Annotated in this window: 64 protein-coding genes, 1 tRNA gene and 1 other RNA gene (2 of these 66 running past the window's edge); 6 read left to right on the forward strand and 60 right to left on the reverse strand. The window is 46.0% G+C overall.

What is annotated here, in order from left to right:
* The 3 genes in view from dnaG to QSV55_RS06590 are tightly spaced (at most 12 nt apart) and all read right to left on the reverse strand, a layout consistent with a single transcriptional unit that may run on beyond the window.
* On the reverse strand, positions 1-1,624 hold the 5' portion of the coding sequence (gene dnaG / locus QSV55_RS06580) for a DNA primase (protein WP_289649569.1). Its footprint begins 134 nt before the window's first position; 1,624 of the gene's 1,758 nt are visible here — the first part of the coding sequence; its start codon is at positions 1,622-1,624; its stop codon lies beyond the left edge, outside the window.
* A 12-nt stretch (positions 1,625-1,636) separates the two neighbouring features.
* The gene (locus QSV55_RS06585; protein WP_289649570.1) at positions 1,637-2,458 is read right to left on the reverse strand and encodes a pyruvate, water dikinase regulatory protein; all 822 of its coding nucleotides are present in this window, start codon (positions 2,456-2,458) and stop codon (positions 1,637-1,639) included.
* A gap of 10 nt (positions 2,459-2,468) precedes the next feature.
* On the reverse strand, positions 2,469-3,101 hold the full coding sequence (locus QSV55_RS06590) for a helix-turn-helix transcriptional regulator (RefSeq protein ID WP_133450768.1): 633 nt from the start codon (positions 3,099-3,101) through the stop codon (positions 2,469-2,471).
* Positions 3,102-3,374: 273 nt separating this feature from the next.
* Between QSV55_RS06590 and QSV55_RS06595 the strand changes: the two genes are divergently transcribed.
* Positions 3,375-4,760 carry a glycine--tRNA ligase gene (locus QSV55_RS06595; RefSeq protein WP_133450769.1) on the forward strand — a complete coding sequence of 462 codons (1,386 nt, stop codon included), beginning with the start codon at positions 3,375-3,377 and terminating at the stop codon, positions 4,758-4,760.
* Between the two features lie 39 nt (positions 4,761-4,799).
* On the opposite strand, the gene recO is transcribed toward QSV55_RS06595, so the two are convergent.
* The 20 genes from recO to lepA all read right to left on the reverse strand — a co-directional run bounded on the left by recO (position 4,800) and on the right by lepA (position 22,343).
* Entirely contained in the window at positions 4,800-5,534 is a 735-nt protein-coding gene (gene recO / locus QSV55_RS06600) for a DNA repair protein RecO (protein WP_289649571.1), read from the reverse strand.
* Positions 5,534-6,433: a GTPase Era gene (gene era, locus QSV55_RS06605; RefSeq protein WP_133450771.1), complete on the reverse strand. Its 900-nt coding sequence runs from the start codon at positions 6,431-6,433 to the stop codon at positions 5,534-5,536. The genes recO and era overlap by 1 nt, the downstream gene beginning before the upstream one ends.
* A complete protein-coding gene (gene cdd / locus QSV55_RS06610) occupies positions 6,433-6,837 on the reverse strand; it encodes a cytidine deaminase (protein WP_133450772.1) in 405 nt (134 codons plus the stop codon). The genes era and cdd overlap by 1 nt, the downstream gene beginning before the upstream one ends.
* Positions 6,838-6,849: 12 nt before the next feature.
* Positions 6,850-7,200, reverse strand: coding sequence for a diacylglycerol kinase family protein (locus QSV55_RS06615; RefSeq protein WP_289649572.1), 351 nt, complete (start codon positions 7,198-7,200; stop codon positions 6,850-6,852).
* A complete protein-coding gene (gene ybeY / locus QSV55_RS06620; protein WP_133450774.1) occupies positions 7,200-7,664 on the reverse strand; it encodes an rRNA maturation RNase YbeY in 465 nt (154 codons plus the stop codon). Before ybeY ends, QSV55_RS06615 begins: the two co-directional genes overlap by 1 nt.
* Entirely contained in the window at positions 7,664-8,608 is a 945-nt protein-coding gene (locus tag QSV55_RS06625) for a PhoH family protein (protein WP_133450775.1), read from the reverse strand. The genes ybeY and QSV55_RS06625 overlap by 1 nt, the downstream gene beginning before the upstream one ends.
* Positions 8,609-8,654: 46 nt before the next feature.
* Positions 8,655-9,062: a PH domain-containing protein gene (locus tag QSV55_RS06630; protein ID WP_289649573.1), complete on the reverse strand. Its 408-nt coding sequence runs from the start codon at positions 9,060-9,062 to the stop codon at positions 8,655-8,657.
* A 52-nt stretch (positions 9,063-9,114) separates the two neighbouring features.
* Positions 9,115-9,564 carry a hypothetical protein gene (locus tag QSV55_RS06635; protein WP_289649574.1) on the reverse strand — a complete coding sequence of 150 codons (450 nt, stop codon included), beginning with the start codon at positions 9,562-9,564 and terminating at the stop codon, positions 9,115-9,117.
* Between the two features lie 9 nt (positions 9,565-9,573).
* A complete protein-coding gene (gene floA / locus QSV55_RS06640; protein WP_133450778.1) occupies positions 9,574-10,563 on the reverse strand; it encodes a flotillin-like protein FloA in 990 nt (329 codons plus the stop codon).
* Between the two features lie 17 nt (positions 10,564-10,580).
* Positions 10,581-11,210, reverse strand: coding sequence for an NfeD family protein (locus tag QSV55_RS06645; RefSeq protein WP_289649575.1), 630 nt, complete (start codon positions 11,208-11,210; stop codon positions 10,581-10,583).
* 145 nt (positions 11,211-11,355) lie between these two features.
* The gene (gene rpsU / locus QSV55_RS06650; protein WP_133417242.1) at positions 11,356-11,532 is read right to left on the reverse strand and encodes a 30S ribosomal protein S21; all 177 of its coding nucleotides are present in this window, start codon (positions 11,530-11,532) and stop codon (positions 11,356-11,358) included.
* Between the two features lie 100 nt (positions 11,533-11,632).
* Positions 11,633-12,973 (reverse strand): tRNA (N(6)-L-threonylcarbamoyladenosine(37)-C(2))-methylthiotransferase MtaB, encoded by a 1,341-nt coding sequence (gene mtaB / locus QSV55_RS06655; protein WP_133450779.1) that lies wholly within the window; start codon positions 12,971-12,973, stop codon positions 11,633-11,635.
* A 133-nt stretch (positions 12,974-13,106) separates the two neighbouring features.
* Positions 13,107-13,838 carry a 16S rRNA (uracil(1498)-N(3))-methyltransferase gene (locus QSV55_RS06660; protein WP_289649576.1) on the reverse strand — a complete coding sequence of 244 codons (732 nt, stop codon included), beginning with the start codon at positions 13,836-13,838 and terminating at the stop codon, positions 13,107-13,109.
* Positions 13,839-13,840: 2 nt separating this feature from the next.
* Positions 13,841-14,770 (reverse strand): 50S ribosomal protein L11 methyltransferase, encoded by a 930-nt coding sequence (gene prmA, locus QSV55_RS06665; RefSeq protein ID WP_289649577.1) that lies wholly within the window; start codon positions 14,768-14,770, stop codon positions 13,841-13,843.
* Positions 14,771-14,772: 2 nt separating this feature from the next.
* Positions 14,773-15,894: a molecular chaperone DnaJ gene (dnaJ, locus tag QSV55_RS06670; RefSeq protein WP_289649578.1), complete on the reverse strand. Its 1,122-nt coding sequence runs from the start codon at positions 15,892-15,894 to the stop codon at positions 14,773-14,775.
* Between the two features lie 75 nt (positions 15,895-15,969).
* Complete coding sequence (gene dnaK, locus QSV55_RS06675; RefSeq protein ID WP_289649579.1) at positions 15,970-17,790, reverse strand: molecular chaperone DnaK; 1,821 nt, start codon at positions 17,788-17,790, stop codon at positions 15,970-15,972.
* Positions 17,791-17,811: 21 nt separating this feature from the next.
* Positions 17,812-18,357, reverse strand: a complete 546-nt coding sequence (grpE, locus tag QSV55_RS06680) for a nucleotide exchange factor GrpE (protein WP_133450784.1) — start codon at positions 18,355-18,357, stop codon at positions 17,812-17,814.
* Between the two features lie 12 nt (positions 18,358-18,369).
* Positions 18,370-19,257: a hypothetical protein gene (locus QSV55_RS06685; RefSeq protein WP_289649580.1), complete on the reverse strand. Its 888-nt coding sequence runs from the start codon at positions 19,255-19,257 to the stop codon at positions 18,370-18,372.
* 110 nt (positions 19,258-19,367) lie between these two features.
* A complete protein-coding gene (gene hemW, locus QSV55_RS06690; RefSeq protein ID WP_289649581.1) occupies positions 19,368-20,483 on the reverse strand; it encodes a radical SAM family heme chaperone HemW in 1,116 nt (371 codons plus the stop codon).
* A 36-nt stretch (positions 20,484-20,519) separates the two neighbouring features.
* Complete coding sequence (gene lepA, locus QSV55_RS06695) at positions 20,520-22,343, reverse strand: translation elongation factor 4 (RefSeq protein WP_289649582.1); 1,824 nt, start codon at positions 22,341-22,343, stop codon at positions 20,520-20,522.
* A gap of 166 nt (positions 22,344-22,509) precedes the next feature.
* Here lepA and rpsT point away from each other — a divergent pair, with 166 nt between their 5' ends.
* Complete coding sequence (rpsT, locus tag QSV55_RS06700; RefSeq protein ID WP_133450788.1) at positions 22,510-22,758, forward strand: 30S ribosomal protein S20; 249 nt, start codon at positions 22,510-22,512, stop codon at positions 22,756-22,758.
* 29 nt (positions 22,759-22,787) lie between these two features.
* On the opposite strand, the gene holA is transcribed toward rpsT, so the two are convergent.
* A complete protein-coding gene (gene holA / locus QSV55_RS06705) occupies positions 22,788-23,756 on the reverse strand; it encodes a DNA polymerase III subunit delta (RefSeq protein WP_289649583.1) in 969 nt (322 codons plus the stop codon).
* A gap of 87 nt (positions 23,757-23,843) precedes the next feature.
* Between holA and QSV55_RS06710 the strand changes: the two genes are divergently transcribed.
* A complete protein-coding gene (locus QSV55_RS06710; protein WP_133450790.1) occupies positions 23,844-23,978 on the forward strand; it encodes a YqzM family protein in 135 nt (44 codons plus the stop codon).
* Positions 23,979-24,000: 22 nt separating this feature from the next.
* On the opposite strand, the gene QSV55_RS06715 is transcribed toward QSV55_RS06710, so the two are convergent.
* The 31 genes from QSV55_RS06715 to QSV55_RS06865 all read right to left on the reverse strand — a co-directional run bounded on the left by QSV55_RS06715 (position 24,001) and on the right by QSV55_RS06865 (position 50,342).
* Positions 24,001-26,253: a DNA internalization-related competence protein ComEC/Rec2 gene (locus QSV55_RS06715; RefSeq protein ID WP_289649584.1), complete on the reverse strand. Its 2,253-nt coding sequence runs from the start codon at positions 26,251-26,253 to the stop codon at positions 24,001-24,003.
* A gap of 12 nt (positions 26,254-26,265) precedes the next feature.
* Complete coding sequence (locus QSV55_RS06720) at positions 26,266-26,730, reverse strand: ComE operon protein 2 (protein ID WP_289649585.1); 465 nt, start codon at positions 26,728-26,730, stop codon at positions 26,266-26,268.
* Positions 26,731-26,781: 51 nt separating this feature from the next.
* Entirely contained in the window at positions 26,782-27,402 is a 621-nt protein-coding gene (locus QSV55_RS06725; RefSeq protein WP_289649586.1) for a helix-hairpin-helix domain-containing protein, read from the reverse strand.
* 66 nt (positions 27,403-27,468) lie between these two features.
* Entirely contained in the window at positions 27,469-28,197 is a 729-nt protein-coding gene (locus tag QSV55_RS06730; protein ID WP_289649587.1) for a class I SAM-dependent DNA methyltransferase, read from the reverse strand.
* Positions 28,194-28,538, reverse strand: coding sequence for a ribosome silencing factor (rsfS, locus tag QSV55_RS06735; RefSeq protein ID WP_133450795.1), 345 nt, complete (start codon positions 28,536-28,538; stop codon positions 28,194-28,196). Before rsfS ends, QSV55_RS06730 begins: the two co-directional genes overlap by 4 nt.
* An 18-nt stretch (positions 28,539-28,556) precedes the next feature.
* Positions 28,557-29,123: a bis(5'-nucleosyl)-tetraphosphatase (symmetrical) YqeK gene (gene yqeK, locus QSV55_RS06740; protein WP_133450796.1), complete on the reverse strand. Its 567-nt coding sequence runs from the start codon at positions 29,121-29,123 to the stop codon at positions 28,557-28,559.
* On the reverse strand, positions 29,101-29,667 hold the full coding sequence (gene nadD, locus QSV55_RS06745; protein ID WP_289649588.1) for a nicotinate-nucleotide adenylyltransferase: 567 nt from the start codon (positions 29,665-29,667) through the stop codon (positions 29,101-29,103). The genes yqeK and nadD overlap by 23 nt, the downstream gene beginning before the upstream one ends.
* On the reverse strand, positions 29,664-29,957 hold the full coding sequence (yhbY, locus tag QSV55_RS06750) for a ribosome assembly RNA-binding protein YhbY (protein WP_133450798.1): 294 nt from the start codon (positions 29,955-29,957) through the stop codon (positions 29,664-29,666). The genes nadD and yhbY overlap by 4 nt, the downstream gene beginning before the upstream one ends.
* A 10-nt stretch (positions 29,958-29,967) precedes the next feature.
* A complete protein-coding gene (gene aroE / locus QSV55_RS06755) occupies positions 29,968-30,753 on the reverse strand; it encodes a shikimate dehydrogenase (protein ID WP_289649589.1) in 786 nt (261 codons plus the stop codon).
* 8 nt (positions 30,754-30,761) lie between these two features.
* Positions 30,762-31,859, reverse strand: coding sequence for a ribosome biogenesis GTPase YqeH (gene yqeH, locus QSV55_RS06760; RefSeq protein WP_133450799.1), 1,098 nt, complete (start codon positions 31,857-31,859; stop codon positions 30,762-30,764).
* A gap of 103 nt (positions 31,860-31,962) precedes the next feature.
* Positions 31,963-32,033: transfer RNA gene (locus QSV55_RS06765), tRNA-Gly, on the reverse strand.
* 138 nt (positions 32,034-32,171) lie between these two features.
* Entirely contained in the window at positions 32,172-32,594 is a 423-nt protein-coding gene (locus QSV55_RS06770; RefSeq protein WP_289649590.1) for a cupin domain-containing protein, read from the reverse strand.
* Positions 32,595-32,687: 93 nt separating this feature from the next.
* Complete coding sequence (locus QSV55_RS06775; protein WP_289649591.1) at positions 32,688-33,173, reverse strand: GNAT family N-acetyltransferase; 486 nt, start codon at positions 33,171-33,173, stop codon at positions 32,688-32,690.
* A gap of 57 nt (positions 33,174-33,230) precedes the next feature.
* On the reverse strand, positions 33,231-34,079 hold the full coding sequence (locus tag QSV55_RS06780; RefSeq protein ID WP_289649592.1) for a prohibitin family protein: 849 nt from the start codon (positions 34,077-34,079) through the stop codon (positions 33,231-33,233).
* Positions 34,015-34,350 carry a hypothetical protein gene (locus QSV55_RS06785; protein WP_289649593.1) on the reverse strand — a complete coding sequence of 112 codons (336 nt, stop codon included), beginning with the start codon at positions 34,348-34,350 and terminating at the stop codon, positions 34,015-34,017. Before QSV55_RS06785 ends, QSV55_RS06780 begins: the two co-directional genes overlap by 65 nt.
* A gap of 83 nt (positions 34,351-34,433) precedes the next feature.
* Positions 34,434-34,958, reverse strand: coding sequence for a YqeG family HAD IIIA-type phosphatase (locus QSV55_RS06790; RefSeq protein WP_289649594.1), 525 nt, complete (start codon positions 34,956-34,958; stop codon positions 34,434-34,436).
* A 196-nt stretch (positions 34,959-35,154) separates the two neighbouring features.
* On the reverse strand, positions 35,155-35,853 hold the full coding sequence (gene mtnN, locus QSV55_RS06795) for a 5'-methylthioadenosine/S-adenosylhomocysteine nucleosidase (RefSeq protein WP_289649595.1): 699 nt from the start codon (positions 35,851-35,853) through the stop codon (positions 35,155-35,157).
* 50 nt (positions 35,854-35,903) lie between these two features.
* Positions 35,904-36,380, reverse strand: coding sequence for a transcription elongation factor GreA (gene greA / locus QSV55_RS06800; RefSeq protein ID WP_289649596.1), 477 nt, complete (start codon positions 36,378-36,380; stop codon positions 35,904-35,906).
* Between the two features lie 23 nt (positions 36,381-36,403).
* Positions 36,404-37,018, reverse strand: coding sequence for a uridine kinase (gene udk / locus QSV55_RS06805; protein WP_289649597.1), 615 nt, complete (start codon positions 37,016-37,018; stop codon positions 36,404-36,406).
* Positions 37,018-38,256 carry a peptidase U32 family protein gene (locus QSV55_RS06810; RefSeq protein ID WP_289649598.1) on the reverse strand — a complete coding sequence of 413 codons (1,239 nt, stop codon included), beginning with the start codon at positions 38,254-38,256 and terminating at the stop codon, positions 37,018-37,020. The genes udk and QSV55_RS06810 overlap by 1 nt, the downstream gene beginning before the upstream one ends.
* Before the next feature lie 11 nt (positions 38,257-38,267).
* The gene (locus tag QSV55_RS06815; protein WP_133450830.1) at positions 38,268-39,191 is read right to left on the reverse strand and encodes a peptidase U32 family protein; all 924 of its coding nucleotides are present in this window, start codon (positions 39,189-39,191) and stop codon (positions 38,268-38,270) included.
* A 1-nt stretch (position 39,192) separates the two neighbouring features.
* Positions 39,193-39,819 (reverse strand): O-methyltransferase, encoded by a 627-nt coding sequence (locus QSV55_RS06820; RefSeq protein WP_289649599.1) that lies wholly within the window; start codon positions 39,817-39,819, stop codon positions 39,193-39,195.
* Positions 39,820-39,924: 105 nt separating this feature from the next.
* The gene (mltG, locus tag QSV55_RS06825; protein ID WP_289649600.1) at positions 39,925-41,052 is read right to left on the reverse strand and encodes an endolytic transglycosylase MltG; all 1,128 of its coding nucleotides are present in this window, start codon (positions 41,050-41,052) and stop codon (positions 39,925-39,927) included.
* Positions 41,053-41,067: 15 nt separating this feature from the next.
* Positions 41,068-41,394, reverse strand: coding sequence for a DUF1292 domain-containing protein (locus QSV55_RS06830; protein WP_133450833.1), 327 nt, complete (start codon positions 41,392-41,394; stop codon positions 41,068-41,070).
* Positions 41,395-41,406: 12 nt separating this feature from the next.
* Positions 41,407-41,829: a Holliday junction resolvase RuvX gene (gene ruvX / locus QSV55_RS06835; RefSeq protein ID WP_133450834.1), complete on the reverse strand. Its 423-nt coding sequence runs from the start codon at positions 41,827-41,829 to the stop codon at positions 41,407-41,409.
* On the reverse strand, positions 41,822-42,091 hold the full coding sequence (locus QSV55_RS06840; protein ID WP_133450835.1) for an IreB family regulatory phosphoprotein: 270 nt from the start codon (positions 42,089-42,091) through the stop codon (positions 41,822-41,824). The genes ruvX and QSV55_RS06840 overlap by 8 nt, the downstream gene beginning before the upstream one ends.
* A 62-nt stretch (positions 42,092-42,153) precedes the next feature.
* Positions 42,154-44,772: an alanine--tRNA ligase gene (gene alaS / locus QSV55_RS06845; RefSeq protein WP_289649601.1), complete on the reverse strand. Its 2,619-nt coding sequence runs from the start codon at positions 44,770-44,772 to the stop codon at positions 42,154-42,156.
* A 230-nt stretch (positions 44,773-45,002) separates the two neighbouring features.
* The gene (gene recD2, locus QSV55_RS06850; RefSeq protein ID WP_289649602.1) at positions 45,003-47,366 is read right to left on the reverse strand and encodes an SF1B family DNA helicase RecD2; all 2,364 of its coding nucleotides are present in this window, start codon (positions 47,364-47,366) and stop codon (positions 45,003-45,005) included.
* A 2-nt stretch (positions 47,367-47,368) separates the two neighbouring features.
* Positions 47,369-48,031 (reverse strand): tetratricopeptide repeat protein, encoded by a 663-nt coding sequence (locus QSV55_RS06855; protein WP_289651062.1) that lies wholly within the window; start codon positions 48,029-48,031, stop codon positions 47,369-47,371.
* A gap of 50 nt (positions 48,032-48,081) precedes the next feature.
* Complete coding sequence (gene mnmA, locus QSV55_RS06860; RefSeq protein ID WP_289649603.1) at positions 48,082-49,194, reverse strand: tRNA 2-thiouridine(34) synthase MnmA; 1,113 nt, start codon at positions 49,192-49,194, stop codon at positions 48,082-48,084.
* Between the two features lie 2 nt (positions 49,195-49,196).
* Positions 49,197-50,342 carry a cysteine desulfurase family protein gene (locus QSV55_RS06865; protein ID WP_289649604.1) on the reverse strand — a complete coding sequence of 382 codons (1,146 nt, stop codon included), beginning with the start codon at positions 50,340-50,342 and terminating at the stop codon, positions 49,197-49,199.
* 132 nt (positions 50,343-50,474) lie between these two features.
* On the opposite strand from QSV55_RS06865, the gene QSV55_RS06870 reads away from it, so the two are divergent.
* Positions 50,475-51,362: a nuclease-related domain-containing protein gene (locus QSV55_RS06870; protein ID WP_289649605.1), complete on the forward strand. Its 888-nt coding sequence runs from the start codon at positions 50,475-50,477 to the stop codon at positions 51,360-51,362.
* A 207-nt stretch (positions 51,363-51,569) separates the two neighbouring features.
* Positions 51,570-52,565 carry an LLM class flavin-dependent oxidoreductase gene (locus QSV55_RS06875; protein ID WP_133450842.1) on the forward strand — a complete coding sequence of 332 codons (996 nt, stop codon included), beginning with the start codon at positions 51,570-51,572 and terminating at the stop codon, positions 52,563-52,565.
* 27 nt (positions 52,566-52,592) lie between these two features.
* Here QSV55_RS06875 and cymR read toward each other — a convergent pair whose 3' ends face one another.
* Positions 52,593-53,012: a cysteine metabolism transcriptional regulator CymR gene (gene cymR, locus QSV55_RS06880; protein WP_289649606.1), complete on the reverse strand. Its 420-nt coding sequence runs from the start codon at positions 53,010-53,012 to the stop codon at positions 52,593-52,595.
* 84 nt (positions 53,013-53,096) lie between these two features.
* Here cymR and QSV55_RS06885 point away from each other — a divergent pair, with 84 nt between their 5' ends.
* A complete protein-coding gene (locus QSV55_RS06885) occupies positions 53,097-54,356 on the forward strand; it encodes a replication-associated recombination protein A (RefSeq protein ID WP_289649607.1) in 1,260 nt (419 codons plus the stop codon).
* A 78-nt stretch (positions 54,357-54,434) separates the two neighbouring features.
* Here QSV55_RS06885 and QSV55_RS06890 read toward each other — a convergent pair whose 3' ends face one another.
* The 4 genes from QSV55_RS06890 to hisS all read right to left on the reverse strand — a co-directional run.
* A complete protein-coding gene (locus QSV55_RS06890; RefSeq protein ID WP_289649608.1) occupies positions 54,435-55,208 on the reverse strand; it encodes a tRNA threonylcarbamoyladenosine dehydratase in 774 nt (257 codons plus the stop codon).
* 96 nt (positions 55,209-55,304) lie between these two features.
* Positions 55,305-55,492, reverse strand: a non-coding RNA gene (gene ssrS / locus QSV55_RS06895) — 6S RNA.
* A gap of 42 nt (positions 55,493-55,534) precedes the next feature.
* Positions 55,535-57,310: an aspartate--tRNA ligase gene (gene aspS / locus QSV55_RS06900; RefSeq protein WP_289649609.1), complete on the reverse strand. Its 1,776-nt coding sequence runs from the start codon at positions 57,308-57,310 to the stop codon at positions 55,535-55,537.
* Positions 57,310-57,671, reverse strand: partial view of a histidine--tRNA ligase gene (hisS, locus tag QSV55_RS06905; RefSeq protein ID WP_289649610.1) — the final stretch only. The gene runs 901 nt beyond the window's last position; 362 of the gene's 1,263 nt are visible here — the last part of the coding sequence; its start codon lies beyond the right edge, outside the window — the gene reads right to left on this strand; the stop codon is at positions 57,310-57,312. Before hisS ends, aspS begins: the two co-directional genes overlap by 1 nt.

The raw sequence follows: 57,671 nt of genomic DNA on the forward strand, positions 1-57,671 counted from the left end.
GCGCGTGAATCACATATATATAGTCATTTATCTCCTCGATTGAAGGATGCTCATTGATCATCATGTCGTCTATAGAGATAACGTCACTATGTGCTTCAGCATTTATCCCTGAAAGAAACTGACTGATATGAAATTCATCCTCCGTAGTATAATACCCTGTTAGCGCCTGATATATCGCCTGATGCGCAGGCTTTTTAAAGTGATGGACCGTCAGTGCATCCTGCATCTTCGTAAATAACATCTTGTCCATGAAGAAATGCTTCAGCACCGTCCGTTCAGCGCGCTCCTGCTTGGAATATGACACCTGCTGAACAGGCCCGGTTACCACTTGTTCACGTTTTGGGATATATTTGGAAACCTCAAAATTAAGACTGTCAAAGTCCACTTTAAACAATTCGCTTGCTTCATGCAATATTTTTTTGCGCAAGGTGGGAGATTTGATCAGGCCGATATTGTGCATCACTTCATTGAGCTTCTGCTCATAAATCAGATCATTTGAAGCCACTTCATGGGTCATCTGTCTCATTTTGAAGCTGACAAAAGCGATCTTATTATGCTCCACATAATTGATAAACCGTTCCCGTCCCATCTCCCTGATCATCTCATCGGGGTCCATGTCTTTACGGAGCGGTACGACATATACATTACTGCCGGCGCTCAGAAGGGACTCACCCACGCTTAAGGTCGCTTCGACCCCTGCATGATCGCCGTCAAACATCAGCGTAATATTATCCGCGAGCTTTTTCAGCTGCAGCTGATGCTCCCGGCTGAGTGCCGTACCCATCGTCGCGATAGCGTTGGTCAGACCCGCCTGGTTCACCTTAATGACATCCATGAAGCCTTCCAGTAGCAGCACCTCATCCTGCTTGCGGATAGATTTGCGTGCAACATCCAGATGATAGAGCAGCTGTCTTTTCTGGAATATCGGGGTCTCAGGACTGTTCAGATATTTCGGCTGCTGATCCTTATAAGTCCTGCCGGAAAAACCTACCGTGTGGCCTTGTGCATTGTTGATGGGAAACATGATTCTGTCGCGGAATCTGTCGTAGTAAGTGAAATTCTCCTCGTTTCGGGACAAGAGGCCCGCTTCATAAGCGAGTGCTTTATCATATCCTCTTTTTTCGAGAAAGTCATTAGCAAAGTGACTGATATCGGGACTGTAGCCTATTTTCTCCTGATTGATCAGTTCATCAGTAAAGCCGCGGTCATAAAGATACTGGAGGGCGGGCTCTGCTTCTTTGATCGCTTTAAGCACATAATGATAATAATCACGCAGCAGTTCATGCATCTCAATCATCTTCATGTTGTCATTCGCGACAACGACCTTCTGTTCACCTGCTACTTCTATACCTACATTTTCACCGAGACGTCTGACCGCCTCGACAAATGAGATATTCTCAATCTGCTCTAAAAACTGAAAAACATTGCCTCCTTTTTTACAACCGAAGCAATGACAGATCTGTTTTTCAGGTGAGACTGAAAATGACGGGGTTTTTTCATCATGAAAGGGACATAAACCGACATAGTTTCGTCCCCTTTTTTCAAGTTTCACATATTGGCTGACCAGACTGAGAATATCATTTTTCTCTCTGATTTCATTGATTATTTCCTGATTGATTTGCAATGTGTCACCTACTTACTTAGAACTACTTCTTGCTGTGACGATCTTAATGATTTCATTCGCGGTTTCTTCTATCGCTTTGTTTGAGACGTCAATCACTGGACAGTCGATTCTTGAAACGATTTTCTCGAAGTAAGCGAGCTCTTCATGTATACGCTGATCCTGTGCATAGCTGGCATCATCGTTTAAGCCCAGCTGCATCAGCCTTTCCTTACGAATGGCATTCAGTTTCTCGGGATCGATTTTAAGTGCGATACATTTAGCCGGATCGATTTTAAATAGCAGCTCCGGTGGATCAACTTCCGGTACAAGAGGTACGTTCATCACTTTATATCGTTTATGCGCGAGGTACTGGCTAAGCGGTGTTTTCGAGGTTCTCGATACACCGATCAGCACGATGTCCGCCTTTGTCAGACCTCTCGGATCGCGGCCGTCATCATATTTAACCGCGAATTCTATCGCTTCAATTTTCTTGAAGTAATCCTCATCGAGCTTATGCACCATGCCCGGCTCATTTAACGGCTGTTCATTCAATTCTTCCGTCAGAATAGTCATGAGCGGTCCCATGATATCCACGTGTTTTAATTGATTTGCTTCCAGCTGCTCCTTCATATACTGGCGGATCGCCGGCTTGACGAGCGTATAGATAACAATGGACTGCTGTTCTTTGGCTATAGAGATCACTTCATCAACATTTTCAGGTGTTTCAATGTAAGGTAATCTGACAGTGTCAAGTGCCTTACCAAACTGATTGAACTGCGAAGTGCATGCTTTCGTGACAAGTTCAGCTGTTTCACCGACAGAGTCTGAGGCAATGATCAATCTGATTTCATCCATAATGTGTCTCCTATTCATCTTCTATCAGTGCGACAAAGGCACGTGTGATGGTTGTTTTCGTAATGCGGCCCGTCACTTCAAAAGCCGAGCCTTTCTGCGTGACGACAGGCAGCGAATCGATCTCCCGGTCGATGAGCAGATTGGCTGCATACAATAAGAGGTCATCCGGAAAGACCACCGCGATATTCGGCATGCGCGTCATGATGATATTGACAGGTGTCGCATGGACGTCCTGTCCGCCCATGGTCGCTCTCAGTAAATCTTTCCTTGAACAGATGCCCACCAGTTCATTCGCTTCATTCAGAATAAATAAAGTACCGACATCATCGAGAAACATCTTGGTGATGGCCTCATAAACAGAAACGTCTTCCTTGATTAAGGAAGGCAGTGATTGAAAATCTTTGACATAAAATTTCTTGATGGATTCTGATAACAGCTGTGTACTGGACTTACCCGTATAGAAATAACCGACGCGCGGTCTTGCATCCAGGTAACCTGCCATGGTCAGAATCGCGAGGTCCGGTCTTAAAGTCGCACGAGTTAGACTGAGCTGTTCAGCTATCTTCTCACCGGTGATGGGGCCATTGTTTTTAACGATTTGCAGTATTTTATTCTGCCTTGTGTTCAGTTCGATAGTCAGCACCCCTATTAAGACATAATTAGATAAATATATTATACGACTTAAATGCGTTAAAAACAATCAATCGACATAAATATTGTCCTCTATAAAAAAACATGATATATTCTTTGTAAGCGAGTTAAGGATGGTGCAAGCTTAACACTGAATTGGCCTGATGAGTTGAATAGTAAAGATGAGTGGAAACACTAATTTGGGTGGAACCGCGGGTAAAATATACTCGTCCCAAGGCCTTGGCCTTGGGACTTTTTTTATCCGCTAAAATTACAGGAGGTATTTATTATGACAAACATGGAAACAATCGTAGCATTAGCAAAACATCGCGGCTTTGTATTTCCAGGGAGTGAGATCTACGGCGGTCTTGCAAACACCTGGGACTACGGCCCACTCGGCGTTGAACTGAAGAACAACGTCAAAAAAGCATGGTGGCAGAAGTTTATCCAGCAGTCGCCTTATAACGTCGGACTGGATGCGGCTATTCTGATGAATCCTAAGACATGGGAAGCAAGCGGCCACCTTGCAAACTTCAATGATCCGATGATTGATAATAAGGACTCTAAAATCCGTTATCGTGCTGATAAACTGATTGAAGACTACATGCATGCTCAAGGTGATGAACATTTTATCGCTGACGGTATGAGCTTTGAGGAGATGAAGCAGTTCATCGATGAGAAAGGTATCGTATGTGCAGAATCCGGGACGGCGAACTGGACAGATATCCGTCAGTTCAACCTGATGTTCAAGACATTCCAGGGTGTCACTGAGAATTCAACAAACGAAATCTTCCTACGTCCTGAGACCGCACAAGGTATCTTCGTCAACTATAAGAATGTGCAGCGTTCAATGCGTAAAAAGCTGCCGTTCGGTATCGGTCAGATCGGTAAGTCATTCCGTAATGAGATCACACCCGGTAACTTCACTTTCCGTACACGTGAATTTGAACAGATGGAACTTGAATTCTTCTGCAAACCCGGAACAGAAATCGAATGGCAGAACTACTGGAAAGATTTCGCAGCGAACTGGCTGAAAACACTCGGCATCAAAGAAGAAAACACCAAGCTTCGTGATCACGATGAAGATGAGCTGTCTCACTATTCAAATGCGACAACAGACATCGAATATAAATTCCCGTTCGGCTGGGGTGAATTATGGGGTATTGCGAGCCGTACAGATTTCGACCTGAGAAAACATATGGAACATTCAGGCGACGACTTCACATACCATGACCCAGAGACAAATGAAAAATATTTACCGTATGTCATCGAGCCTTCTCTCGGTGCGGATCGTGTGACGCTCGCTTTCCTATGCGATGCCTATACTGAAGAAAAACTGGAAGGTGATGATACACGTACTGTTATGCGTTTCCACCCAGCTCTTGCACCTTATAAAGCAGCGATTCTGCCGCTCAGCAAAAAACTGTCTCAAGATGCTTTGAAAGTTTTTGAGGAACTGAGTGCAGATTTCAACATCGACTTTGATGAAAGTCAGTCAATCGGGAAACGCTACCGTCGTCAGGATGAAATCGGTACTCCATACTGCATTACATTTGATTTCGATTCTCTGGAAGATCATCAAGTCACTGTCCGCGACCGTGATACAATGGAACAGATTCGCATGCCGATCTCAGAAGTGAAGCACTTCTTAAGTGAAAAAATTAAATTTTAACCGAAAAGAACGTCAGACTATAAAAGTCTGACGTTCTTTTTAGAGCTGTTCAAGTATTTTACGTGATTTCAGATAGACACCTGTATACTCATCATACATCTTGAAGACCAGGCGCTCCATCTCTTTAATCGTGTCCTTGTTGATATTGATCTGACTGAACTGCTCCAGCGGCAGATGGATGAACAGGTTCAATACATAAAGTGCTCGACTTGAGACGGGAATCGCGTGAATATCCTGTGCAAGCTGCCCCGCTGTGAGAACACTGTTATATTTAAACGAATAAGCAGTGAAAGCCTGCGCATCAGTTGACTGGTCGATTTCACTCCTATTGAAATTAGGCTGATAACCATATAATCGCATCATTTTGAGACTGACAATGAGCGCGATGACAGCCGGATCATGTCCCTCAGAAATCTTATCCAGTCCAAACTTGAGCAGCGTATAACAGAACCTGTTCTCATCCTCCTCATCAAGCGACCGGTCAATCAGCTCGGCAATATACTGGGCATAGGTCAATGAGTAGAGGTCATTTCTAAGTGCATAATGACTGTTAAATGTATCGACAGAGGTCAGTGTCCCCATCCCCTTGAACTGTGAGAAAATAAACAGGTTCTCATAAAACAGGTCGAGTGATGAACCCCATTTCTTGGATTTGCGTGCATTTCTTGCCATCACTGCAATTTTACGGCCATGTTCGGCAAGAAAAGTAATAATTAAATGAGAATCACCGTAAGGAACCCGTCTTAAGACGATGCCATTCACTTTATTCAGCATTAATACTCGTCTTCACGATAACCGATCTGTCTGATGAAGTTCGGCTTATTGCGCCAGTCTTTCTGAACCTTTACCCATAGTTCAAGATAGACTTTTGAACCTAGCAGACGTTCGATATCCTGACGGGCCCGGATGCCGATTTCCTTCAGCATCTTGCCCTGCTTGCCGATGACGATGCCTTTTTGAGAGTCGCGTTCAACATAGATGGTCGCCTCGACATGCACCTTGTCATCATCCTGCCGGAGCATCTTCTCAACGTTCACGCCGATTGCATGGGGAATCTCCTGGCTGGTCAGATGGAGGGCCTTCTCCCTGATCAGTTCCGCGACGATGAAATGTTCCGGGTGATCGGAAATCTGGTCCTTAGGGTAGTACATAGGGCCGGGCGGCAGGTAACCGCTGATCACCTCAACTAATGTATCAACATTGTTGCCCTGTAAGGCGGAAATCGGCACGATCTCAGCGAACGGCAGCAAGTCTTTGTATTTCTCTATCTCTGTAATCAGCTCATCCGGATGAATCAGGTCGATTTTATTCAGCACCAGAAAGACCGGTGTCTTACTGTTTTTCAGCATCTCGATGATAAACTCATCACCGCGGCCGATGCTTTCTTCAACATTCACCATAAAGAGAATCGCATCCACTTCACGCAGCGTATTCTTTGCCACTTTCATCATGTAGTCACCGAGGACGTGCTTCGGTTTATGAATGCCGGGTGTATCGATAAAAATAATCTGGGCGTCATCTGTCGTCAGGACACCCTGAACTTTGTTGCGTGTGGTCTGCGCCTTATCGGACATGATCGCGACCTTCTGCCCGAGCACGCGGTTCATAAAAGTGGATTTTCCTACATTGGGGCGTCCGATAATCGCCACAAACCCCGATTTAAAAGCTGTCATTAATTCAGATCCTTTCCTGAGAAACCAAGCGGCAGTAAGTCTGCTACTGTTCTCTCAATGACATCACCGTTATGATTAGTCAGATAGACCGGCATGTCATCGTCACATAATTCATTGATTACCTGACGGCAGGCACCGCAGGGAGAAGAAGGCTTATCTGTATCGGTCGTCACTACGATAGCGGCAAAATCACCTGGCCGGTAGCCCTTCGCAACTGCTGAGACCAGGGCTGTCCGTTCTGCACAGATAGCTTCGCCGTATGCCGCATTTTCTACATTACAGCCGTGAAATGCCGTGCCATCTTTCGCAATCAGATAGGCGCCGACATTAAACTTTGAGTAAGGGGTGTAAGCATTCTTCTGCGCTTTTCTTACTTCTTCGTACCATTCCTGTTTAAATTCCATGTTATTTCCTCCTTAAGCTGCAAGCAGCATTAATATATAAGGGATAAAGATGATCAGACCGATCAATGCACTCATGAAGCTGGCCAGCACGACTGCGAATGCAGCGGTATCTTTGGCGTGTTTCGCCAGCTCATGATAGTCCTCCGTCACAAGGTCCACCACAAATTCGACTGATGTATTCAGCACCTCAGCAACAAGCACGGTGAAGATGGCAATGATGATGAACAGCCATTCTAGCGTCGTCAATCTGAAAAAAAGGCCCGCCAGTATGACAATCAGAGCAGCAAGTAAATGCAGAATAAAATTGCGGTCTTTCTTCAGCAGAGTCAGCAGACCCTGCAGCGGATAAATAAAGCGTTTCATCATCGGTCTCGCGTCAGCCCGTAAGCGGCTAAAATAGCGTCCTGACGCCCGAACATGATTTTCTCTTCCTCTTCTGTCATATGATCGTAACCCAGCAGGTGCAGCAATCCATGCAGCGACAGAAAGCCGAGTTCGCGCTCAAAAGAATGGCCGTAGTCCTGCGCCTGTTCTTTGGCACGTTCAATACAGATAATAATGTCACCTAGCACTCTGATTTCTGAAGGGTCTTCGAAATCCTCCTCACCTTCTTCGAGTGCGAAGCTGATCACATCTGTGACGCTGTCCTTATCGCGGTACTGACGATTGATCTCCTGGATCTCCTCACTGGTCACAAACGACACAGCGACTTCTGCTTCTTCTGTGATGCCTTCTTCTTCTGCCGCAAACTGCAGCAATGCTTCTACTTCCGGCAGAAACGCCGGTTCAATCGTCTGTTGTTCATCAATAAATTCAACTGTCAGCATTATTCATCACCTTCATATGCTTTAATTATTTTTCCGACCAGTGGATGGCGGACAACATCTGCTGATTCAAATTCCTGGATTGCGATGCCCGGCACATGGCTGAGGCGGGCTTCAGCTTCAACCAGGCCGCTTTTCGTATTCTTCGGCAGGTCGATCTGTGTCTTATCGCCCGTGATGACCATTTTAGAGCCGAAGCCGAGACGGGTTAAGAACATCTTCATCTGGGCATGGGTCGTGTTCTGCGCTTCATCGAGTATGATAAAGGCATCATCAAGTGTGCGGCCACGCATATAGGCAAGCGGCGCAACTTCAATGACACCGCGCTCTATCAGGCGTGCTGTCTGCTCTGCTCCAAGAACATGATGGAGACCGTCATAGAGAGGACGGAGATAAGGATCCACCTTCTCCTTCAAATCCCCCGGCAGAAAGCCCAGTGACTCACCCGCTTCAACGGCCGGCCGTGTCAGTACAATACGCTTGACCTTGCCTGCACGCAGACTTTTAGCCGCCATCACAACCGCGAGAAATGTCTTCCCTGTCCCCGCAGGCCCGATGCCGAAGACCAGGTCATTTTTCTTGATCTGATGCACATAAAGTCGTTGCCCCATTGTTTTGGCGCGAATAGACTTGCCGAATGCATCCTTCGTTATCTCTTCATCGTAGAGATCTGTCAAGTAGTGCACTGTCCCTTTCTCAGCCATCCGGGCAGCTGACTGGACATCTTTTAATGAGATGTTCATCCCTTTTTGAATCACCTTCAATAAGTTAACGATGACAGCCTCAGCTTTTTCAACGTCTTCTTCATCTCCGCTGACCGTCACCTGACCGCCACGTGTATGAATCTCCACATTGAAAGCTTCTTCCAGGTAACTGATATGTTCATCGTGGTTACCTAAAAGGGCCTGCGCTTCATTAACATCTTCTATACCAATTGTCTGTGGCATTCAAAAACTCCTTTATGATTGATTACTTTAAATTTACCATAGCAGACTACAAGTTGCATCTTACCGCATCCATGTTCTGCTGATTCTGTAGATAGATCTTCGGATTACGCTTCAGCAGCAGCTTGACGAAACGTTCTGTTTCAACCGGAAAGACCACAATTTTATCAGCGTCTTTCGAGCAGATTTCGACACCTACCCGGCTGCCGTAGAGGGCCACATTGAGCACTTCGATCTGCATGATATCGATCTGAATCCGGCCGATACCTCTATGAACGGTCAGTACACTGCTGATGATATAGTATTCCCTCAGCAGCATGGTAATTAACAGCGCCGTCAAAAGAAAAGTGAAAAGGAACATGGGAAAAGAACTGATGAAATAATAAAATACAAGCATAGAGATCAGTATCACAGTGATACCATAAAACAACGGATTGCCCTGGCTCTGAAATTTCATATGCTCACCTCTTTTCTCCATTTTAGCACAAAAAAAGAGAGCGAATGCTCTCTTACCTTTTCGATTTAGGTGGTGCTAACAGTTCAGCCACGATGAGACTATGGACCAGATTTTCATTCGTTATCTCAAACTTAAAGTTATCCGGCTCCGTCAGATCCTGGCTTTTGATCGCTTCTAACCGATGTGCTTTCTGTTGTGGGGTCAGATGTGTATCAGTCAGCACTTTTTCAACCTGATCGACCTTTCTCGGTCTCGCTGCTTGACTCTTCGTCTGGCGAAGTCCACTCGCCGGAGAAACTTCTTGAATGACTTCCTGAGCCCTCCTCTGAGCAGCCTGATACGTCTCAGATTGCTTATGGATGTTCTGCTGCACGCGCTGTTCAAAGTCCTGCAGTTTACTGATGACAGGCTTGACGTCTTCCTTCTTGCCCATCTTCTCTACGACTGACTGGCCGATTGTGATAATAATCCCGATGATGAAAATAATCGTTCCTATTGACATCGCGTCCACCTACTTTCTAGGTGGCGTCTGCTCACCTTGATCCGTCAACTTGTTGATGGCGTTGCGCATCCCTGTATCTGATTCGATATTTTTCAGGTTATAGTAATCCATGACTCCGATATTGCCTTCCTGCAGTGCCTTAGCCATCGCAAGCGGTACTTCTGCTTCCGCCTCCACTACTTTCGCGCGCATTTCCTGGACGCGGGCTTTCATCTCCTGCTCCTGAGCGACAGCCATTGCACGGCGTTCCTCTGCTTTGGCCTGAGCGATGTTCTTGTCTGCCATCGCCTGCTCTGTCTGCAGGTCAGCACCGATATTCTTGCCGATATCGACATCCGCTATATCGATTGACAGAATTTCAAAGGCCGTACCGGAGTCCAGTCCCTTCCCCAGAACCGTCTGCGAGATCATATCCGGATTTTCAAGTACTGAAGTATGGGACTGACTTGAGCCGATGGTAGAGACAATCCCTTCACCGACACGGGCGACGATTGTCTCTTCCCCCGCCCCACCGACGAGTCTTTCAATATTAGCCCGTACTGTGATTCTAGCTTTCGCTTTCACTTCAATCCCGTTCATGGCCACACCGGCGATAAAGGGTGTTTCAATCACTTTAGGGTTAACCGACATCTGGACTGCCTCCAGTACGTCACGGCCGGCAAGGTCAATCGCCGCGCCTCTTTCAAAAGGCAGGTTGATGTCGGCACGTTGCGCTGCAATAATCGCGTCGACCACGCGGTCCACATTCCCACCCGCTAAATAGTGGGACTCAAGCTGATTGGTCGTTAAGTGCAGACCGGCTTTATGCGCTTTAATCAGCGGGTCAATGACACGACGCGGAGATACACGCCGTAACCGCATACCGACCAACGTCCCGATACCGACTTTAACGCCTGCTGCCAGGGCTGAAATCCATAGACCGACAGGAACAAAGGTGAACAATACCATCAGGAACACTAAAACAAGTCCTAAAATAATAAGCAATGCTATCCATTCCATTCTAAACACTCCTTCTACTATAATGCTCTGACGACAACTCGGGTCCCTTCGACTAAAATAATTCTGACTTCCCGGTCTTTGTCGATGAAGGACCCTTCACTGACTGCGTCTATCCGCTTGCCTTCAAAAGTTATAATGCCAGACGGTCTCAGCGGTGTCATCGTCAGCGCAATCTGACCTACAAGGTGACTTCTGTCATCATGTGAGGAATAGCCTGCTTCCTTTGACGTTGAATCCGTCAGTATTACGTTTCTGAAGAGCGGAATAGATTTACCAAAAAATTTGACCATCACTATCCACTCCAATAATGCTGATGCCAGACTGACTGCGAGGAAAACTGCCATCATTGAAATATCTTCGCCGATGAGGAGGAAACTGCTGAAGACCATGAGCGCTCCCAATATCCCCAGAACAGCACCAATCACAAATAACTCCAGTATCATTAAAATGACACCTGTGACAAACAGGATCACTGAGATCATTTCCAGCTCACCGGTCATTCCTGTCATGATGACAAATCCTGCACAGGCGAAGAGCAGGATGATGCCAGCAGCAGAGAGTCTGGATGAAAACAACTGAGCAACAGCCGATAAAAAAATGACAACCATCAATATCAGAAGTATCATCTCATATGATGTGAACGACAAAAAGCCACCTCCTTGCCCTTATTATACATGATGTGGAAATATCTTATAACAATTACAAAAAAATTTAAGAAAACTTTAAGGTAACAAAAAAGCACAGGCGTCAGCCTGTGCTTATCTATAGATAATATTTGAGGGAGATCAAATATTATTTGAATTTACGTTTACGTGCAGCTTCTGATTTCTTTTTACGTTTAACACTTGGTTTTTCGTAGAATTCGTGTTTACGAGCATCTTGAATCGTACCACTTTTAGAAACTGTACGTTTGAAACGACGTAAAGCATCTTCAATAGATTCGTTTTTACGAACAACTGTTTTAGACATTAAATTTCCCTCCCTCCAAATATCAGCGGAACTAATTAAACATAGATAACTATGTACTCAAATATTATAATATACTCGTTTTAACTGGTCAATAGTGAATTTATCTGCCAGCTGCTGCGACAGTCTGCACCTTCGGCATGACCTTGACAAACTGACCGTGATTCACGGGATAACCCGCCTCCGTGATCTTCACTTTAACCAGCTCACCGATTAGTGTTTCGCTGCCTTCGAACTGAACTTTGAGATAATTATCTGTATAACCGATGAGCTGACCATCAGCCGAACCTTTTTCCTCCGGAATGACTTCCAGTACTTCCCCTTCAAACTTGCTTGCATATTCTTTAGCAAGCTGATCGGATAAGCTGATCAGCTGATGGACACGGTTATTTTTAATGTCTTCATCAATCTGGTCCGTCATGCGGGCTGCCGGAGTTCCGGTACGCATTGAATAGGGAAAGACATGCAGTTCAGAGAATTTATGCGATTCAATGAAGCGATAGGTTTCCATGAATTCTTCCTCAGTCTCTCCCGGGAAGCCGACAATCACATCACTCGTCACAGCGAGTCCTGGCATAATGGCATGGAGCTTCTGCAGCCGCTCAGAGAAATGAGCCATCGTATACTTCCGGCGCATCCGTTTCAGGACGGTGTCACTGCCTGATTGAAGCGGGATATGCAGATGACGCACGACTTTCTCGCTCTGATCAATGACATCAATGACCTCATCTGTCAGCTGACTCGCTTCAATAGAGGAGATCCGAATACGTTTCAGACCTTCAATCTGTTCAAGGTCACGCAGCAGCTGCGCGAGATTGTAGTTCTTCAGATCTTCCCCGTAGCCGCCGGTATGAATCCCTGTCAAAACAATCTCCTGATAGCCGGCATCCACAAGCTGGCTTGCTTGTCTGACGACTTCCTTCGGATCACGGGAACGCATGAGACCGCGGGCCCATGGGATGATACAGAAGGTACAGAAGTTATTGCAGCCTTCCTGAATCTTAAGGGATGCACGTGTTCTGTCTGTAAAATAAGGGACATCAAGTTCTTCATATGTCCGATTCTTCATAATATTGGTCACGCCGTTGATCGGCTGACGTGCTGTCTTGAACTCCTCGATATAAGGCAGCATTTTGTGGCGGTCCTGTGTGCCTACGACGATATCGACACCGGGAATGTCCATAATTTCTGCGGGTGATGTCTGAGCATAACACCCTGTTACACAGATGACTGCATCTGGATTACGACGGATTGCACGACGGATGACCTGCCGGCTTTTTTTATCGCCTGTATTCGTTACAGTACACGTATTGATGACATAGACATCGGCATTTGTCTCAAAATCTACACGGTCATAACCGTCATCCTTGAAGAGCTGCCAGATGGCTTCTGTCTCATAATGATTCACTTTACAGCCCAATGTATGGAATGCAACTGTTGACATAATGTCCACCTCTTTATTTCAAATTTCTATTTATCACTCGGCTTTTCGATAACCTTAACATTTTACTATTTTTCTCCGCTGAAAATCAAGTGGCCGACACCAGAAAAGACAGGACTCAGCTGAATCCTGCCTTTTAATCCAGTAGCTCCATATGGTAACTGATGGCTGATAGTGCATAAAGCGGCGCTGTTTCAGCCCGCAGAATCCGGGGACCGAGACCGGCCGTTATACCTTCAAGCATCGCCACTTCCTTCGGGCTCAGACCGCCTTCAGGTCCGAAGACCAGAAGCACACGGTCACCTCGACGGAACCGGCTGACAGCCTGCTTGAATGCTTGCTGCTCATGATGCTTCGCACTTTCTTCATACGCGATGATCATATGATCAAACCGGCCGTTTAACTCGGCCAGCTGAGACGTGAACTCGATAACCGGCAGCTGCTGACGGTAACTCTGTTCAGCTGCTTCTTTAATAATTTTACGGTAACGTTCAAGCTTTTTATCCGCTTTTTTCGCATCCCATCTGACGACAGAAAATTCGCCTTGAAACGGCAGGAACTGGCTCGCCCCTAATTCGGTCGCTTTCTGCAGCATCCATTCATATTTATCATTTTTGAGAAGACCGCTGGCTATTGTGATATGAACCGGAAGCTCTGTATCAAGTTCAAGTTTCTCAGTGACCCGCACCCACACTTTCTCCGACAGTTCCTCTATCGTGGCTTGATAGGTGCCGTCCGTAAAGTTAATGACCAGTGCGTCTCCTGGCTGCTGCCTCATCACATTTTTAATATGGTGGACATCCTCTTTTGCATCGATGACAAATGTTCTGCCTACTTCAGCCGACTCCTCCAGAAAATAACGCTGCATGGCTAGGCCTTCTCTGCGAGGATGGCTACCCAGCCTTTTTCGCGTCTGATTGTTCTGATTGAAAAGCCTGCTTCAGTCATATGCTCAGTAATCATCTGTTCTTTTTCCTCAATGATGCCTGACGCAATGAAGAGTCCTTCATCATTTAAGAGCGTAAAGGCATCATCTATCATTAAATCAACAATATGGGCGAGGATGTTAGCGATGACGACATCACGTTTCTCTGTTTCACCGACCAGAAGATTGCCGGTATCGGTCTCGATCGCGTCAGCGCAGTGATTGATTCTAAAGTTCTCCTCAGCGACTCTCACCGCGACTTTATCGAGGTCAACCGCACGAATAGGTGCTGCACCCATACGATGTGCGGCGATACTTAAGATACCTGAACCCGTACCGACGTCGATGACGGACATACCAGGCTTCACATATTCCTCGACAAGCCGCAGACACATAGAAGTCGTCGCATGATCGCCTGTACCGAAAGCCATACCCGGATCTAAATGAATGATCTCTTCGTCATCTGCCGGCTGATAATCTTCCCAGCTCGGCACAACCGTAAAGCGTTCAGAGGCCTTGAATGCATGAAAATGATTCTTCCATTCATTCTCCCAGTCCTCGTCCTTGATATCAGCCGTCTCTATTTCAAAACGTGTCACTTCTACATCCTGCAGGGCTCTCACGGCCTTCTCTATTTCAGAAAGCAGCTCATCCTTGTAATCATATTCACTGTAGTAGCATTTGACCCGCACATCTTGCTCAGGATAATCTGCCGGATTCAGTTCATAGATTTCACCGAACGTTTCAATCCGCCCTTTCTGCAGCTCCAGACTATCTTCGATGACGACCCCGTTTGCACCCAGTTCATTGAGAATCTCTGCAATAAAAGGCTCGACTTCATGATTGATCATCAGCGTGATCTCTTTATAATCCATGTTTATTCTCCTCTGAAGAAGCGTCTTGTTTTTTCGAAGAAATTATCATTCTGTTCATTCAGCTCTTCACCATCAATTTCAGCGAATTCACGCAGCAGTTCAATCTGATGGTCTGTCATCTTCGTAGGTGTTACAACAGTCACCGTGACGTAAAGGTCTCCTTTGCCGTAGCCGTGGACATTCTGCACCCCTTTGTCTTTCAGACGGAAGCGTTTCCCTGTCTGTGTTCCAGCAGGAATCGTCAGCTTGACGCGGCTGTCTAAGGTCGGTACTTCAATCTCATCACCGAGCGCAGCCTGTGCAAATGATAGTTTAAGATTATAGAAGATATCATCGCCGTCACGGTCAAAGTCAGGATGTTCAGCTACCCGGAAGACGACATAGAGATCTCCGGCTGGTCCGCCGTTGATACCTGGCTCCCCTTGTCCTGCTACACGTATCTGCTGACCGTTGTCAACGCCGGCAGGAATAGTGACATCGATTGTGACGTCTTTTACTTTTACGCCGGTACCGCGACAGTCTGTACATCTCTCCTCGTATTCCTTACCTGTTCCCTGACAGTCCGGACAAGGTCGCTCTGTCCGGATACGGCCGAACGGTGTCTCCTGTTCGACGCCGACCTGACCGCGCCCGTGACATGTCGAGCAGCGTTTTACTTCAGTACCCGGCTTCGCACCAGAGCCGTCACATGTGTCACACACGACTTCTTTACGGACTTTAATTTCTTTATTCGCACCGAAGACAGCCTCTTTAAAATCGATGTCCATCTGGTATTGCAGGTCATTCCCTTTTCTCGGTGCATTTGGATCACGTCTGGCACCGCCGCCGAAGAATGAGCTGAAAATATCTTCAAAGCCGCCGAAGCCGCCACCGAAGTCCGCGCCGCCGAAACCTGCGCCCTGACCCATGCCAGCATGCCCGAACTGGTCATACTGCGCCTTCTTCTGGTCATCGCTTAACACTTCATAGGCTTCTGAAAGTTCCTTGAACTTCTCGTCTGCGCCTTCTTCCTTGTTGATATCCGGATGATATTTTTTAGACAGTTTTCTGTATGCTTTTTTTATTTCATCTTTTGAAGCGCCTTTTGATAATCCCAGCACTTCATAATAATCTCTTTTTGCCACTCGTCATTCTCCTTTTCCGCTGTTACAGAAAAAGTCAAAGTCAATAAATTGACTTTGACTTTTTAGAGGCAGCTATTATTTTTTATCGTCATCTTTTACTTCTGTAAAATCAGCATCCACTACATCATCCTGAGGTGCTGCTTCACCCTGAGCCTGTTGCTCTTGAGCCATCTGTTCATACAGCTTCATTGATAAAGCCTGAATGATTTCATTCAGCGCATCTTTTTTCGTTTTGATGTCTTCGATGTCATTACCTTCAAGGGCTTTCTTCAGTTCTTCTTTCGCAGCTTCTGCTTTTTCTTTCTCAGCATCGTCCACTTTACCTTCAAGGTCTTTTAATGTTTTTTCTACAGTGAAGACCATCTGATCCGCTTCGTTACGTGTATCGATTTCTTCACGGCGTTTTTTATCTGCTTCTGCGTTCGCTTCAGCATCTTTCACCATACGGTCGATCTCTTCATCTGATAACGCTGAAGATGACTGAATCGTGATTTTCTGTTCTTTCTGAGTGCCTAAATCTTTAGCAGTTACATTAACGATACCATTTTTATCGATATCAAATGTCACCTGGATTTGCGGTACACCGCGTGGTGCAGGTGGAATATCAGTCAACTGGAAGCGACCTAATGTTTTGTTGTCCGCTGCCATCTGACGTTCCCCTTGGAGAACGTGCACATCTACTGCCGGCTGATTATCAGCTGCTGTAGAGAACACTTGTGATTTTGAAGTCGGGATCGTTGTGTTACGTTCAATCAGAACAGTCGATACACCGCCCATCGTTTCAATACCAAGTGACAACGGTGTCACATCAAGAAGAACGATGTCTTTAACGTCACCTGTGATAACGCCACCTTGGATGGCAGCACCCATCGCTACAACCTCATCCGGGTTAACGCCTTTATTTGGTTCTTTATTCAGTTCTTTCTTGATTGCTTCCTGAACCGCTGGAATACGCGTAGAACCACCAACAAGAATCACTTCATCGATATCAGATGCTGATAATGACGCATCTTTTAATGCCTGACGAGTAGGGCCCATCGTTTTTTCCACTAGGTTGCGAGATAAGTCTTCAAATTTAGCACGGGATAATGTCACTTCAAGGTGAAGAGGACCTGCTTCTCCCGCTGAAATGAATGGTAATGAAATTTGCGTTGAAGAGACACCTGATAAGTCTTTTTTCGCTTTTTCAGCAGCATCTTTCAGACGTTGCATCGCCATTTTATCTTTAGACAGATCTAAGCCGTTTTCTTTCTTGAATTCTTCTACTAAGAAGTCGATGATCACCTGGTCGAAATCATCCCCACCGAGTCTGTTATCACCCGCTGTTGAAAGGACTTCGAATACACCATCACCCAGTTCAAGGATAGAGACGTCAAATGTACCGCCACCTAAGTCAAAGACAAGGATTTTCTGGTCTTTCTCAGTTTTATCTAAGCCGTACGCAAGTGCTGCTGCTGTCGGTTCATTGATAATACGTTCAACTTCTAAACCAGCGATTTTACCTGCATCCTTAGTCGCCTGACGTTCTGCATCATTGAAGTAAGCCGGCACTGTGATGACCGCTTTAGAAACTGTTTCGCCGAGGTAGGCTTCAGCTGTCGCTTTTAAGTTCTGCAGAATCATCGCTGAGATTTCCTGCGGTGAATATTGTTTGCCATCCACTTCCACTTTGTGGTCAGTACCCATCTCACGTTTGATGGAGATGATTGTATTTGGGTTAGTGATAGCCTGACGTTTCGCCACTTCACCGATCTGAGTTTCACCGTTTTTGAATGCCACAACAGATGGAGTTGTGCGGTTGCCTTCAGGGTTAGCGATTACTTTCGGTTCTCCGCCTTCAAGTACAGCTACACATGAATTTGTTGTTCCTAAGTCAATACCGATTACTTTACTCATTTAGAATTCCTCCAGTTTATATTATTCGTTGACTTTAACCATTGACGGTCTTAAGACACGTTCTTTTAATTTATAACCTTTTTGCAGTTCATCCAGCACAATGCCGGATTCTTTAGAATCATCTTTTTCCTGCATGACTGCCTGATGGAAGTTCGGATCAAAAGGCTGATCCTGTGCTTCGATTGTTTCAAGCCCATGTTCCTTCAGGGCACTGACTAAGTTGTCATATACCATCTGCACACCTTTGATCAGTGTTTCATCCTCACTCTTCTGAGCAAGTGCACGCTCGATATTATCAAGCGTCGGAATCACATCACGCAGTACTGCCTGAGAACGATAGGTTTTCTCCGTTTCAAGTTCCGTACGCGTCCGTTTCTTATAGTTGTCAAACTCAGCGTATAATCTTAAATATTTTTCTTCACTAGCTGCGAGCGCCGCTTCCAGATCTGCTACCTTTTGCTCCAGACCGTCACCGTCAACATCGATCGGTGTCGTGTCGACAGGCGCTTCAGCAGTTACTTCTTCTTCAGGAACTGTTTCTTCCTGGACGTTTTTCTCTTCCGTCATTCAATATCCTCCTTAGAGTGCGCTAAGTCCCTCAAAAACTTTCCGATAGCTCATTTTAATAGGTCCGATTACAGCAACCCGTCCGTCCACTTCTTCAGTCTGAACCGGTTTAGTGACGAGTGAGACATGATTAAGCTTATCATCGATTTCCTGTCCTATCTTAACATTAATCAAATCGTCATTCATACTAATAAGCTTGGCAATGAACAGATCCGATTCGATGTAAGACATCAAATCCCGGACACCGTCCAGGTCTTTCGGGACCGCATCAAACAGAAACTCCTGTCCTGCCTTATGAATCACTGGATCAGGCTTATCGAGTCGTCTGTTGACATAATGATTTACCATCGATACAAGCTGCTTGTTAAGTGGTGTAAACGTAATGTTCTCATGATGAAGCATGGCATTAAAATACTGGTTGAGTTCCAGCAGTTCTTCCGCTGATAACGGACTGTGCCAGCCCAGCTGCTCATGCTCAACTTCACCGTCACTGTAAATCAATACAATCAGCAATGAATGAGCGACAGCAGCCAGATGGATCGCTGCTATTTTTCTGGCTTTATGATAGCCGGTCACAACAGCAAAATAATGCGTAGCAGCAGCCACTTTATCCGCAAGCTCATCAAAGTTCTCATGACTGACGGTGCTTGCAGCATGTTCAGTCTGCAAGGTGCTGATATAGTGTTTATAGCCTTCAATTGAAGGGATGCGGCCTGAAGAAATATGGGTCTTTTCAATAAAGCCCTGTTCTTCAAGCTTCTTCATCTCAGCACGGATGGTCGCTGAACTGATAGTCAGCTGATGTTTATTCATCAGGGTACGTGAACCTACAGGCACACCACTTTCAACAAAATCTTCAACCAAAGTGTTCAATAAAATCTTTTGTCTGTTAGTGAGCATGTTTCACCTCTTTAGCACTCTTGTATCCGAAGTGCTAATAATAATTTATCAAATTGGTCAAAGTATGTCAATGTAAAACACTTCAGTTTGAAGATAAAAAAATCTACTTTCTAGATAGAAAGTAGAAATTGTTCAAACACATCATTACCGACCATACGCCCTTCAGGTGTCATGGCAATTTTATCTTCTGTCAGTATCAGATGACCCTTCTCCTCCAGCTGTGACAGCACATCACCAAACACGTCCTCTATCTGGATGGCGTAGCGCTCAAAGAAGTCCGCTCTGGATACGCCCTCATTCATGCGCAGGCCGAGGAACATGAATTCCTCCATGGACTCCTCAAGCGTCACCTGGTGTCTTTCTTTGACCGCATTTCCTCTTGTCATCGCTTTGATATAATGCGGGACAGGTGCAATATTATAGTAGCGGCTGCCGTTGACATAGCCGTGACTGCCGGCCCCAGCGCCGTAGTATTCCTTATTCTGCCAGTAGACTTTATTATGTGCGGACTCATGACCTTCTTTTGCGAAGTTAGAAATCTCATACTGCTTGAAATCAGACTGCGCCAGACGCCTGATTGTATAATCATACATTTCCGCAGCGAGCGTCTCATCCGGCAGCTGCAACATCCCTTTACGGTACTGATTATAGAACTGGGTCTTCGGTTCCAGGATGAGTGAATAGCTCGAGATATGATCGATATCAAGGGCAAGCGCATGCTCTAAATCATCTTTGACCTGCTGCAGGGTCTGCGTCGGCAGATGGTACATCAGGTCGATGCTGACCGACTCTATTCCGGCGGACTTCGCAGTATCGACCGCTTTTTTGATGTCACTTTCAACATGCGTGCGTCCGAGCAGCTTCAACAGGTCATTATCGAATGTCTGTACACCGAGACTGAGCCGGTTGACATGGTAATGTTTCATGATATGAATCTTCTCTGCTGTCAGCTCATCAGGGTTCGCTTCCATGGTAAACTCACGGGCAATCTTAAAATGCTGAGAGATGAAGCTCAGCAGCCGTTCCAGTTGTTCTACGTTCAATGCAGTCGGGGTCCCCCCGCCGATGAACAAGGTGTCGATATTTCCCGGGATCTCCTTCAGTTCCTTTATCAGACAGTCGATATAAACATCAACCGGCTGGTTCTTGATGAGGAACTTATTGAAGTCGCAGTATGTACAGATACGATTGCAGAACGGGATATGAATATAAAGACTCGTCATCATAACTCCTTTCACGAAAAAAAGTGGCTGACGCCACTTTTATTCTTCATCCATTTTCAGGACAGCGAGGAATGCCTCCTGCGGAATTTCAACAGATCCGACAGCTTTCATCTTCGCTTTACCTGCTTTTTGTTTTTCCAGCAGTTTACGTTTACGGCTGATGTCACCACCGTAACATTTTGCCAGCACGTTCTTCCCGATTGATTTAATGTTAGTACGTGCAATAATTTTCTGACCGATCGCAGCCTGTACCGGTACTTCGAACTGTTGACGCGGAATCAGGGTCTTCAGCTTTTCAACGATGACCTTACCGCGATCATAAGCGAAATCGCGATGCACAATAAAGCTGAGTGCATCGACCGTATCACCGTTCAATAGAATATCCATCTTGACGAGACGACTTTCCTGATAACCGATCAGCTCATAGTCAAATGACGCATAGCCCTTCGTATTTGATTTCAACTGATCGAAGAAATCAAAGACAATTTCGGACAGCGGCAGCTCATAGATGATATTGACACGGATATCGTCGAGGTAATCCATCGTCTTGAAGTTACCCCGCTTCTTCTGGCAGAGCTCCATGACAGCACCGACATAATCGTTCGGCACCATGATACTTGCCTTGACATAAGGTTCAAAGATTTTGTCAATCTTCTGAGGGTCAGGCATCTTAGACGGATTATCAACAATGACTTCACTGCCGTCTGTCATCACACATTTGTAGATAACGGACGGTGCTGTCGCAATCAGTTCAATACCGAACTCACGTTCAATACGCTCCTGAATGATCTCCATATGAAGAAGGCCGAGGAAGCCGACGCGGAAACCGAAGCCGAGTGCCTGTGACGTTTCAGCCTCAAATTCAAGGGAGGCATCATTCAGCTGCAGCTTCTCTAGCGCCTCGCGAAGATCGTTGTACTTACTTGTATCGATCGGATAGATACCGCAGAAGACCATCGGATTCATCTTCTTATAGCCCTGCAGCGGCTCTGCTGCCGGATTGTTCGCAAGCGTGATGGTATCACCGACGCGTGAGTCACCGACATTTTTAATGGACGCTGTGATATAGCCGACATCTCCGACTGTCAGTTCTGCGACCGGCAGCTGTTTAGGGGTATTGATGCCGACTTCGACGACTTCAAATTCCTTACCGGTCGCCATCATACGGATTTTATCACCGGCTTTGACTGTACCATCGATGATACGGATAGATGAAATAACGCCGCGGTATGCATCAAACGCACTGTCAAAAATCAGCGCTTTCAGAGGCGCTTCCGGATCACCGGTCGGTGGCGGCACCAGTTCTACAATCTGCTCCAGAATCTCATCGATACCGATATTAGCTTTTGCTGAAGCGAGTACGGCGTCAGAAGCATCCAACCCGATGACGTCCTCTATCTCCTGCTTGACACGTTCAGGCTCTGCTGCCGGCAGATCGATCTTATTGATCACCGGAATCAGTTCAAGATCGTTATCCAGGGCAAGATAAACGTTGGCTAACGTCTGTGCTTCTATCCCTTGAGCGGCATCCACCACGAGAATGGCACCTTCACAGGCAGCCAAGCTTCGTGAAACCTCATAAGTGAAATCGACGTGTCCAGGTGTATCAATCAGATGGAAAATATACGTTTCGCCATCTTTAGCAGTATAGTTCAGCTGGACCGCATTCAGTTTAATGGTGATGCCTCTTTCGCGCTCTAAATCCATGGAATCAAGCAGCTGTGATTTCATTTCACGTGATGCAACGGATTTAGTATTCTCAAGGATACGGTCCGCAAGCGTGGACTTTCCATGGTCGATATGGGCAATGATGGAGAAATTCCTGATCTTATTCTGTCTTTTTAAACGTTCTTCATTGTTCATTCAGAGAACCAACTTTCTTTTCTATTCAATAATTATGATTATATCAAGTATAGAAGGCTACTTCAATCAGTTTTAAATTAACGATTGCAATGCCTCCTGTATTTTGATAAAATATTTCTTGTTGCAATGAAAACACGTAGGTGTAATATTTTTAGGAGGTGACATCATGCCAAACATCAAATCTGCTATTAAACGCGTGACGACTAGTCAAAAAGCTCAAGATGCTAATATCTCTCAAAAGAATGATATGCGTACTGCTATCAAAAACGCAAAAGCTGCTATCGAAAACAACGCTGATAACAAACAGGATTTAGTGAACACTGCTGTTAAAAAGATTGATAAAGCTGCGAAAAGCAACTTAATCCATTCTAACAAAGCTGACCGTTTAAAATCACAAGTTATGCGTTCTAACTAATAATGAAAGCCCGCTTCCGCGGGCTTTTTTTATATGCCTAAAATGAACAGTTCTAGAATAAGGACTTTATCCATATAAGAGGATTTAAGCTGATAATCTGTTTCAGCACAGCGATCGATCACCTTGAGGATATCGCTTAAATTAAGGCGTGATACTTTGCGGAGAGCAAGCTTCACTCTGTACGGATGAATCTTCAGCTGCTTGGCCATCTGTGCCTCACTGAAACCTTTCTGACTCAGTATCTTAGTCTGATAAAAGAGTCGATACTGCCCGGTGATGAGCGCCAGAAGTTTAATCGGCTCTTCCTTCATATTGACAAGATCTTTCAGCAGCAGAATCGCTTCTTTCTTCCGATTTGTCGTAATGTAATCCGTCAGCAGAAAGACATTCTGCTCCAGACTGCGGGAGACAATCATTTCAACATGTGACTTGGTGACAATAGTATCGTCCCCAATATACAGCAGCAGTTTATGCATCTCATTGGACACGAGTTTGTAGTCGGCGCCAGTGAGCTGAATCAGTTCATCCAGTGCATCCTGCTTGATATCTTTGAACTGTTGATTCATCTCTTGCTTGACCCATTTCTTTAAGGCCATTTCGTCCATTGCCTCTATTTTATTGACTTCATGCAGCTTCTTCATGTTTTTCACAATTTTCTTACGTTCATCCAGCTTCTCACTGTTCACTTCAAATATGACGACATTCGGCCCCGCGAACTGTTCCACAAACTGGACGAGCGCATCAATATGATGCTCGACAGTCACTCGCGGTTTCTCACCGGTAAAAAGATAGCTGTTCTGGACGACAATGACCTTTTTGTCGCTGAGAAACGGGATGGTCATGGCATCCTCTATAATAGTCTGTATAGGTGTCTCCAGTAAATCGTACTTGGAGAAATTAAAATCATCCTGCTCAAGCAGTAAATCACTGACGATTTTAGCGGTTCGCTCTGCCACCAGCTCCGGTACAACACCATGATTGATTATAATCGCACTCAAATTAAGAACTCCCTTGCTGAATCTTAATTTCATTATAGCTTTTTTCACATAAATATCATATACTTAACCTAAATGGAGGTTGATAACATGAATCATTTTGAACATGATGTGCAATCTAAAAACAATGACGTGAAAGATTCACTCCTTGCAATGGGTACTGGATTCGGCGCATTTGCTGCTATCTATATCATTGCTCAGATCTTTGATCTTTTAGCGAAATAAAAGACCGCCAGCGGTCTTTTTTTTATGGCCTTTTTGCTGTTCGGACCGTCTCCAGAAACTCTATCTTGCCATCTGTCTGCGTATTCAGAATATGCACACGGCTTTTATTCAGTCTGGCCATCACCTCCTCATGAGGATGACCGAAACGATTATTTCTGCCCGCTGAAATGACGGCATATTCAGGTTTAAGGCACTCCAGCAGTTCATCTGACGTGCTCGTTTTGCTGCCATGGTGGCCCACTTTCAGCACATCTATTTGTTCACTGCAGAGTTGATCCATTAACGACCGCTCTTTTTCTGCCGGTGCATCTCCCATCAGTAAGTAGCGACGTCCCAGTGTCACGCGCGTGATAATACTGCTGTCATTTTCATCGCTGAACGGACCTTCTGTATTCAGGAGCTCCACTACCGCCTGGCCAACTTGCAGTTTATCAAGTTGTCCAGCATGGATGATCTGTGTGCCGCTTTCCTTCGCCAGCCCAAGCAGTTCGGCATATTTATCGTGACCGGGCGCCTCTGTATTTAATATCAGATAGTCCACATGTATTAATCTTAAAAGGTTAACTGCCTCACCGAAATGATCGGCATCCGGATGAGTGAGCAGTAAATAATCTATTTTAGGGTAGCCCTTTTCCTTAAGCACGCCGTGTAAATGAAAGGCGACAGCGTCATTCTCTTTTCGCCGCTTCTGCCACTTCTCTCTCATCATTTCCATCCGTCCACCTGTATCTGTCACAAGTAACTGCCCGCCGCTTTCGACGATCGAGCTGTCACCTTGTCCCACATCGATAAAGGTCACCCCTTCCGCATGCGGCTGCAGGGCACTGATGCCATAGAGGAGCAATAACAGCATGGCTGCTCCGCCCAAAAACTGGACTAGTGAGAACTCAAGTCTCGATAGCACAAAGAAAACGATCAGGGTCAGTATGACATAAACCTCAGCCCTCTGATTCGCCAGAATGATATCAGGAAGATGTATAAGACTGAAAACATCAATCAGTGCGTCGTTTATGAAAAAAGCAATCGCCAACAAGCTATCAAACCAGTCAGGCAGTGAATGCAGAAGCATCATCCACAGCAGGATACTCGTACAAAGCGGAAACATGACAGCAGTAAAGAAAGGGATAAAAAGAAGATTGGTGACTAAACCTATTATCTGAAAACTGTTGAAGTTGAGGAGGAGAACCGGGATACTTGCGAGCTGAGAAATCAAGCAGGTCAGCACAAGCAGAGAAATCGGCCGCCTATCCTGATAAAGATTGCTCGTAAAAATCAGGGTAAAAGAGATGAAATAGGACAGCTGAAATCCGATATCAAAGATAGCGGTCGGTTCAAAAAGAAGAAAAAGCAGAAAGGATAATGAAAGCGCATCCAGCAGGGTAAGACCATATCTTTTCAGTGCCATATAAATCAGAATAAAAAGCGATGACCTGATGACAGAAGGCGACAGTCCGGTCAGTACCGTATACATCGGGATAATGATAAACATGGCAGCTGTACACCAGTGAAGAGGAAGGTAGAACCGTTTCAGCAGGAAGAAGAGCTGGACACTGATCAACGCTACATGAGAGCCGCTGATTGCATAGAGATGATAAATACCCAGAACTTTCAGCTGCGCGAGCTCATCTGCTGCAAGATACCGGGTATCGCCCAATGTCAGCGCGACAACGTAACGCATATTATAGCGACCACTTTGCATCATGTGATCGGCAAGCTGAACACGGTAAAGCTTCAGCTTATCCACTATACCCAGCGTTCTCTCCCTGCAGGATAACCAGTCTATCTGTTTAACTGTCGCCTGATAGCGGATGCCCTGCCGCTTTAAAAAAGCGGCATAGTCGAATTTCAGGCCATTGGTATTCGGTAAGGGCTGTCTGAGTTCAACTGAAGCTGAGCAGGCCCTGAAATAAGGCATTCTGCTGAGCAGCTGCTTGTGCTCACTTTCAGACTTAATATGATAACTGAACCTCACCGGCTGATCCTCTATAAGAGCAACCCCGGAAAAATAATCACCATCGACATTCTGGTCGTCGGTAAATGACAACAGTGAAGTCATGGTGCCTCTTTCAGTATCCGTCCAGTCAAAATCTGGTGCCGCTTCTGCAGAAGTATAGAAATAGAAAAAGAGACTCACACCAAACAGGCCTATCACATAGACCGACCTTTGTTTCCGGTAGCTATGACAGATGACGAGCAGAAACAAGATACATGCGCTTAACGGCGCAGACCGAAACAGTATACCGCAGCAGGCGGCGACAGCCAGATTAAACCACATGTATCCTCCTTCTTATTCGATCATTTTAAAATAATCCGCTACTTTCCTCGCATCAAACGGTATTTTCTCCACTTGGACACCTGATTTCTGCAATAATTCTATTGCATACGGATGGTTCTTATAATCGATGGCATAGGAGACCTTGCTGATACCTGCTTGTATCAGAGACTTCGTGCAGTGAATACACGGAAAATGCGTGACATAAATTTCAGCGCCTGCCGTTGAGACACCTAATTTTGCGCACTGCAGCAGCGCATTCATTTCGGCGTGGACTGTTCTGATACAGTGTCCTTCCTCAAGATAACAACCGACATCCGTGCAGTGTGCTTCACCTGCAACTGACCCGTTATAGCCGCCCGCAATCATCCTATTGTCCTTGACGATGGTCGCACCGACGCTTAATCTATTGCAAGTTGAACGTAAAGCGAGCAGCTGACTCTGTGCCATAAAATAATCCTGCCATTTAATTCTTTCCACAATAATCCCTCCAATAGTCTCATTGTAAGGGAATGAATCCTGCTCTGGCAATCACAATTCGATGAACGGTTCAAGTGTCATATAAGTCTTGTCTCCGATCCCCTTGATCTCCTTCATCTCTTCCTTCGACTTGAAACCCCCATGCTGCTCCCGGTAAAGCAGGATGTCGGCCGCTTTCTTCGGTCCAATGCCCGGGATCTCCTGCAGCTCTGTCTCAGTCGCCTTATTGATATTGATCACCTTGCTCTCAGGGCCTTGACCGCTTCCTGCTTCAGTGTGATACATCGCAAACTTCTCCTCTTTGACCTCACCTTTAAAAGGGACGTAAATCACCATCTGATCCGTCAACAGCATCGACAAGTTCACCGCTTCAAGGTCTGCATTTTCTCTTGGCTGAGCCAGGACGATGACATCGTTGACGCGCTGATTTTCTCGCGAAGGATAGACCCCCGGATGCTTGACCGCCCCTTTTATATCAACGATCAGTTCCTTGTCAGGTTCTTCAGTGGTCACGACTTTTTCGACGGCCGGTTTCTCCTCTGCCAGGGACTCGAGCGGCTCTACCGGTTTCTTAGCGGACGACAGATAGATGAATAGGACCGCTATCAGTATAATGAGGCATATACCCAGCTTCATTTTATGCGTCATCAGCAGTTCATGGATTTTTTCCACAAAAAAACACCTCCCCTTAATAATCGGAGAGATGTCATCATTTTATTTTTTCTGTCACAATAAAAATTATCTTTCACGTTTTTTACGTGCAACATAAAAGATTCTTTCAGCATCATGTGGCACTGCTTCATCCGGCTTAAAGTCCGCAAAGACCTTCTCAACTGTAAAACCATTGTTTTCTAGCAGCGTTCGATAATCTTCCGGCTCAAAGGTCCGCTGATAATGTGATTCATCAAAACGTCGATACTTACCGTCTTCTTCCAGCATGAAGAAACTCATATCGTGATAGACGCTGTGCTCCTCTTCGCCTGGCACTGTCTGCCACAAATAAGTCACACGGTCCGTCTCATCACTGTAAGTCTGTCCGTTGAACAGATGAGTCATCTTCCAGACCGAATGGACATCAAAGAGAAATACACCGTCTTCCTCAAGATGGTTATAGAGCCGGCTGAAAAGTACATTCAGCTCTTCTTCCGCTGTGACATAATTCAGGCTGTCGCAGAAACAGGTGATGACGTCAAACGTCCGGTCCAGTTCAAGTGCTGTCATATCCTGCACCAGCCACTGAATGGATGGGTCTTTAGTCTGAGCCACTGTCAACATGTCCTCACTCAGATCCACACCGACACGTTCCAGCTGTTTCGGCAGCAGTGTCGTAAAAGAACCCGTGCCACATGCAAGGTCAAGTATGGAATGCTTTCCCTTCAGATAAGGGGCTGTCACCTCAAGCCACTGGTCATACGGCTGGTCATACATCAGTTCATCATAGAGAACTGCAAATGCCTCGTATGTCATGCTTCGTAGGTGATGAACTCTGCATCACGATACAGACGCTCCAAGTTATAATAGCTTCGTTCATCGCGGTGGAAGATATGGACTACGACATCATCCAGGTCTACAAGTATCCACTGCGCCTCGTTGAAGCCTTCAAGCTTGCCTACCTCAATCCCTGCTTTTTCTGCCTGTTCCTTCACTTCTCTTGCAATCGCCTGTACCTGGCGGTCAGAATTGGCATGACAGATGACGTAGTAATCAGTGATGCCACTGATCTCCTTGACATCAATACCGATGATTTCCTCTGCCTTTTTATCGTCACACGCTTTAAATGCGAGTTCAAGTAATTGTTTTGAATCCATTCAATCCATCCTTTTAAGTTATTTTTCGAGGTTATAGTAATTCAGGCAATCTATCGTCAGCGGATAGATCACGTGATCGGCTTCCGCCAAATATAAGACTGTTCGTTTTGAGATTTCATAGATTGCTTTATCAAGTTTCTGCTCATCAAAGATCATCTTTCTGATGTCATCAACGCCGGGCTGTGTCCGCCCCGGTTCGATATAATCAGCCACAAAAATGATTTTTTCACTGAGCGTCATATGAGGACGTCCAGTCGTATGATGATAGATGGCAAGATAAATCTCTTCGTCCTCTATCCCAAATTCATTTTTCATAATCGCTGCGCCGACCGGTCCATGCAGAATCTCGGAATTATAGGCTAAAAGTGTATTATCAAGCTCATACTTCGTCACTTTCTGATATAGCTTTGACAGCTCATCATATTTTGCATAGTCGTGCAGAATACCTGCAATTTCAACCCGTTCAGCATCACCGCCAAAAATTCCAGCCATCTTCACGGCTGTTTCAGCGACTCGCAGGGAATGCTCAAAACGTTTTTTCGGCAATTTTTCTTCAACTATTTTAATCGCTTTTTTCTTTTTCATAGATACGTTCCTTTCGCACATACGACTCAATGTCTTCAGTGAGCCAGAACTTCACGGTCTTACCTGCAGCAAGACGCGTTCTGATCTCGGTAGAGCTGACATCAATTCGCGGAATATGGAAGCTCACTGCCTCTTCGACCTGCTGATACTCAACTGAACGATTCACCACTATAAATGTGCACATCTGATGCAGTTCATCTATGCGGTACCAGTTGTGCAGCTGATCGTACTGATCAGTGCCGATGACGACATAGATATCCGGATCACTTTCTGCCAGATACTTTACAGTATCATACGTATAGCTCTGCCCTCTGCGCTCCAGCTCGAATGTCGACACCTCGCCAAATCCCAGTTCAGCGATGCCAAGGGTCAGCATCTTCAGTCTCTCCTCGTCTGTCGCAACAGCATGCCGTGATTTCAACGGACTGTGCGCGGCCGGCATAAAAATAAACCGGTCTGGCCTGAAGGCCGCATGCACCTCATTCGCCACCACGAGATGACCGATGTGCAGAGGGTCGAACGTCCCGCCGTACAGTATGATCATCGCGGCAGTTCAATTTTCTTATGGTTTTTAGAAGGCTTATACAGAATAATCGTCGAACCGATCAACTGGACGAGGTCGCCGTGTACGCGGCGCGCCACCTCTTCAGCCAGCTCCTCTTTTTCATCATCATTATTCTGAAGAATGCTGACTTTAATCAACTCTCTCTTCTCCAGCACTTCGTTCAGCTGTTCAATCAGATTGTCATTGATGCCTCCTTTACCGATCTGGAAGATCGGATCAAGATGGTGGGCTTCTCCGCGTAAATAACGTTTTTGTTTACCTGTTAACATATCGTTCCTCCTATAAATGATTCTTCACACATTCGGTCATAGCCGCTCGATCTGCTTCTAGACCTGTCCAGATTTTAAAGCTCTGTGCGCCCTGGTTGACGAACATCCCCATTCCATTGATCGTGGTCAGCCCGAGACTGTCAGCGAGCGCGAGAAAAGGCGTCTTGCTCGGTGTATAGATGATGTCTGCAACCACTGCATCCGGATGCACTGAACTGAAGTCGTAAAGCACCTCATCTTTAAAGCCGGTCATGCCGACCGGTGTGGTATTGACCAGTAAATCCGTTCGGTCTGCATATCGCTCAATATCCTGCAATGTGATCTTGTTTACATCAAACGGCCAGTCATCCAGACGTTCAGGGCTGCGGTTGGCAACAGTGACCTCCGCTCCTCTGGCCGCAAATCCTTGAGCGATCGCTCTGCTGGCGCCTCCCGCTCCGATCAACAGGACATGGCGGTAATCATGTAGCGGCAGACTTTCAATAAAGCCGGATGCGTCTGTATTGTAGCCTGTCCACTTATCCCCGGTAATTTTGACAGTATTGACGGCACCCATTTTCAGCGCATCAGCATCTACTTCATCCAGATAATCCATGATAGCGGTCTTGAACGGGATTGTCACATTAAAACCATCCATCTCCTTAGCCGTCATGATATCACGGATGTGATGGAAATGATTCGGATGGATATCGAGTGCCAGATAGGAATAATCGAGTCCAAGTGACCTGAAATTAGCATGATGCATCACAGGGGATAAGGAATGGCTGATCGGGTGGCCGATAACGGCAAAATTCATCATCATCCCTATAAGATGCTCGGTCTTAAATAGACATCCACTTGTTTAGGGGCATAAACTTCAAGCACGGCCCCTTCTTCAACAGTGATAAAACCGAGTCCTGATATGATGATATCCTGCTTCTGCTCTTTCACAGATAATGTATGTCTTTTAAGGTTGTTAAAATCAAATGTCTTGTTTCCTGGCGGTGTCAAAAGCTCCCCTATCTGACGATGCCATAGATCTTCTGCATTCACACGCTTCGTCCGGTGAATATTCAGACGATTGGAGACAAAACAATTCAAGCTGCGTCTGCCACCCGACACATAATCCACGCGTACTAAACCACCCAGGAAGAGGGTCTGCCCTTCATTCAGCTGGAAGTTACGCGGCTTGATCTCTTCTTTTGGCATGATGACCTTTAATTCGTCGTCAGTAACGTAATGCGTCATCTGGTGAGACTGTATGATACCCGGTGTATCATACATAAACGTACCATCACCTAGAGGGATATCGATTAAATCAAGTGTCGTACCCGGAAAATGTGAAGTCGTAATGACATTTTTCTCACCGATACTGCGTTCAATCAGCTTATTGATCAGTGTTGATTTGCCGACGTTTGTCGTTCCGACGATATAGACATCCTGGCCGTTACGCTCCTCTTCAATCACTTGAAGCAGTTCATCTATGCCATGGTTCTTCTCAGCCGAAATCAGCACCACTGCATCCGGCTTCATACCCAGTTCTTTTGCCAGGTGTTTGATCCAGTTCTCTACACGCTTCTTATTGATCAGCTTAGGCAGTAAATCGATCTTGTTGGCCGCCAGAATGACTTTTTTCTGCCCGACAATACGTTTCAAGCCGCTGATCCATGACCCTTGAAAATCAAAGACATCAATGACATTGACGATGATACCTTCACGGTCACTGAGGGCATTCAGCATCGTCAGAAAGTCGTCACTCGACATATTGACATCTTGAATCTCGTTGTAATGCTTCAGTCTGAAGCAGCGCCTGCAGATGACATCCTCTTTATTGAGACTAGATTTCGGCACATAGCCCGCCTGATTCGGATCTTCACTCTGAAGAACAGCGCCGCAGCCGATACATCTTAATTCGTTAGACAAATATGTTTCCTCCTAAAGTTATGTTTATCCATCCCTATTTTAGCACATTTCTATTTGAATCAAAAAATTGACATAAAAAAAGTCCCAGTAGCCCGGGACGGTAAGCGGATGACTGGAATTGAACCAATGACTCCAGCCAGGAAGGCTGGTATTATAACATTTAACTACATCCGCATATATAATTCTGATGAACACTTTATCTATATTATCATGGTTAAAATATTTATGCAACATAAAAATGCATTTTTTATCACTTTGATTTCTGGAAGACCATAAAAAAAATATTAGACAGACTCATGAGTCTGTCTAAAATCACTGTTCATTTGGATCGTTTTCAGCATCTTCATGTGTTTTATGGACAGTACCAGGTTCATGGTCAGGCCCTGCATAAATAGAATAAAGTTTAATCGGTTCGTCACCTTTATTCGTCACATTATGCCACGTATCAGCAGGCACAATAATGATATCATCTGCCTTCACTTCACGCTCAAAGTTCAGGTTGTCTTCACTTGGTCCCATCTGACATAGACCTTCCCCTTGCTCAATTCTCAAGAACTGTTCAATACCATGATGAATCTCAAGCCCGATATCATCGCCAGGTTGAATCGTCATCAATGTGACCTGAAGTTTATCTCCCGTCCAGATAGTCGTACGGAAGTTGTCATTTTCAAGTGTCATACCTTCAATGTTCTCAACTACAGGCTGTTTGCCGTGGTCTTTAAAATCATAAGCCATCTCTAAACCCTCCTATAAAATAATATACATTTACTTCTACCCTTAAATATCAAAGATAACTATCAATCGATGACAAAAGAGTGACTAATGAGCCTAAATTCTATAGCCAAGTATAGTTAAAGAATAGGCTTTATCATCCATATAAGCGACATCCGGCAGCTGCCCGTATGTCGTGAAGCCGTTCTTCTCAAAGAGACGTATGGAGGGTATATTATGGCTGAAGATAAAGGCAAGCAGTGTTCTCAGCTCCAGCTCTTCAGCCCGTCTCTTCAGTTCATCTAGAGCATACTGGCCGATTCCCTGTCCGCGGTGATGCTCATCAATATAGATGCTTACCTCTAGCGTCTGATCGTAGGCGGCACGCGCATAAAATGTACTGAAGCTCATCCAGCCCACCACTTCATCACCTTTCTCAATCACATAGAGCGGTTTAGCATCATGGTGGTCGTGAAACCACCCCACTCTACTTTCCACTGACACAGGCTCCACGTCTGCTGTCACCATGCGGCTTGCTATTGTGGAGTTGTATATTTCGATAATTCTATCCAGGTCTTGAAGTTCTGCCTGTCTCGTTTTCATAAGATGCCTCCACTTTTTTCTTAATCTTAACACAAAAATAGGACTGCAGATGCAGTCCTATTTATTGACATCCACAATGACCCCTTCACCGCCGATAGTAATCGGCTGCTTACCGTCCCATTTATCGATCATCTGCTTTTTGATGATCTTATCTGTCAGTGATTTATCCAGGATTTCATTCGCTTCCGCCTGACCCTTTGCTTCAATCTTCTTCTTCGCCGCATTCTGCTCAGCAATAGCGCGGTCAGTCTTCGCACGCTCCAGTTCCTGGTTCGCTTTTACCCGTTCATCAATGGCAGCTTGCGTCGCCGCATCTGCCTTCGGACTTGAGATAGCGATATCTTCAACGATAAATCCTTGGTCTGTCAGGTTGTTCTGCAGTTCATCTAGTGTTGCCTTCTTGATTTCACTGGTTTTGACACCAAATGTCTCAATCACGGAATATTTGGCGACAGATTGACGCAGACCGTCCAGTACACGTGTCCGCAGGAAGCCATTCTCCAGCCCTTCAATATCCGCATTACCGAATTTATTGAAAATCTTGACGACTTTAGTCGGGTCCACGTGATAGTTGATACTGATATCCATATCCAGGTTCTTGCCGTCTGATGTCGCGACGTTCAGATTCTGATATTCCTTCGTCTGTGTACGGATCGGATAATGGACAGCCTTGTCTAACGGCGAAATAATGTGCCAGCCGGCTGGTTTAGTCTGATCCTTCACCCCTGTTACCGAGTAGATGACGGCCTGATAACCTTGTGGCACCTTTTCGATGCACATGAACAGGATAAGGGCACCTAACAGCAGTAATGTGCCGATAATAGTGGTCAGCAGTAAAGATTTACGGTTGATCGGTCTTTTCGCGGGTCTGACGGTCTTCACTTTCGATGTGCTTGATGAGTTCATTAACTTCCTCCAATTCTTCGGTCAGCTGCCTGATTTCCTGCTGTGACTGAAAGTGCTTGCTTCTGATCTGAATGGCATGAATGAGACGCTCTCGTTCTTCTTCCAGTCTGACGAGTTCCAGTTCTTCTTCATACTGCCTGTGCTTGGTTAAGCGCTTCTCGTCATTCACTTCACTTCTGAATGACAGATAATCATAGAAACGGGACAATACAAAGTAGAGAATCACCGCAAAGATAATCAGGATGATGAAGCCGATTAAGAAATAACGCATAAAATCCCTCCATTCCATGCTTGCTACCATTATAACATGACTATATGTAAATAAATGCAAAAAAACCATGACAATGTCATGGTCTACTCTTCCCAGTCGATATAACCCTTCCGTTTGAAATAGGCGAGGAAGCGTCTCTCCATCATGCGGTTGACGCGTGTCTTCCATTCGTCATTTGATTTGACCGGTACCACCATGATTGAATAAAAGCCGTTGGAATTCGCTGCCAGCACATCAGTCATCATCTGGTCACCGATAACCACTGTCTCATCCGGTGTCACTTCCATTGCTTTGACCGCTTTTTTGAACGCCTGCCCCATCGGTTTTCGGGCATTAAAAATATAGTCTACCTTCAGCGGCGTCGCAAATGCAGCGACGCGGGTCTCCTTATTATTGGAGACGATTGTAATCTTGATACCCGCTTTTGCCATCTGATTGAACCAGGCGATGACTTCTTCTGTCGCCAGTTCGACATCCCAGCCGACTAACGTATTGTCCAGGTCTGTGATGATTGCTTTAACACCCCGGGCCTTCAGATCTTCCGGCTTGATCTCAAAGATATTCTTCACGTATTGGCTGGGCATTAAATATTTTTTCAGTATACTCACTGTTTTCACCTCAATTCATTCATACCTTAATTCCACCATAATAAAACCCCCATTCTCTTGGAACTGGGGGTCCATGCTATTCGATGATTTCTTTGTCGCCGTAATCGACTTCTGTTTCACTGTAAATGATGAAGCCGATGATCGCAGTTGCAATCACTGATAATGCCATGATGAAGATCATGTCAACGCCTCCTAACTACTTTGTCGCAGCAAATGTCTCTATTAATGATTTTACAATTTTACTGGACGATACGCAAGCGACTTTCAGGAACTCTTCGAATGTCATCCCTGCTTCTCCGTTCGCCAAATCTGAGACGGCACGCGTGATAATGAAAGGCGTCTGGTACTGATAGGCGACTTGTGCCACTGCCGCTGCTTCCATTTCAACAGCGAGCACATCAGGGAAGTTCTCGATAATCTTCTGTTTCTTCTCCAATGAACCGATAAAGCTGTCGCCAGAAACGATCAACCCGATATGAGCATGCAGATCGTTATGCTGGATCGCTTCTTCTGTCAGGGATATCAGCTTCTTGTCTGCCGCATAAGTCTTTGGCATACCCGGCACTTGTCCTAGCACATAACCAAATTCTGTCGCATCTACATCGTGATGCAGGACCTCACGGCTGACAACGATATCACCTACACTCAGTCCCTGGCCAAGCCCGCCAGCAGAACCTGTGTTGATAATGGCTTCCGGCTGATAATGTTCGATAAGAAGAGCCGTCGTCAATGCGGCGTTCACCTTACCGATCCCACTCTGCATCAGGACCACTTCATAACCGTACAGACTGCCTGTATAAACTTCGACATGCGCATGTTTTTTCACTTCAAGATGCTCGATGTCATTCTTCAGGATTTCGACTTCCTCCTGCATTGCACCTATAATTCCAAGCATGATTTTCCTCCTCAAATAAAAAGTAGATTCCTAAAGAATCTACTTGAATTTTAGCTGATTTCGACGATTTTAACACGCATTTCATTACCGTTCGGTAACGGTACGTTCACTTCGTCATTCACTTTTTTGCCGATCAATGCTTTAGCGATCGGTGATTCATTTGAAATCTTGCCTTCAAATGGATCCGCTTCTGCAGAACCGACGATCATATATGATTCTTCATCGCCGTCCGGCACTTCCACGAATTTCACTGTGCGGCCGATCTGTACTTCTGATTTTGAACCGTCATCAGAAATGATTTTAGCGTGACGGAGCATCATCTCAATCTTAACGATCTCCTGTTCAACGAAGCCCTGCTCGTCTTTTGCAGCATCGTACTCAGAGTTCTCTGATAAGTCGCCGAAGCTGCGTGCCACTTTAATTTTCTCTACTACTTCAGGACGTTTAACCGTCTTTAAGTGCTCTAATTCTTCTTCAAGCTTGTTATAACCTTCTTGAGTCATCGGATATTCTTTTTGGATTTCCATTACTGTTCCTTCTTTCTGTGACCTTAATTTCTGATCAATGATTGTATTTTAGTTGTCATGATATCAATGGCGACTTCATTGCTGCCACCTTCAGGAATAATGATATCGGCATATTTCTTTGTAGGTTCAATAAACTGATTGTGCATCGGACGGACAACCGTTAAATACTGCTCGATAACGGATTCCATTGTGCGACCACGCTCTTCTATATCTCTCATCATTCTTCGTAATATACGAAGATCTGCATCTGTATCTACAAATATTTTTACGTCCATCAAGTCTCGCAGCTCCTGGTTCTCCAGTGCGAAAATTCCTTCTACTATAATAACATCTTTCGGTTCAAATGTAATCGTTTTCTCGCTTCTTGTATGGATGGTGTAATCATATGTCGGCACTTTGACGGTCTTGCCGTCCCGCAGGTCGGTCAAATTCTGGATGAGTAAATCATTATCAAAAGCAAATGGATGATCATAGTTGGTCTTCAGTCTCTCCTCGAAACTGAGATGAGTCTGATCTTTATAATAATAATCCTGTTCAATTAAAGCAACGCTGTAACCTTCCAGGTTCTTTAATATTTTAGAGGTTACGGAGGTCTTTCCGGACCCCGAACCACCTGCAATTCCAATGATAGTAGTCATCAAGCCATTTCCTTCCGCATCATATTATTTTTGTATACCGGATGGTCCACCTTAATCTGTACAAGCTGAAGTGGATGACGCGCAGCATCAAGCGCAGTGCCTTCTTCATCGTAGATCGCTGTGATCACTTGCTTGAAGTTGTCAATTTCAGGTCCGAAGAATTCGATTTCCATTCCCGGCTTGAAGTTGTTACGCTGCTGTATCGTTGCCATCTGAGTCTTTTCATCATAGTCTAACACTAATCCACAGAAATCAAAAGGCGTTTTCTTAGATTGCTCATGCCCGAACATCTGCTCCTCGTAGCCAGGCACCCCTTCAAAGAAGGCAGGGGCCGTATCGCGGTTTGCACATTTGCCCAGTTCAATGATCCACTCAGGATCGATTTTGAAGTTCTCCGGATCAGCACAGTAGGCATCGATGACTTTACGATAGACAGAGACGACTGTCGCGATGTAATGAATCGACTTCATCCGCCCTTCAATCTTCAGCGAGTCTATACCGATATCAATCATGCTTGGAATGGATTCAATCAGCTTCAGATCTTTCGGACTCATCGCAAATGGTGTCACATCTTCACCTTCAAAGACTACATCCAGTTCATCATTGTCCACCGTAAGCAGGTCATAATCCCAGCGGCAGCTCTGACAGCAGCCGCCGCGGTTAGAGTCACGGGCTGTCATATGGTTACTTAAAGTACAGCGTCCTGAATAGGCGATACACATCGCACCATGAACAAAGGCCTCAATTTCAATATCCACTTTTTCCTTCATCAGACGCATTTCCTCTGCGCCGGTTTCACGTGCCAGCACCACACGTTCTAAGCCTTCATTTTTCCAGTACTCCACTGCTTTCCAGTTTGAGAGCGACTGCTGCGTACTTAAATGAATTTCAAGCTTCGGTGCCACTCGTTTACATGTCTCAATAATAAGCGGATCCGCTACAATGATACCTGTTGCGCCCGTTGCTTCCAGCTGACGCAGATAATCATCGAGCCCTTCTATATTTTCATCATGGGCAATGATGTTCGTTGTGACATAGATTTTTGCGCCGTACTTCTTAGCGAAGTCGACACCTTCCTTAATCTCATCCATCGTGAAATTATCAGCATTTGAACGGAGTCCATATTCCTGTCCGCCCAGGAAAACAGCATCTGCACCGTAATGAACGGCAATCTTCAGTTTCTCAAGGTTGCCGGCAGGTGCCAACAGTTCCGGTTTCTTTAATATTGTTTTAGTCATACTATCATCCCTTAATATACAGTTTGTTTATAGAGGAAGCCTTGATCTAGCGGGCGATGCTCCGGCTGGATATCTTCAATCGCTTCCATCATATCGAATTTTTCATCGTCGTAAAGGTCGGGGTCCTCATGGTAAAGATCAATGGCTTTACGGTATTGTCGCGTTACTTCTGTGATATAGTCAGCGGAATGCAGGACACCATCTATTTTAAAGCTGTCAATCCCTGCCTCAAACAGTTCTTCCAGCTCTTCTATCACGCAGATGTCATTCGGACTCATGATATGTGTGCCGTTGTAATCTTCATAGATAGGATATTTGTTGTTACGTTCCTCATCATAGAGCAGCATATTCTTGGCATCCTGACGGTTCTCAATCTTCATCGCTTTATCCATGTAGAGGAAATAATTACCGAGCAGCTGACGCTTCGACTGGAACATACAAGTCATGCCATGGACCTGGACTTCGATCTCGACATGTGTGTTTTCCTTGATCTCGATCACTTCTTCCATGCTCAGTTCGCGAGCAAGAACCGCCCGCACAGCACCGCGCTCACCCCAGTAGTTACATTGGAACTGGTTGGTCACCAGTGTTTCCTGGTTCCAGTGCAGCGGAATCGGATTTTCCTGCTCTTTCACATACATCACAACAGCAGGGTCGCCGAAAAGAATGCGATCCGGCCGTACTTCATGCAGCCAGTTGATATAGTCTTCTACAGCATCTAAATGCTCATTGTGAAAAAGTCCGTTGACTGCCACGTAAGCTTTCTTATCTGCTGCGTGAATCATGTCGATGGCCTGCACAAGGGATTCACGGTTGAATTCTCCTGCTAAACGGAGCCCAAACTGCGCTTCACCGATGACAAAGGCATCGGCACCTGCTTCCAGCAGTTCTTCAATATGTTCGAGTGACGTAGGGGTTACCAATAATTCAGTCATATTACCTCTCCTTTATAGAGATGCTCATGCCATCTCCTAAATCTATGAAATTCGTTGTATAGTCTGTCTGTTCTTTCAGCCAGTCATTATATTTCTCAATTTTTCTGACCATCTGTTTGACGTTACGGCTGCGGACAATTTCGATATTGCCGACAAAATCGTGATAAAGAATATTGTCAGTAATGATGAGTCCACCTTTTTTAACGAGCGGGCTATAGAGTTCAAAGAATCTCTTCGACTGCGCTTTCGCCGCATCGATAAACAATATATCATATTCCCGGTCGTTTACTTTTTCAAATGCCTCAGCCGCGTCTGCAAATATCAGTCTGACCTGCTTCTCATAGTTAAAATGCTTGACGTTCTGAACCGCTAAATCATACATTTCAGGATTCCGCTCGATCGTCGTGACATGCATCTGATTATCGACCGATGCGAAGTGCATGCCGCTGTATGCGATGGCTGTGCCGATTTCCAGTACGCTTTCTGCCTTGTGAATTCTCATCAGCTGTTTGACCATCTCAAGTGCGACCTTGTCCATGATAGGTACAGCGTTCTCTTCAGCATATTCCCGTAACCGGTCTAAAGAACTGACCGCGTTCAGCTGCGTAATATATTCTCTATTATCCATTTTATTCAATCCTTTAACAGAAAAACTACCAACCCGAGGGTTGGTAGAGTTCATCAATCATTCAGATTATTGTAGCACATTTCAGGGGATTTATTAAGCTAAAAATTAAAATCCGATGTATTTCGCTTTATTCGCATTATGCTCTTCCAGTGTTTTTGCAAAGTAGTTTTTACCGTTCTTATCAGCGAGGAAGTACAGATAATCTGTATGAGCCGGATTAAGTGCGCTTTCCATTGACTCAGTGCCGCTCGCTGCAATAGGGCCGGGCGGCAGACCGACGTTCTGATAAGTATTGTATGGATCATCTACTTTTGTATCCTGCTCATAAGTGACGTCTTTATGACGGCCAAGTGCATAGAGAACAGTCGGATCGGTCTGCAGAGGCATCTCAGGATTCTCTTCCATACGGTTGATGAATACCGAAGCAATCTTTGCACGATCAGTCAGCCCGGATGCTTCACGTTCAATCAATGAACTGAATGTCAGGAACTCATGGAAGGTCATCCGTTTTTCCTGTCCTGCTTCATTGATCAAGACACCGCCGTATTTATCCCATAACGGGAAGGCATTGTCTTCCGTTGCAGTCAGCATCTTATCTACAATCTGCTCAACTGTCGGATTCTCTTCCGTGAAATCATAGGTCGCCGGGAACAGGTAACCTTCAAGCGGATGTTTGATTTCTTTGTTATAGACCTCTTTTGTAATGAGCTTAGGGTGTTTTTTCTGCATTTTTTTCACGAATGCAGGGTCGTCAATTTGTTTCGTGAACTCCGCTGCTGTGATTGAAGTATTTTTTTCTACGATTTTACCTATTTCATCTAAAGTGATCCCTTCCGGAAAACCGATTTTGAATAGGACCGGCAGATACACCTCGCCTTTTTGCAGGCTTTTAGAAATCTGTTCAAATGTCATAGAAGGAGAAAGTTCATACTTCCCTGCCTTAAAGTCAGAGATATTGTTGAATTTCAGATAATACTTAAACATCGTGCTGTTCTTGATAATATGATTTGCTTCTAGTTTCTCACCAATTGCTGTTGCAGATTCGCCAGGCAGTATTTCAATTTTGGTCACTGCTTTGTTATTCGGGTCCAACGGTTTCTGGCTGGATGTGAAATAGAACAATCCAGCAATACCAGCAATAATAATTCCCAGTAGGAAAAGTCCGATGATGATCGCTGAAGCGAATCTCGATACGGATGCCGTGTCACGTATCTCTTTATTTCGCTTACTCATAGATTCACCTTATCCTTAGAAATTTTCCTCATCGATTTCAGTGTTGACGATTTCTTCAATCATATCCCACTCTTCATCTGTTTCAACCGGTAAGAAACGGCCGCCGTCACCTTCTTCATTAGGGACGTTAATCATCGGAATAAGTTCAATTTCTTCATCATCTGAAGCGCCTTCTTCCGCTAAAATCACATAGTTTTTATCGAACTGCGGATTATAGAACTCCAGCACTTTGCGGTAAAGTACTTCGTTGTTATCTTCATCATATAACGTTAAGAGCTCTTCCTCGTTGTTGATATCCAATGTTTCTTGTACTTCTTCATTTTCATTTTTAAATTCAGTCATAGTCATTCTCCTTTAGGATTTAGAATTAAGATAGCCTTGCAGAATAAAGACCGCTGCCATCTTATCAATAACAGCCTTACGTTTCTTACGTGAGACATCTGCTTCAAGCAAGGTGCGTTCAGCCCCGACAGTCGATAATCGTTCATCCCACATGACGATTTCGAGATGCGGACACGCTTCCTTCAACATTTGACTGTACTGAAGAGAAGCTTCGCCGCGCGGACCAATTGAATTGTTCATATTTTTCGGCAGTCCGATGACCGCCACAGATACTTGATGCTCTTCAATAATCTCCTTCAGCCTGTCAATGCCGAAAATACCTGCGTCTTCATTGATTCGCAAAGTTTCCAGTCCCTGTGCCGTCCACCCCATCGCATCACTCAATGCGATGCCGACCGTCTTGGAGCCTACATCGAGGCCTATTACCTTATTCATGTGACGCTGTTTCTGACTCGATATAATGCTTCACCAGCTGCTCCATGATGTCATCTCTATCCAGTCTTCTGATTTGGTTACGCGCCTCATTATGTCTTGGAATATAGGCGGGATCACCTGATAAGAGGTAGCCGACAATTTGATTGATCGGGCTGTAACCTCTTTCTTCCAAAGTATGATAAACATTCAGAAGGACGGTACGTACTTCTTCTTTCGGTAATTCTTCAATGTCGAATTTCATCGTCTTATCAAAGTTTTCCACTAAGTTACACCCCTTCACATTACATTTGTTCACATTGTATCATATCTTAAATGTTCGATAAATTATAGCGATTTAATGTGTTCTTTAACAAACTGTAATGCTTCTGTCACTTTAGAAGGGTCGTTTGAGCCGCCTTGCGCAGAATCAGGACGGCCTCCTCCTTTACCGCCTGTCACACCGGCCACACCTTTAATCAGGTCGCCGGCTTTGACACGGTCCGTTAAGGATTGAGCAACAGTGGCCATATAGCTGAGTTTATCTGATTTTGCAATCAGGAAGATCACTGTATCCGGCAGCTTAGACTTATAGTCATCCATCAGATCACGTAACGCCTTCGCGTCAGCCGCTTCGACTTCCAGCGCTAAAGTCCGGATGCCGCCTAAGTCTTCAGTCAGTGTCGTAATATCGCCGACCTTCAAGTTCGTCAGTTCACGTTTCGTATCTGCAAGCTCTTTAGTCAGCTGTCTCTCTGTCTGAACGAGTTCTTCCACTTTCGCTTCAAGCTGGTCTGCATGTTTCACTTTTAATGTCGCAGCCAGCTGATCTGCCACTGCTTCAAAGTGAGTAAGGAATTCAAAGGCCGCCTGACCGGTTACCGCTTCTATACGTCTGACGCCTGCACCTGTGCCTGATTCTGAGACAATCTTGAACAAGCCGATTTCTGAAGTATTCCGTACATGGACACCGCCGCACAGCTCAATTGAGAAGTCGCTCATTTCGACAACCCGAACCACCTCACCGTACTTCTCTCCGAACAGTGCCATCGCGCCTTTTTCTTTCGCTTGTGCAATCGGCATCTGTTCAATCACGACAGGAATATTCCCCCAGATCTTCTGATTGACAATCGCTTCCACCTGCTTCAGTTCTTCTTGTGTCACCGGACCGAAGTGTGAGAAGTCAAAGCGCAGACGGTCTGGTGTCACGAGTGAGCCCGCCTGATTGACATGCGTGCCAAGCACTTGTTTCAAGGCTGCGTGCATCAAGTGAGTTGCACTATGGTTTTTGATGATAGAGTGGCGGAATTCAGGGTTGACGTTCGCCAGGACTGTCGCCCCCCGGTGTACACGGCCGAATTTGACCGTTCCCGTGTGTAAATTCTGGCCGTTCGGCGCTTTAACGACCTCTGTCACTGCAACTTCAAAGTCATCATGGCTGACCAGCCCGGTATCCGCAATCTGACCACCGCTTACTGCATAGAAAGGCGTCTCCCGCAGGACAAACTGGATGACGTCGCCGCTTTCGGCTGAATCCGTGAGGACGCCGTCAACCAGAATATCTTCTATTTCTGTCGTTGCTTCCAGAGTCTCATAGCCCACGAATACACTTGGTGTCGTGATATTAGCAAGCGTTTCATTCTGTACCTGCATACTTTGCGTCTGCTGACGTGATTCGCGGGCACGCGTCCGCTGTTCAGCCATTGCGCTTTCAAATCCTGCATGATCGACTGTCAGGCCGCTCTCTTCAGCCAGTTCTTCTGTCAGCTCAACCGGGAAACCGAATGTATCATACAGCTTGAAGACATCTTCACCTTTCAGTTCACCCTCTGCCGTCTCCTTCAGACGATTGAAATGGATTAAACCTTCCTCCAATGTTTCATGGAAACGGTCTTCCTCAGATTTAATGACCCGTTTGATGAAATCTTTCTGTTCTTCGACTGATGGATAATAAGCTTTCATGATGGCAGCCACGATATCAACGAGCTGATACATGAACGGTTCATTGATGTTCAGCTTCTGAGCGAAACGGACTGCACGGCGGAGCAGGCGACGGAGGACGTATCCTCTTCCTTCATTCGATGGCAGTGCCCCGTCACCAATCGCAAAGGCTACTGTCCGGATATGGTCTGCGATAACTTTGAAGGCGACGTCCTGATCTTTATCCACACCATATGAACGGCCAGAAATGCGCTCTGTCTCCTGAATGATCGGCAGGAAGAGATCGGTGTCAAAGTTCGTCGGAACATTCTGCGAGACGCTCGCCATACGTTCAAGTCCCATACCCGTATCAATGTTCTGTTTCGGCAGTGGTGAATACGTATGGTCCGGATTATGGTTGAACTCAGAGAAGACCAGGTTCCAGATTTCCAGATAGCGCTCATTTTCGCCGCCCGGATACATTTCTTCAGCCGGATCGTCCTTGCCGTATGCTTCACCCCGGTCATAGAAAATCTCAGTATTCGGTCCAGAAGGCCCTTCACCGATATCCCAGAAGTTGCCTTCTATGCGTGTGATACGGTCGTCTGTCAGTCCGATATCGTTCACCCAGATATCGTAGGCTTCTGTGTCTTCCGGATGAATGGTCACATACAGTTTTTCCGGCTCAATGGCCATCCATTTCTCACTCGTCAGAAATTCCCAGGCAAATGCCACTGCTTCCTTCTTGAAGTAATCGCCGATAGAGAAGTTGCCGAGCATCTCGAAGAATGTATGGTGACGTGCTGTGAAGCCGACGTTCTCAATATCATTTGTCCGGATTGACTTCTGCGCATTCGTGATTCTCGGGTTCGCCGGAATCACTCTGCCATCAAAATATTTCTTCAGCGTCGCAACCCCTGAATTGATCCAGAGAAGGGTATCGTCATCAATCGGTACGAGTGGTGCTGATGGTTCTATCATATGTCCTTTTTCTACAAAGAAGTCTAAATACATCTGTCTGATTTCTGCTGCTGTTAAACGTTTCATCCAATCTCTCCCTTAAAATAAAATACACGTCCATCCCTCAGAAAGGGACGAACGTGTTCGCGGTACCACCCTAGTTATGACCAAGTCATCACTCATAGTTCTATTCGTTTACACTGTATAAGCAGCGTTCAGAGCTTCCTGCATGCCTCTCACCAGCCGGCATGTCTCTCAAGTTCAGCGTCGCTCCTACTCCTCTTATACTGAATATCTAAATTATATGAATTTCATCGTCATGCGTCAACTGTTTCATAGTCATAGGGAGAAATCCCGTCCATATTGATCATCGGTGAAATCAGATGCATATTCTCTGCCGTCATCTCACCGACCGGGATATCAGTTTCCTCGCTGCCGAAGTAATCCCGCAGATGCATAGCGAAGGACGTCATGCGCTCGAGACCCATCCTCTGGATCCCGTCCTCAAAAGCCTGGCGTTCCCCGCAGAGAACAAGGGATTGTCTGGCACGCGTCAGACCGGTGTAAAGGATGTTTTTCTGCAGCATGCGGTAATAGGCTTTGACGACCGGCATAATCACAATCGGAAATTCAGAGCCTTGAGCCTTATGGATGGAACAGCAGTAGGCGTGGGTCAGTTCAGTGAGATCCTGTTTCGTGTAGGTCACCTCATTGCCGTCATAGTCCACGATGACGACATCCTTGTTCAGCGCATTTTCTGCTGCCATAAAAATACCGACCACCTCACCGATATCACCGTTGAAAACATTATCTTCCGGCCGATTGACCAGCTGCAGCACTTTATCGCCCTCCCGGTATACGACATCACCGAACTCGAGCTCCCGTTTGTCCTCTTCTTTCGGATTAAGAATCTGCTGCAGCTCCTTATTCAGGAATTTGATGCCTGCTTTACCTTTGTAGATAGGAGCCAGCACCTGGATGTCCCGCATGTCATAGCCCTTATCCACAGCCTTTGAGACCACCTGATTGATAACAGAGGGAATCTGCTCCGTTCGGCATGGTATAAATGAACGGTCATTGTATCTCGCCGAAATATCAAAGGGCTGATTCTTCTTGATCTGATGGGCAAGTTCAATGATCGATGAGCCTTCCTGCTGACGATAGACCTCCGCAAGTTCAACCTGCGGCATGATCCTGGAATCAATCAGGTCACGGAAGACCTGGCCCGGCCCAACTGACGGCAGCTGATCCTGGTCACCGACAAAGATGATCTGGCAATCGTTCGGCACGGCACGCATCAGCTGGAACATCAGCCACGTATCGACCATCGACATCTCATCAATGATGACAAGCTTCGCCGATATATCGTTTTCCAGGATATCATCCGGTTTATTCTCACGAGTCCAGCCGATCAGCCGGTGGATAGTCGTCGCCTCCAGACCAGTGGATTCTGACAGACGTTTAGATGCACGTCCTGTCGGTGCTGCGACAGCGACAGGAAAATCCGTGCCTTCATAGTCCTTATAGTCAAGGCTGAGACCATGAAGTTCAGCATATAGATTCACAATCCCGCGTATCACTGTCGTCTTTCCGGTCCCTGGCCCCCCGGAGAGAATCATCATCTTATGACTCATCGCTGTCTCAAGTGCCTCACGCTGTTTTTCAGCATAAGTCACATCGAACTGCGCCTCCAGTTCACCGATTGCGAGCAGCACTTCTGACTGCTCAAACTGCTTGACCTTATCCTCTGTCTGATGCAGACGGTGCAGAATCTGGACGGTCTTCACCTCCGAAAAGAAGAGACTCGGCATGTAGATACGGTTCTGGTCATTCACCACTATCTTTTCCTCACTGAGTTCAGTCAGCTTGTTGACGAGTAGACCGGAATCAACGTCTTCGCCTGAAGCGGTCAATATATGATACGCTGCTTCCAGTAAAGCCTGTTCCTCAACATAGGTATGGCCATTCTGCAGACATGCCTGCTCCAGTGTAAAGACAAGTGCCGCACGCAGCCTTTCGGGGTGACTGCCTGCAATGCCCAGTTTTCTGGCCAGTTCATCCGCTTTCGTAAAACCAATCCCCTGAATATCCATCACAAGCTGATAAGGGGACTGCTCGATGACTTTCAGCGTCTCTTCTTTATAGAACTGAAAGATTTTCATCGCAAGCTGCGGGCCGAAACCCCACTCGTTCAGTCGGATCATCGTCTTCTCAATGGCCTGATTTTCACTCACCGTCCGGTAGATCATCTCCTGCTTATCCTTCGAGAGCTTCGGTACCCGGTTCAGGACTTCCTTATCATTCATAATCTGTGTCAGGGCATCTTCTCCGAGCGTATCCACAATCTGCTGTGCGAGCTTCTTCCCGATCCCCTTGAACAGATCGCTCGACAAATAATGGATGATACCTTCTCTTGTCTGCGGCATATCTTTCTCAAATTTGTCAGCGGAGAGCTGTTTACCATACTTGGCATGCGTGACTATCTTGCCTGTAAATGTATAGGTATCACCTTCTCCGATATGCGGCAGATAACCGGTGACCGTCGCTTCCTCGTCAAAGTCTTCATTCGATTCCAGGACTTCTACTTTCAGCACGGTATAATAATTGTCTGCATTCTGAAAAAGAAGACGAGTGACTGTGCCTTTAATATAGGACTGTTCGAATAAAGACATGTTCTCCAATCTTAACCCTCCTTCAATTGCTCAAACATCTTAATGGCATGCCCGGCCAGCAGATGATCCGGCTGCAGTTCAGTGATCTCCCGAAAACTGTCAAGCGCCTGTTCGATGTCCTCATCCTGCATATAACGGGCAAGTGCCAGATTATAGCGCGCATCTGTATGGTCAGGCTCTTCTGCCAGCACTTCAGTCAGAACAGTCACTGCCTCACTGTACATTTCGAGCTGACAGAGCACAAGCCCGTACTGAAAACCGACTTCAGTGTCAGCGGGTTTCATCTCATAGCTACGCATCAAATAAGGCATCGCTGTCTTAAAATCACCCAGATTGACAAACGACATACCGAGCATATAGAACGTATCTGCATCCTCCAGTCCGTGCGCCACGGCTTTCTGATACAGTGTCGCCGATTCCTGATAGCGTTCATGGTTGAAGTAGATATTGGCCAGTCCATAATAAGCGCCCCCATGCGTCTCGTCCAGCGTCAGCGCCTTCTGGAAGAAGCGTTCCGCTTCTTCCAGCTTGTTGGCATCCGCGAGAATGGTGCCCGCATTGATATAATGATTGGCTTCTGCCGGTTCTTCATCTATCGCCTTAAACAGCAGTTCCAGTGCTTTGTCGTATTGTTTGCTTTTGATCAGTTCTACTAATATTCCGTCGTTCATAATACCCTCCATTTTCCTGCCATTATATCAAAAAAAGAAGACTTTCGTCTTCTTTATATGACATATGTGAGCTGTCCTGAATGTTTATAGACCTCATCAATTGTCGCCCCACCGAGACAGACGGCGTCCTCATAGAAGACAACTGCCTGACCAGGCGTGATAGCCCGTACGGGTTCTGCGAATGTGACTTTCAGCTGAGTAGCTGAAATCTTCTCCACTGTCACTTTCGTATCCTGCTGACGATATCTGAATTTCGCCGTGCATTCAAGCGACGTTGTGAAATCCACAGCATTGACAAAACTGAAATCAGAGGCGATCAAGTAATCACTGTACAGTGAATCATGATGGAATCCTTGTTCAACGTAGAGAACATTTTCTTCAAGATTCTTACCCGCCACAAACCACGGGTCACCGTCGCCCCCTATACCTAGACCGTGACGCTGACCGATCGTATAATACATCAGACCTGCATGTTCACCCATCGGTTCGCCGCTCAGTGTCACCATGCGGCCGCTCTGTGCAGGCAGATACTGACTGAGAAAATCCTTGAAATTACGTTCACCGATGAAACAGATGCCTGTCGAATCCTTTTTCTTCGCTGTCGCCAGATCATTTTCTGCGGCAATACGACGGACCTCAGACTTTTCCAGATGTCCGAGCGGGAACATGACGTGCTTCAGCTGGTCCTGTGATAACTGATTCAGGAAATAAGTCTGATCCTTGTTTGAATCTTTCCCCCGCAACATTTCCACATGTCCGTCATCATGACGTCTGATCTGGGCATAATGACCGGTCGCCACGTAATCTGCGCCGAGCTTTAAGGCATGGTCGAGGAACGCCTTGAACTTGATTTCTTTGTTGCACATCACGTCCGGGTTAGGAGTGCGTCCCTTCTTATATTCATCCAGGAAGTAAGTAAATACTTTGTCCCAGTACTCTTTTTCAAAGTTGACGGCATAATACGGGATACCGATCTGATTGCAGACGGCGATCACATCTTCATAGTCTTCCGTCGCTGTACAGACACCATTTTCATCCGTATCATCCCAGTTTTTCATAAAAATACCGATAACATCGTAGCCTTGTTGTTTCAGAAGCAGTGCGGTCACTGAGCTATCGACACCGCCGGACATGCCGACGACGACTTTTGTGTTTTCATTTGTCATGTTTATTCGCTTCTTTCTTTATTCATTTCGTATATTTTAAGGAGCTGATCGGCGATATAGTCGATTTCTTCCTCCTTCATCGCATAGCTGAAACTGAAACGGATCGACTGTTTCGTCCGTTTATCTTCTCCGAACATAGCGGTCAGCACGTGTGAGGGTTCAATCGAGCCTGCCGTACAGGCTGACCCGCTGGAGACATAGACCCCTGCCATATCAAGCAACGTCAGCATGATCTCAACGTCGCTGAACGGAAAGTACAGATTCGTGATATGCGGCAGCTGCATATTCTTGTTGCCGTTCATTTCAAAGGGGATAGTGCGCTCCTGCAGTGCGTTCAGGAAATATTCCTTCAGCTGCATCAGTCTGACATTCCGTGCATCCATGTCTGCTGCGGCAAGCGCAAGGGCCGTCGCCATTCCTTTGATCAGGGGCACATTTTCAGTACCTGCGCGGCGCTTCGTTTCCTGGGAACCGCCCAGCTGCTGAAATTCAAGTTCTGTCCCCTGTCTGATGTAGAGAAGACCGATGCCTTTTGGGCCGTAGAATTTATGTGCGGTCAGACTGAGAAGGTCGACGCCCAGTTCTTTCACATCAAGCGGCAGATGGCCAGCTGTCTGGACTGCATCTGTATGAAAATACGCCTGATGGTCTTTCAGAAGCCCCGAGATTTCGTCGATCTGCTGTATAGACCCTACTTCATTGTTACCGAACATGATAGAGACGAGAATCGTATCCGGTCTGAGCGCCTGCTCTAATGAGTCGATATTCACTTCACCGTAATCATTGACGGACAGATAAGTGACGTCGAATCCTTCCTTCTCCAGATGCTGAAAGACATGGAGGACTGAATGATGCTCGATCTGCGAGGTGATGAGATGTCTGCCGAGATGCTGGCGTTTATAAGCGGTCCCTTTGATCGCAGTGTTATTCGATTCTGTCGCACCGCTCGTGAACATGATTTCCTTCGGCTCTGCATTCAGTAAGCCAGCTATTTCACGTCGTGCACTGTCGACGATATGACGTGCCGCCCGCCCCGTCTTATGAATGGATGATGGATTGCCATAAGTGTTCTCATATACTTCCATCATCGCCGCACTGACTTCGGGTGCTACAGGTGTTGTTGCTGAATAATCTGCATAAACTTCCATCTCAAGAAGACCTCCTTTTTTTCAATACTCTATATTAGCATCGTTTGAATGAAATTACCACATTATGAAACTTTACAAAAATTAATAAATAATTCCGTGGATTCTTAACGATTATTGAATGGAGGTGTTTTTTTGAAACGGAAACTTTTAATGCTGGAGCTCTTACATAGCCGTGCTGAAACAGATGTACGCCAGCTTGAAAGAGAGCGTAAAGGTATATCAGGCGAAAAGATGGTGAGAGAGCTGATCGATGAAAAGATGGTGTTAGAGGACGTGACTTTGGAGATTGACGGGTCGATTATTCAGCTGGATTTTATAGTTATTGCCGCAGAACGGGTGACTGTTCTGGAGGTGAAACATCATTCCAGCGACTATGTAATCCGTGAGAATATCTGGTATTTCAATGATGGTCAGCAAGCTTCAAATCCTTTCTATCAGCTTGAACGTACTCGTGGACTGATGGAGAAATATTTGAGGCAACGCGGGTTCAGAGTGCCTGTCTGGGGGTTTATCGTCTGGACAAATATAGCGAGTCATGTTTATGGACTTAAGCAGGATGACCCTTTTATGACACCAGGTAAACTGATGCGTTATATGAGTGAGAATCTGTTTAGAGCGGATTTAATGTTAAGGGATATGATTGATAGAGACAGAATGCGGGTGTCTCCTTTTGACAAAATAGAACTGGACACTAAAGAATTGGCGTCTGGCCTTCACTGCCTGAAGTGTTTTTCACTGGAGGTGAAAAGGACAAGGAAAACTGTTTTGTGTACGAAGTGTCAGTATTCTGCCTCTACATCAGAAGTGGTTAAAGCGCATATCATTTACTACTGCCTGCTATATGATAGAACAAACTTTCAGATTAAAGACATAATGACTTTTACTGGTGAACTGATCAGCCTGCGAACGCTGCAGACATGTATCGGTCAGTTAGTTGAAACCGGGATATTATGTAGAATCCATCGTACAGAGTTTCAGTTGCTGCACATGGAAGAGCTGATCAGAAGGATAAAGGATTGAAACCGGATTCTCGCGCTAAATGAAAAGTCATTAAGCGTGTGAGCTCAGCTTCGCGCCAAATGAAAAGTCATTAAGCGTGTGAGTTCAGCCTCGCGCCAAACCACATGCTCATTCTGCGCGACAGCTCATCCATAAGCATATCTATAACGTCTACCACCCTCTAAATGCTAAAATTGTCTTAGCCATTTTCAGAAAGAAGGATAAAACATGCATACAATCAATGTTCCCGTTTCAGTTCTCAATCTAGCACCTATCAGAGCAGGTGAAGATGCGAAACAAGCCATTGACAATGTGGTTGACCTGGCGCAGTACGTTGAGGAGCTCGGCTACAATCGATTCTGGATTGCGGAGCATCATAATACACCGAACCTTGCGAGCTCTGCCACTGTCATTTTAATCAACCAGGTGCTGAATCATACACAGTCTATCCAGGTGGGTGCAGGAGGGATTATGCTGCCCAATCACGCGCCCCTCGTGGTCGCTGAACAGTTCGGCACGATGGAGACTCTCTTCCCGAACCGCTTAAACCTCGGTCTGGGTCGCGCACCCGGCACTGATATGCTGACAGCAAGTGCACTTCGCCGTAGCCAGCACGATTCTGTCCATACCTTCCCGGATGATGTCGCTTCTCTTCTCCAGTATTTCGGACCTGAGGAGACACAGGGATATGTCAGAGCCTATCCGGGTGCTGATACGAATGTACCCGTCTTCATCCTCGGCTCATCAACAGATTCCGCGCATCTCGCTGCACGTATGGGCCTGCCTTACGTCTTTGCCTCTCATTTTGCGCCTGAACAGATGCGGGAAGCCATTGCCATTTATCGCAATCTCTTCACTCCGTCCAAATATCTGGCTGAGCCCTATGTCATGGTAGGAATGAATGTCATTGCCGCTGAAACAGACGAGGAAGCGGAGTTTCTCTCTTCCAGCATGCATCTGATGTTCCTCAGTATCATCAGAAATGCCAGACAGCCGATGCAGCCCCCGACTGATCAACTCGATGCCATCTGGAGTCCGCAGGAAAAACTGATGGCCATGTCACGGACCACCACGAGTCTGATTGGTTCGAAAGCAACCATTAAACGGCAGTTCGAAGCCTTCCAGCAAGAATATCAGGTCGATGAAATCATCGCCGTCTCCTATATTTATGATCAAGACAAACTGAAGCGCAGCTACCAGATCTTAAAAGAAATCACTTCATAAAAAAACGGCTCAGAACTGAGCCGTTTTTTAAATATAGTACATATAACCCTCTATCACTTCTTCAGCGCGGTGGTTCATCAAATCTTCAAGCGTTGTACTATCCAGCACCTCTTTTACCGCATCACGAATCTTGATCCACAGCTGCTGCTGGGCAGGCGGTTCATCTTCCAGCGTCTCAACAAGCGTAATCGGCCCTTCCAGCAGCCTGATCACATCACCTGCTGTAATGTCAGATGGTGCTTTCATCAGTTGGTAGCCCCCTTTTGCGCCTCTAATGCTGCGGATCAGGCCGGCATTGCGGAGCGGACCGACCAGCTGTTCCAGGTAAAGGTCACTTAACTCATTTTCTTCTGCGATAGTTTTCAACGAGATGGCACCTTCACCGTACCGCTTGGCCAGGCTGATCATCAATGTCAGGCCGTATCGACCTTTTGTAGAAATTTTCATGCATCTTACTCCTTTTCCTCTCACAATCAATTTTAACACATCTCATCTCAAAATAAGGTAATATTTATATAAAGGAGGCACGTTATGGAACCATTAGCCTATAGAATGAGACCTCAGAATATCGACGATGTCATCGGTCAGCAACATCTGGTCGGTGATAAAGGAATCATCAGAAGAATGGTCGACGCCAGAAGACTATCTTCCATGATTCTTTACGGACCGCCTGGTACCGGTAAGACCAGTATTGCACGGGCCATTGCCGGCTCGACCGCGGCCAAGTTCCGTCAGCTGAATGCGGTGACAGATACTAAAAAAGATTTGCAGATAGTGGCAGAAGAAGCAAAGATGTCCGGCCAGGTCATCCTCCTGCTCGACGAAATTCACCGGCTGGATAAAGCTAAGCAGGATTTTCTTCTCCCTCACCTGGAGAATGGCAGAATTATTTTAATCGGTGCCACCACTTCCAACCCTTATCATGCCATCAACCCCGCCATCCGGTCACGCACACAGATATTTGAACTGACCGCTTTGACACCGGAGGATATACGCAGCGCACTCAACCGTGCACTGACCGACAAAGAAAACGGCTTCGGCCATAAGGACATTCAGATAGATGACGCCGCGCTCGACCATTTTGTCCAGGCATCCGGCGGCGATGTCCGAGCCAGTCTGAACGCTCTCGAGCTTGCTGTGCTGTCTGCTGATGAACCGATTCATATCACACGCCAGGACGCTGAAGATTGTCTCCAGAAATCGTCCTTTAACTTCGATAAAGACGGCGACTTTCATTATGATGTGATGAGTGCATTTCAGAAATCTATCCGGGGGAGTGATGTCGATGCAGCACTCCACTATCTCGCACGACTGATTGAAGGTGGCGACCTGCCGACCATCGCAAGACGGCTGCTCGTCATCAGCTTTGAAGATATCGGGCTCGCCTCTCCCCAGGCTGCTTCCAGAACCCTTGCTGCAATAGAGGCGGCAGAACGGCTCGGTTTTCCGGAGGCCCGCATTCCACTCTCGCAGGCGGTCATAGAGCTCTGTCTGAGCCCGAAATCCAATTCAGCTATCACAGCCATAGACCGCGCGCTCAGTGATGTCCGTAAAGGTCTGTCTGGTGATATCCCGAAACATCTGAAGGACGGCCATTATCAAGGTGCGAAAGACCTCGGCAATGCTACCGGTTACTTATATCCTCACAACTACGAGGGCGGCTATGTTCAGCAGCAGTATCTGCCCGACAAGCTGAAGAATAAGACCTATTATGAGCCCAGAGAGACCAGTAAATCCGAGCAGCAGTTCAAACAGATTTACGATAATATTGTCAGACAGAAAAAAAAGTGACAGCTGTCACTTTTTTTCATTAGGCAGCCTTTATCTAGAGGCCCATGCCAGTTCTTGAATAAAATTAAGTCCTCAAGTTTATTGTTGGCCTTTATCTTTAACGCGTGTCACCGGAATGTCTTTTAAAATATCATTGACCACATAACTCGCACAGATCAGACCGACTACACTAGGCACAAATGCATTGGAGGATGGCGGCATCTGCGCCTTACGAATCGCTGCATCCGGATTACCGACATAACGCTTCACATCCTCACGAATCACAATCGGGCTTTCATCAGAAAAGACGACCGGAATGCCTTTTGTGATCCGCTCCTTCTTCAGACGTGTACGGATGACTTTCGCCATTGGATCTGTATGGGTCTTAGAGATATCAGCAATCTTAAAGCGGGTAGGGTCGGTTTTGTTCGCTGCGCCCATACTCGAAATGATTTTGATGCCTCGCTTCAGACATTCCTTCATCAGGTGAATCTTGTAGACGATGGTATCAGAAGCGTCAACGATGTAATCAATAGGATAACTGAAAAGCTCCTCGTAAGTCTCTTCTGTATAGAACATATGCATCGGTGTGACTTGACAGTCCGGATTGATCAGCTTGATACGTTCTTCCATCAACGTCACTTTCGACTGACCCACTGTTGTCGTCAAAGCATGCAGCTGACGGTTGACATTCGTGATATCCACATCATCCTTATCAATCAGAATAATATGGCCGATGTTCGTTCTGGCCAAGGCCTCTGCCGCAAATGAGCCGACACCGCCGACACCTAGAATGGCAACGGTCTTACTCTTCAGGAGATCAAGGCCTTCTGTCCCATATGCCAGTTCATTTCTTGAAAACTGATGTTTCATTCTATCCCACTCTTTCATTAATATTTCGTCTCTATATCCTACCATATCACTCATATATATGCATAAAAAAATACAGGACCGAAGTCCTGTAAATCGATAATATCCAACTGAGCCGTCATTATTAAGTTGATTATTTTGGCCTGCTATAAACAGGTGGGTGCCCCGTTTCTTACCTTGCACGTCCTCCAGGAGAGGCGTGTGCTCAGCATGAAAACCTATCTGGCTCCCTAATCAAAAGTGTTAGGTCAAAATAGAAAAACAAATGTCGAACTCTTCAGATATTCATCTTATGACTCTATAATAGCACTTTTATTCAGGATTGCAACTTATTTATCTTCCTGCAGATTTAATTTGAGATTAAGTTCCTCCAGCTGTGCCGTATCAACCGCACTCGGAGCATCTGTCAGTAAGCATGTCGCAGAAGCCGTCTTAGGAAAGGCGATGACGTCACGCAGATTAGTGCGTCCAGCGAGCAGCATCACCATTCGGTCAAGACCGAGTGCAATACCACCATGAGGAGGCGCACCGTATTTGAAAGCATTCATAAGGAAACCGAACTGTTTCTCTGCCTCTTCTTCTGAAAAGCCGAGCGCTTCAAACATCTTCGCCTGCATTTCCTGGTCGTGGATACGGATAGAACCGCCGCCCAGCTCATAACCGTTCAGGACGATGTCATAAGCATTGGCCTGCACTTTGTCCTTATCCGTCATCAGCATATCCACATGTTCTTTCTTAGGGGCAGTGAACGGGTGATGGGCTGCGAAATAGCGGCCCGCTTCTTCATCATATTCAAAGAGCGGCCAGTCTATGACCCAGAGGAAATTGAACTGATTGTCATCGATCAGACCGAGCTCTTTGCCCAGTTTATTACGTAAGTTCGCCAGTGCGGCATTGACTACATCCAGTTTATCCGCGACGAATAACACTAAGTCGCCCGCTTCAGCATGTGTGGTCTCCAGAAGTTCAGCCGTTGTGGTTTCATCAAAGAATTTAGCGATCGGACCGTTCAGACCTTCCGCTGTTACTTTGACCCACGCCAGCCCTTTTGCGCCGTAAATCTTGGCAAAGTCCTGCAGGACATCGATATCTTTACGAGAATACTGCTCTGCCGCTTCTTTCACGACAAGCGCTTTGACCGCTCCGCCGTTCTGAACAGCATCCTTGAAGACTTTAAAGTCCATATGCGTAGCCAGGTCATTCAATGTCGTCAGCTTCATGTCAAAACGTGTATCAGGTTTATCAATACCATAGTCACGCATCGCCTCTTCGTAAGTCATACGCGGGAACGGCAGCTGGACGTCGATGCCTTTAACGTCTTTCATGATACGGGCCATCATGCCTTCGTTCATGGCGATCACATCTTCCTGATCAACGAAACTCATCTCGATGTCTATCTGTGTGAACTCAGGCTGACGGTCAGCACGTAAGTCTTCATCGCGGAAACATTTGACGATCTGATAGTATTTATCAAAGCCGCCGATCATTAAGAGCTGCTTAAAGATCTGCGGGGACTGTGGCAGTGCATAGAACTCACCCTCATGCACACGAGAAGGAACAAGATAGTCCCGCGCCCCTTCTGGCGTCGACTTCGTCAGTACAGGTGTCTCCACTTCATAGAAGCCTGACTCATCGAGGTAGTTTCTTACCGCACGCGTGATCTGGTGACGCATGCGGAACGTTTCAGCAAGCGGCGCACGGCGTAAGTCCAGATAACGATATTTCAGACGCACATCTTCAGCGACATCCACTTCTGATTCAATCTGGAAAGGAGGCGTCACCGCTTTATTGATGATATTGATGGCTGTCACCTGCACTTCAATTTTACCGGTCTTGATCTTCGGATTGATGACCGCTGCATCGCGGGCCGTCACCTGGCCACGCACTTCTACGACATATTCAGAGCGCAGTGTCTCAGCCACTTCAAGGGCTTCTTTTGAGAAATCCGGGTTGAAAACTATCTGTACGATGCCTTCACGGTCCCGCAGATCGATGAAAATCAGTCCACCGAGGTCACGGCGTTTCTGTACCCAGCCCTGTAATACGATTTCCTGTCCAATATATTCCTCTGTGACAAGCCCACAGTATGTTGTACGTTTCTCCATTATTTTCTCTCCTTCAAATAAGAGGTCAGTTCCTCAATTTTGACATCTGCCACTTCACCCGATGACATATCCTTCAATTTGACAGTACCGGATGCCAGTTCATCGCCGCCTAATACAAATGTATATTTCACGTTCAGACGGTCAGCCTGCTTCATCTGTGCCTTCATCTTGCGGTCCAGATAATCCATATCGGCCCGGATGCCGCCTGTACGTAATTCAGCAAGCAGCTTAACCGTTTCATTCACTGTTTCCGGCATGGTGACAATAAAGAGGTCAAGCTGCTCATCGACATCGAGCTCTATCCCTTCCGCCTCAAGCGCAAGAAGCAGACGCTCAATACTGAGAGCAAAACCGATCCCTG

This window comes from Macrococcus bovicus (genome assembly GCF_030376725.1).
Lineage (GTDB): Bacteria > Bacillota > Bacilli > Staphylococcales > Staphylococcaceae > Macrococcus > Macrococcus bovicus.

Excerpts from the sequence above, each read along its gene's own strand:
- QSV55_RS06770 (WP_289649590.1), bottom strand. The coding sequence starts at position 32,594 with ATGGCTTATGATTTTAAAGACCACGGCAAACAGCCTGTAGTTGAGAAC.
- mnmA (WP_289649603.1), bottom strand. The coding sequence starts at position 49,194 with ATGACAAATGAAAACACAAAAGTCGTCGTCGGCATGTCCGGCGGTGTC.
- QSV55_RS06715 (WP_289649584.1), bottom strand. The coding sequence starts at position 26,253 with ATGTGGTTTAATCTGGCTGTCGCCGCCTGCTGCGGTATACTGTTTCGG.
- era (WP_133450771.1), bottom strand. The coding sequence starts at position 6,433 with ATGACAGCTTTTAAATCGGGGTTTGTGGCGATTATCGGACGCCCCAAT.
- aroE (WP_289649589.1), bottom strand. The coding sequence starts at position 30,753 with ATGAATTTTGCCGTTATCGGCCACCCGATCAGCCATTCCTTATCCCCT.
- QSV55_RS06730 (WP_289649587.1), bottom strand. The coding sequence starts at position 28,197 with ATGACATACGAGGCATTTGCAGTTCTCTATGATGAACTGATGTATGAC.
- cymR (WP_289649606.1), bottom strand. The coding sequence starts at position 53,012 with ATGAAAATTTCTACAAAAGGTCGATACGGCCTGACATTGATGATCAGC.
- QSV55_RS06685 (WP_289649580.1), bottom strand. The coding sequence starts at position 19,257 with ATGCTCACTAACAGACAAAAGATTTTATTGAACACTTTGGTTGAAGAT.
- aspS (WP_289649609.1), bottom strand. The coding sequence starts at position 57,310 with ATGGAGAAACGTACAACATACTGTGGGCTTGTCACAGAGGAATATATT.
- grpE (WP_133450784.1), bottom strand. The coding sequence starts at position 18,357 with ATGACGGAAGAGAAAAACGTCCAGGAAGAAACAGTTCCTGAAGAAGAA.
- rsfS (WP_133450795.1), bottom strand. The coding sequence starts at position 28,538 with ATGGATTCAAAACAATTACTTGAACTCGCATTTAAAGCGTGTGACGAT.
- ybeY (WP_133450774.1), bottom strand. The coding sequence starts at position 7,664 with ATGCTGACAGTTGAATTTATTGATGAACAACAGACGATTGAACCGGCG.
- cdd (WP_133450772.1), bottom strand. The coding sequence starts at position 6,837 with ATGGAATTTAAACAGGAATGGTACGAAGAAGTAAGAAAAGCGCAGAAG.
- QSV55_RS06585 (WP_289649570.1), bottom strand. The coding sequence starts at position 2,458 with ATGGATGAAATCAGATTGATCATTGCCTCAGACTCTGTCGGTGAAACA.
- mtnN (WP_289649595.1), bottom strand. The coding sequence starts at position 35,853 with ATGCTTGGAATTATAGGTGCAATGCAGGAGGAAGTCGAAATCCTGAAG.
- QSV55_RS06875 (WP_133450842.1), top strand. The coding sequence starts at position 51,570 with ATGCATACAATCAATGTTCCCGTTTCAGTTCTCAATCTAGCACCTATC.
- rpsT (WP_133450788.1), top strand. The coding sequence starts at position 22,510 with ATGCCAAACATCAAATCTGCTATTAAACGCGTGACGACTAGTCAAAAA.
- rpsU (WP_133417242.1), bottom strand. The coding sequence starts at position 11,532 with ATGTCTAAAACAGTTGTTCGTAAAAACGAATCTATTGAAGATGCTTTA.
- QSV55_RS06810 (WP_289649598.1), bottom strand. The coding sequence starts at position 38,256 with ATGACTAAAACAATATTAAAGAAACCGGAACTGTTGGCACCTGCCGGC.
- recO (WP_289649571.1), bottom strand. The coding sequence starts at position 5,534 with ATGCTGAATAAAGTGAATGGCATCGTCTTAAGACGGGTTCCTTACGGT.
- QSV55_RS06615 (WP_289649572.1), bottom strand. The coding sequence starts at position 7,200 with ATGAAACGCTTTATTTATCCGCTGCAGGGTCTGCTGACTCTGCTGAAG.
- QSV55_RS06890 (WP_289649608.1), bottom strand. The coding sequence starts at position 55,208 with ATGAAACATCAGTTTTCAAGAAATGAACTGGCATATGGGACAGAAGGC.
- lepA (WP_289649582.1), bottom strand. The coding sequence starts at position 22,343 with ATGAACAATGAAGAACGTTTAAAAAGACAGAATAAGATCAGGAATTTC.
- QSV55_RS06635 (WP_289649574.1), bottom strand. The coding sequence starts at position 9,564 with ATGTCAATAGGAACGATTATTTTCATCATCGGGATTATTATCACAATC.
- QSV55_RS06780 (WP_289649592.1), bottom strand. The coding sequence starts at position 34,079 with ATGAACTCATCAAGCACATCGAAAGTGAAGACCGTCAGACCCGCGAAA.
- QSV55_RS06775 (WP_289649591.1), bottom strand. The coding sequence starts at position 33,173 with ATGAAAACGAGACAGGCAGAACTTCAAGACCTGGATAGAATTATCGAA.
- QSV55_RS06630 (WP_289649573.1), bottom strand. The coding sequence starts at position 9,062 with ATGAAATTTCAGAGCCAGGGCAATCCGTTGTTTTATGGTATCACTGTG.
- yqeK (WP_133450796.1), bottom strand. The coding sequence starts at position 29,123 with ATGAAAAAGAAAAAAGCGATTAAAATAGTTGAAGAAAAATTGCCGAAA.
- prmA (WP_289649577.1), bottom strand. The coding sequence starts at position 14,770 with ATGGATTATAAAGAGATCACGCTGATGATCAATCATGAAGTCGAGCCT.
- QSV55_RS06865 (WP_289649604.1), bottom strand. The coding sequence starts at position 50,342 with ATGGAAGTTTATGCAGATTATTCAGCAACAACACCTGTAGCACCCGAA.
- mltG (WP_289649600.1), bottom strand. The coding sequence starts at position 41,052 with ATGAGTAAGCGAAATAAAGAGATACGTGACACGGCATCCGTATCGAGA.
- QSV55_RS06815 (WP_133450830.1), bottom strand. The coding sequence starts at position 39,191 with ATGACTGAATTATTGGTAACCCCTACGTCACTCGAACATATTGAAGAA.
- QSV55_RS06710 (WP_133450790.1), top strand. The coding sequence starts at position 23,844 with ATGAATCATTTTGAACATGATGTGCAATCTAAAAACAATGACGTGAAA.
- nadD (WP_289649588.1), bottom strand. The coding sequence starts at position 29,667 with ATGATCATACTGTACGGCGGGACGTTCGACCCTCTGCACATCGGTCAT.
- QSV55_RS06820 (WP_289649599.1), bottom strand. The coding sequence starts at position 39,819 with ATGGATAATAGAGAATATATTACGCAGCTGAACGCGGTCAGTTCTTTA.
- udk (WP_289649597.1), bottom strand. The coding sequence starts at position 37,018 with ATGACTACTATCATTGGAATTGCAGGTGGTTCGGGGTCCGGAAAGACC.
- dnaK (WP_289649579.1), bottom strand. The coding sequence starts at position 17,790 with ATGAGTAAAGTAATCGGTATTGACTTAGGAACAACAAATTCATGTGTA.
- QSV55_RS06660 (WP_289649576.1), bottom strand. The coding sequence starts at position 13,838 with ATGCAGCGTTATTTTCTGGAGGAGTCGGCTGAAGTAGGCAGAACATTT.
- hemW (WP_289649581.1), bottom strand. The coding sequence starts at position 20,483 with ATGATGACGAGTCTTTATATTCATATCCCGTTCTGCAATCGTATCTGT.
- ruvX (WP_133450834.1), bottom strand. The coding sequence starts at position 41,829 with ATGAATAAGGTAATAGGCCTCGATGTAGGCTCCAAGACGGTCGGCATC.
- QSV55_RS06785 (WP_289649593.1), bottom strand. The coding sequence starts at position 34,350 with ATGCGTTATTTCTTAATCGGCTTCATCATCCTGATTATCTTTGCGGTG.
- mtaB (WP_133450779.1), bottom strand. The coding sequence starts at position 12,973 with ATGTCAACAGTTGCATTCCATACATTGGGCTGTAAAGTGAATCATTAT.
- floA (WP_133450778.1), bottom strand. The coding sequence starts at position 10,563 with ATGGAATGGATAGCATTGCTTATTATTTTAGGACTTGTTTTAGTGTTC.
- alaS (WP_289649601.1), bottom strand. The coding sequence starts at position 44,772 with ATGAAACGTTTAACAGCAGCAGAAATCAGACAGATGTATTTAGACTTC.
- QSV55_RS06625 (WP_133450775.1), bottom strand. The coding sequence starts at position 8,608 with ATGCCACAGACAATTGGTATAGAAGATGTTAATGAAGCGCAGGCCCTT.
- QSV55_RS06885 (WP_289649607.1), top strand. The coding sequence starts at position 53,097 with ATGGAACCATTAGCCTATAGAATGAGACCTCAGAATATCGACGATGTC.
- greA (WP_289649596.1), bottom strand. The coding sequence starts at position 36,380 with ATGGAAATCCAAAAAGAATATCCGATGACTCAAGAAGGTTATAACAAG.
- yhbY (WP_133450798.1), bottom strand. The coding sequence starts at position 29,957 with ATGTTAACAGGTAAACAAAAACGTTATTTACGCGGAGAAGCCCACCAT.
- QSV55_RS06830 (WP_133450833.1), bottom strand. The coding sequence starts at position 41,394 with ATGACTGAATTTAAAAATGAAAATGAAGAAGTACAAGAAACATTGGAT.